Annotated in this window: 54 protein-coding genes (2 of these 54 cut by a window edge); 22 read left to right on the forward strand and 32 right to left on the reverse strand. The window is 68.9% G+C overall.

What is annotated here, in order from left to right; translation table 11 throughout:
- Nucleotides 1-385, reverse strand: the 5' portion of a protein-coding gene (locus PSS76_RS00515; RefSeq protein ID WP_005516445.1) for a hypothetical protein. 146 nt of this gene lie to the left of the window's left edge; 385 of the gene's 531 nt are visible here — the first part of the coding sequence; it begins with the start codon at nt 383-385; its stop codon lies off the left edge, out of view.
- Between the two features lie 284 nt (nt 386-669).
- Between PSS76_RS00515 and PSS76_RS00520 the strand changes: the two genes are divergently transcribed.
- On the forward strand, nt 670-1,530 hold the full coding sequence (locus PSS76_RS00520) for an SDR family NAD(P)-dependent oxidoreductase (RefSeq protein WP_103143064.1): 861 nt from the start codon (nt 670-672) through the stop codon (nt 1,528-1,530).
- 9 nt (nt 1,531-1,539) lie between these two features.
- Here the strand turns inward: PSS76_RS00520 and PSS76_RS00525 are convergent, their stop codons facing one another.
- The gene (locus PSS76_RS00525; protein ID WP_005516447.1) at nt 1,540-2,436 is read right to left on the reverse strand and encodes a LysR family transcriptional regulator; all 897 of its coding nucleotides are present in this window, start codon (nt 2,434-2,436) and stop codon (nt 1,540-1,542) included.
- Between the two features lie 83 nt (nt 2,437-2,519).
- Between PSS76_RS00525 and mmsB the strand changes: the two genes are divergently transcribed.
- The 5 genes from mmsB to PSS76_RS00550 all read left to right on the forward strand — a co-directional run bounded on the left by mmsB (nt 2,520) and on the right by PSS76_RS00550 (nt 7,159).
- A complete protein-coding gene (mmsB, locus tag PSS76_RS00530) occupies nt 2,520-3,491 on the forward strand; it encodes a 3-hydroxyisobutyrate dehydrogenase (RefSeq protein ID WP_337455733.1) in 972 nt (323 codons plus the stop codon).
- On the forward strand, nt 3,488-4,858 hold the full coding sequence (locus PSS76_RS00535) for an MFS transporter (protein ID WP_013414443.1): 1,371 nt from the start codon (nt 3,488-3,490) through the stop codon (nt 4,856-4,858). The genes mmsB and PSS76_RS00535 overlap by 4 nt, the downstream gene beginning before the upstream one ends.
- Nucleotides 4,859-4,890: 32 nt before the next feature.
- Entirely contained in the window at nt 4,891-6,369 is a 1,479-nt protein-coding gene (mmsA, locus tag PSS76_RS00540; protein WP_022593295.1) for a CoA-acylating methylmalonate-semialdehyde dehydrogenase, read from the forward strand.
- Nucleotides 6,370-6,524: 155 nt separating this feature from the next.
- Nucleotides 6,525-6,962, forward strand: a complete 438-nt coding sequence (locus PSS76_RS00545; protein ID WP_337455734.1) for an SPW repeat protein — start codon at nt 6,525-6,527, stop codon at nt 6,960-6,962.
- Nucleotides 6,962-7,159 (forward strand): hypothetical protein, encoded by a 198-nt coding sequence (locus PSS76_RS00550; protein WP_022593293.1) that lies wholly within the window; start codon nt 6,962-6,964, stop codon nt 7,157-7,159. The genes PSS76_RS00545 and PSS76_RS00550 overlap by 1 nt, the downstream gene beginning before the upstream one ends.
- Nucleotides 7,160-7,218: 59 nt before the next feature.
- Here PSS76_RS00550 and PSS76_RS00555 read toward each other — a convergent pair whose 3' ends face one another.
- The 8 genes from PSS76_RS00555 to PSS76_RS00590 form a co-directional block, all read right to left on the reverse strand.
- Nucleotides 7,219-8,874 carry a DHA2 family efflux MFS transporter permease subunit gene (locus tag PSS76_RS00555; protein WP_005516454.1) on the reverse strand — a complete coding sequence of 552 codons (1,656 nt, stop codon included), beginning with the start codon at nt 8,872-8,874 and terminating at the stop codon, nt 7,219-7,221.
- A 148-nt stretch (nt 8,875-9,022) separates the two neighbouring features.
- A complete protein-coding gene (locus PSS76_RS00560) occupies nt 9,023-10,579 on the reverse strand; it encodes a carboxylesterase/lipase family protein (RefSeq protein WP_084848257.1) in 1,557 nt (518 codons plus the stop codon).
- A 26-nt stretch (nt 10,580-10,605) separates the two neighbouring features.
- A complete protein-coding gene (locus tag PSS76_RS00565) occupies nt 10,606-11,283 on the reverse strand; it encodes a GAP family protein (RefSeq protein ID WP_081183694.1) in 678 nt (225 codons plus the stop codon).
- A 171-nt stretch (nt 11,284-11,454) separates the two neighbouring features.
- Nucleotides 11,455-13,197 (reverse strand): sensor histidine kinase, encoded by a 1,743-nt coding sequence (locus PSS76_RS00570; RefSeq protein WP_238782148.1) that lies wholly within the window; start codon nt 13,195-13,197, stop codon nt 11,455-11,457.
- On the reverse strand, nt 13,194-13,850 hold the full coding sequence (locus PSS76_RS00575; protein ID WP_013414437.1) for a response regulator transcription factor: 657 nt from the start codon (nt 13,848-13,850) through the stop codon (nt 13,194-13,196). The genes PSS76_RS00570 and PSS76_RS00575 overlap by 4 nt, the downstream gene beginning before the upstream one ends.
- A 105-nt stretch (nt 13,851-13,955) precedes the next feature.
- On the reverse strand, nt 13,956-15,551 hold the full coding sequence (locus PSS76_RS00580; RefSeq protein WP_337455735.1) for a succinic semialdehyde dehydrogenase: 1,596 nt from the start codon (nt 15,549-15,551) through the stop codon (nt 13,956-13,958).
- A gap of 79 nt (nt 15,552-15,630) precedes the next feature.
- Nucleotides 15,631-16,650 (reverse strand): hypothetical protein, encoded by a 1,020-nt coding sequence (locus PSS76_RS00585; protein ID WP_064076473.1) that lies wholly within the window; start codon nt 16,648-16,650, stop codon nt 15,631-15,633.
- 41 nt (nt 16,651-16,691) lie between these two features.
- Nucleotides 16,692-17,216: a hypothetical protein gene (locus PSS76_RS00590; protein ID WP_005516461.1), complete on the reverse strand. Its 525-nt coding sequence runs from the start codon at nt 17,214-17,216 to the stop codon at nt 16,692-16,694.
- 416 nt (nt 17,217-17,632) lie between these two features.
- Between PSS76_RS00590 and PSS76_RS00595 the strand changes: the two genes are divergently transcribed.
- From PSS76_RS00595 to PSS76_RS00605, 3 genes are read left to right on the forward strand one after another with little or no spacing between them, the layout of a single operon-like run.
- Nucleotides 17,633-18,283 carry a TetR/AcrR family transcriptional regulator gene (locus tag PSS76_RS00595; protein ID WP_005516462.1) on the forward strand — a complete coding sequence of 217 codons (651 nt, stop codon included), beginning with the start codon at nt 17,633-17,635 and terminating at the stop codon, nt 18,281-18,283.
- Complete coding sequence (locus PSS76_RS00600) at nt 18,280-19,179, forward strand: ABC transporter ATP-binding protein (protein ID WP_337455736.1); 900 nt, start codon at nt 18,280-18,282, stop codon at nt 19,177-19,179. Before PSS76_RS00595 ends, PSS76_RS00600 begins: the two co-directional genes overlap by 4 nt.
- On the forward strand, nt 19,176-20,807 hold the full coding sequence (locus PSS76_RS00605; protein ID WP_022593283.1) for an ABC transporter permease: 1,632 nt from the start codon (nt 19,176-19,178) through the stop codon (nt 20,805-20,807). Before PSS76_RS00600 ends, PSS76_RS00605 begins: the two co-directional genes overlap by 4 nt.
- A gap of 2 nt (nt 20,808-20,809) precedes the next feature.
- Here PSS76_RS00605 and PSS76_RS00610 read toward each other — a convergent pair whose 3' ends face one another.
- Nucleotides 20,810-21,802: a hypothetical protein gene (locus PSS76_RS00610; protein ID WP_084979698.1), complete on the reverse strand. Its 993-nt coding sequence runs from the start codon at nt 21,800-21,802 to the stop codon at nt 20,810-20,812.
- Between the two features lie 112 nt (nt 21,803-21,914).
- Here PSS76_RS00610 and PSS76_RS00615 point away from each other — a divergent pair, with 112 nt between their 5' ends.
- The gene (locus PSS76_RS00615; RefSeq protein ID WP_005516467.1) at nt 21,915-23,762 is read left to right on the forward strand and encodes an AMP-dependent synthetase/ligase; all 1,848 of its coding nucleotides are present in this window, start codon (nt 21,915-21,917) and stop codon (nt 23,760-23,762) included.
- On the opposite strand, the gene PSS76_RS00620 is transcribed toward PSS76_RS00615, so the two are convergent.
- The 10 genes from PSS76_RS00620 to PSS76_RS00665 form a co-directional block, all read right to left on the reverse strand.
- The gene (locus tag PSS76_RS00620) at nt 23,743-25,308 is read right to left on the reverse strand and encodes a class I adenylate-forming enzyme family protein (RefSeq protein WP_237172804.1); all 1,566 of its coding nucleotides are present in this window, start codon (nt 25,306-25,308) and stop codon (nt 23,743-23,745) included. The genes PSS76_RS00615 and PSS76_RS00620 overlap by 20 nt on opposite strands.
- A gap of 183 nt (nt 25,309-25,491) precedes the next feature.
- Nucleotides 25,492-26,691 carry an acyl-CoA dehydrogenase family protein gene (locus PSS76_RS00625; RefSeq protein ID WP_005516469.1) on the reverse strand — a complete coding sequence of 400 codons (1,200 nt, stop codon included), beginning with the start codon at nt 26,689-26,691 and terminating at the stop codon, nt 25,492-25,494.
- Nucleotides 26,692-26,694: 3 nt separating this feature from the next.
- On the reverse strand, nt 26,695-27,675 hold the full coding sequence (locus PSS76_RS00630) for an NADPH:quinone oxidoreductase family protein (protein WP_337455737.1): 981 nt from the start codon (nt 27,673-27,675) through the stop codon (nt 26,695-26,697).
- On the reverse strand, nt 27,672-28,082 hold the full coding sequence (locus tag PSS76_RS00635; RefSeq protein ID WP_081121809.1) for a MaoC/PaaZ C-terminal domain-containing protein: 411 nt from the start codon (nt 28,080-28,082) through the stop codon (nt 27,672-27,674). The genes PSS76_RS00630 and PSS76_RS00635 overlap by 4 nt, the downstream gene beginning before the upstream one ends.
- The gene (locus tag PSS76_RS00640) at nt 28,079-28,525 is read right to left on the reverse strand and encodes an FAS1-like dehydratase domain-containing protein (RefSeq protein WP_022593271.1); all 447 of its coding nucleotides are present in this window, start codon (nt 28,523-28,525) and stop codon (nt 28,079-28,081) included. The genes PSS76_RS00635 and PSS76_RS00640 overlap by 4 nt, the downstream gene beginning before the upstream one ends.
- Before the next feature lie 37 nt (nt 28,526-28,562).
- Nucleotides 28,563-29,438, reverse strand: coding sequence for an SDR family oxidoreductase (locus PSS76_RS00645; protein WP_084865500.1), 876 nt, complete (start codon nt 29,436-29,438; stop codon nt 28,563-28,565).
- Nucleotides 29,438-30,565, reverse strand: coding sequence for an NAD(P)H-dependent flavin oxidoreductase (locus tag PSS76_RS00650; RefSeq protein ID WP_337455738.1), 1,128 nt, complete (start codon nt 30,563-30,565; stop codon nt 29,438-29,440). Before PSS76_RS00650 ends, PSS76_RS00645 begins: the two co-directional genes overlap by 1 nt.
- The gene (locus tag PSS76_RS00655) at nt 30,562-31,320 is read right to left on the reverse strand and encodes a CoA-transferase subunit beta (RefSeq protein WP_337455739.1); all 759 of its coding nucleotides are present in this window, start codon (nt 31,318-31,320) and stop codon (nt 30,562-30,564) included. The genes PSS76_RS00650 and PSS76_RS00655 overlap by 4 nt, the downstream gene beginning before the upstream one ends.
- The gene (locus tag PSS76_RS00660; protein WP_337455740.1) at nt 31,317-32,180 is read right to left on the reverse strand and encodes a CoA transferase subunit A; all 864 of its coding nucleotides are present in this window, start codon (nt 32,178-32,180) and stop codon (nt 31,317-31,319) included. The genes PSS76_RS00655 and PSS76_RS00660 overlap by 4 nt, the downstream gene beginning before the upstream one ends.
- Before the next feature lie 90 nt (nt 32,181-32,270).
- Nucleotides 32,271-33,095: a sugar phosphate isomerase/epimerase family protein gene (locus PSS76_RS00665; protein ID WP_237168924.1), complete on the reverse strand. Its 825-nt coding sequence runs from the start codon at nt 33,093-33,095 to the stop codon at nt 32,271-32,273.
- Between the two features lie 149 nt (nt 33,096-33,244).
- Between PSS76_RS00665 and PSS76_RS00670 the strand changes: the two genes are divergently transcribed.
- The 4 genes from PSS76_RS00670 to rraA all read left to right on the forward strand — a co-directional run bounded on the left by PSS76_RS00670 (nt 33,245) and on the right by rraA (nt 35,999).
- Nucleotides 33,245-34,282, forward strand: a complete 1,038-nt coding sequence (locus PSS76_RS00670) for a phosphotransferase family protein (RefSeq protein ID WP_081206366.1) — start codon at nt 33,245-33,247, stop codon at nt 34,280-34,282.
- A 175-nt stretch (nt 34,283-34,457) separates the two neighbouring features.
- Nucleotides 34,458-35,042 (forward strand): TetR/AcrR family transcriptional regulator, encoded by a 585-nt coding sequence (locus tag PSS76_RS00675; protein WP_041673709.1) that lies wholly within the window; start codon nt 34,458-34,460, stop codon nt 35,040-35,042.
- Between the two features lie 43 nt (nt 35,043-35,085).
- On the forward strand, nt 35,086-35,466 hold the full coding sequence (locus PSS76_RS00680; protein ID WP_005516481.1) for a DUF5313 family protein: 381 nt from the start codon (nt 35,086-35,088) through the stop codon (nt 35,464-35,466).
- A 62-nt stretch (nt 35,467-35,528) separates the two neighbouring features.
- On the forward strand, nt 35,529-35,999 hold the full coding sequence (gene rraA / locus PSS76_RS00685) for a ribonuclease E activity regulator RraA (RefSeq protein ID WP_005516483.1): 471 nt from the start codon (nt 35,529-35,531) through the stop codon (nt 35,997-35,999).
- 62 nt (nt 36,000-36,061) lie between these two features.
- On the opposite strand, the gene PSS76_RS00690 is transcribed toward rraA, so the two are convergent.
- Complete coding sequence (locus PSS76_RS00690) at nt 36,062-37,363, reverse strand: alpha/beta hydrolase family protein (RefSeq protein WP_337455741.1); 1,302 nt, start codon at nt 37,361-37,363, stop codon at nt 36,062-36,064.
- Nucleotides 37,364-37,623: 260 nt separating this feature from the next.
- Entirely contained in the window at nt 37,624-38,361 is a 738-nt protein-coding gene (locus PSS76_RS00695; RefSeq protein ID WP_022593254.1) for an IclR family transcriptional regulator, read from the reverse strand.
- 134 nt (nt 38,362-38,495) lie between these two features.
- Here PSS76_RS00695 and PSS76_RS00700 point away from each other — a divergent pair, with 134 nt between their 5' ends.
- Nucleotides 38,496-39,929, forward strand: coding sequence for an acyl-CoA synthetase (locus PSS76_RS00700; protein WP_337455742.1), 1,434 nt, complete (start codon nt 38,496-38,498; stop codon nt 39,927-39,929).
- A gap of 135 nt (nt 39,930-40,064) precedes the next feature.
- Here the strand turns inward: PSS76_RS00700 and PSS76_RS00705 are convergent, their stop codons facing one another.
- Nucleotides 40,065-41,438 carry an FAD-binding oxidoreductase gene (locus PSS76_RS00705; protein WP_084846208.1) on the reverse strand — a complete coding sequence of 458 codons (1,374 nt, stop codon included), beginning with the start codon at nt 41,436-41,438 and terminating at the stop codon, nt 40,065-40,067.
- 137 nt (nt 41,439-41,575) lie between these two features.
- Here PSS76_RS00705 and PSS76_RS00710 point away from each other — a divergent pair, with 137 nt between their 5' ends.
- Nucleotides 41,576-42,256, forward strand: coding sequence for a GntR family transcriptional regulator (locus PSS76_RS00710; RefSeq protein WP_005516508.1), 681 nt, complete (start codon nt 41,576-41,578; stop codon nt 42,254-42,256).
- Nucleotides 42,257-42,272: 16 nt separating this feature from the next.
- On the opposite strand, the gene PSS76_RS00715 is transcribed toward PSS76_RS00710, so the two are convergent.
- Together PSS76_RS00715 and PSS76_RS00720 are read right to left on the reverse strand one after the other, a co-directional pair.
- Entirely contained in the window at nt 42,273-43,793 is a 1,521-nt protein-coding gene (locus PSS76_RS00715; RefSeq protein WP_084870782.1) for a molybdopterin-dependent oxidoreductase, read from the reverse strand.
- An 86-nt stretch (nt 43,794-43,879) separates the two neighbouring features.
- Nucleotides 43,880-44,110, reverse strand: coding sequence for an RNA-binding S4 domain-containing protein (locus tag PSS76_RS00720; RefSeq protein ID WP_005516516.1), 231 nt, complete (start codon nt 44,108-44,110; stop codon nt 43,880-43,882).
- Between the two features lie 109 nt (nt 44,111-44,219).
- On the opposite strand from PSS76_RS00720, the gene lysX reads away from it, so the two are divergent.
- Together lysX and PSS76_RS00730 are read left to right on the forward strand one after the other, a co-directional pair.
- On the forward strand, nt 44,220-47,561 hold the full coding sequence (lysX, locus tag PSS76_RS00725; protein WP_511731160.1) for a bifunctional lysylphosphatidylglycerol synthetase/lysine--tRNA ligase LysX: 3,342 nt from the start codon (nt 44,220-44,222) through the stop codon (nt 47,559-47,561).
- A 7-nt stretch (nt 47,562-47,568) separates the two neighbouring features.
- Nucleotides 47,569-48,261, forward strand: a complete 693-nt coding sequence (locus PSS76_RS00730) for a DUF998 domain-containing protein (RefSeq protein WP_064076462.1) — start codon at nt 47,569-47,571, stop codon at nt 48,259-48,261.
- An 88-nt stretch (nt 48,262-48,349) separates the two neighbouring features.
- Here PSS76_RS00730 and PSS76_RS00735 read toward each other — a convergent pair whose 3' ends face one another.
- The 3 genes from PSS76_RS00735 to PSS76_RS00745 form a co-directional block, all read right to left on the reverse strand.
- Nucleotides 48,350-50,371 (reverse strand): CocE/NonD family hydrolase, encoded by a 2,022-nt coding sequence (locus PSS76_RS00735; RefSeq protein ID WP_275793063.1) that lies wholly within the window; start codon nt 50,369-50,371, stop codon nt 48,350-48,352.
- A 149-nt stretch (nt 50,372-50,520) separates the two neighbouring features.
- A complete protein-coding gene (locus tag PSS76_RS00740) occupies nt 50,521-50,814 on the reverse strand; it encodes a putative quinol monooxygenase (RefSeq protein ID WP_084866867.1) in 294 nt (97 codons plus the stop codon).
- Nucleotides 50,815-50,870: 56 nt separating this feature from the next.
- Nucleotides 50,871-51,365 (reverse strand): hypothetical protein, encoded by a 495-nt coding sequence (locus PSS76_RS00745; RefSeq protein ID WP_084924139.1) that lies wholly within the window; start codon nt 51,363-51,365, stop codon nt 50,871-50,873.
- Between the two features lie 79 nt (nt 51,366-51,444).
- Here PSS76_RS00745 and PSS76_RS00750 point away from each other — a divergent pair, with 79 nt between their 5' ends.
- From PSS76_RS00750 to PSS76_RS00760, 3 genes are read left to right on the forward strand one after another with little or no spacing between them, the layout of a single operon-like run.
- Entirely contained in the window at nt 51,445-52,068 is a 624-nt protein-coding gene (locus PSS76_RS00750; RefSeq protein WP_005516522.1) for a TetR/AcrR family transcriptional regulator, read from the forward strand.
- A 17-nt stretch (nt 52,069-52,085) separates the two neighbouring features.
- The gene (locus PSS76_RS00755) at nt 52,086-53,747 is read left to right on the forward strand and encodes an FAD-binding dehydrogenase (protein WP_005516524.1); all 1,662 of its coding nucleotides are present in this window, start codon (nt 52,086-52,088) and stop codon (nt 53,745-53,747) included.
- Nucleotides 53,744-54,544, forward strand: coding sequence for an SDR family oxidoreductase (locus tag PSS76_RS00760; RefSeq protein WP_013414406.1), 801 nt, complete (start codon nt 53,744-53,746; stop codon nt 54,542-54,544). The genes PSS76_RS00755 and PSS76_RS00760 overlap by 4 nt, the downstream gene beginning before the upstream one ends.
- A gap of 60 nt (nt 54,545-54,604) precedes the next feature.
- On the opposite strand, the gene PSS76_RS00765 is transcribed toward PSS76_RS00760, so the two are convergent.
- Nucleotides 54,605-55,501, reverse strand: coding sequence for a hypothetical protein (locus PSS76_RS00765; RefSeq protein WP_237172807.1), 897 nt, complete (start codon nt 55,499-55,501; stop codon nt 54,605-54,607).
- Between the two features lie 338 nt (nt 55,502-55,839).
- Here PSS76_RS00765 and PSS76_RS00770 point away from each other — a divergent pair, with 338 nt between their 5' ends.
- Nucleotides 55,840-56,418, forward strand: a complete 579-nt coding sequence (locus tag PSS76_RS00770; RefSeq protein WP_084924145.1) for a DUF732 domain-containing protein — start codon at nt 55,840-55,842, stop codon at nt 56,416-56,418.
- Nucleotides 56,419-56,424: 6 nt separating this feature from the next.
- Here the strand turns inward: PSS76_RS00770 and PSS76_RS00775 are convergent, their stop codons facing one another.
- Nucleotides 56,425-57,339, reverse strand: a complete 915-nt coding sequence (locus tag PSS76_RS00775; protein WP_005516530.1) for a cutinase family protein — start codon at nt 57,337-57,339, stop codon at nt 56,425-56,427.
- A 259-nt stretch (nt 57,340-57,598) separates the two neighbouring features.
- On the reverse strand, nt 57,599-57,671 hold the 3' portion of the coding sequence (locus tag PSS76_RS00780; RefSeq protein WP_064079347.1) for an Ig-like domain-containing protein. The gene runs 1,673 nt beyond the window's last position; only the last 73 of its 1,746 coding nucleotides appear in the window; its start codon lies off the right edge, out of view; it ends in the stop codon at nt 57,599-57,601.

A 57,671-nucleotide genomic window follows, 5' to 3' on the forward strand; every position in this document is an offset into this window, starting at 1 on the left:
GGGTCTGCTCTCCGGTCGACGCGAGCGTGCCCCCACCGACCTTGCCCGCGGGCGACGAGGCCGAGTAGGTGACCGCGCTCTTCGGGATGGTCTCGTTGGTGCCGACGAAGTCCGTCGAGGATGCGCTGGCAACCCACCCGCGCGGCGCCTGGTTACGGCTGTCACTCACGGAAACCAGGGTCAACAGACCGCTGGCCTTACCGGCCGTAGGCGTGACGGTGCCGAGCCCACCGGCGACAGTGACGGACAGGCCACCACCCTCGGTTCCGAGGATGGAGAAATTGACGGTGGTGCTGGCGTCGTTGGCGGCGTTCGCGGCGGTGGCCGGGACGACGAGACCGGCGGCAGCGACCAGGCCGGCGGCGAGAAGCGTTACTTTGCGCATGTTTCCTCTTCGGGGGATGTTCGGGTGGAACAGACAGCAGCCCGTTACCGAACAGAACCAAACGGCCCGATTCGGGGGTCGACTATTGATACTCGACAGTTGGTCAAGTGTCCAGTAGGGGAATCGAATTATTTTGCTCGGCTCGGACGGTACTCGGAACGTTTGTTTGTTTTGCCGTTTTCGCGCTTCTCGATCCGGACGGCACCCGGCGATGGCATTGGCGGGCACCGACTCTGATCGTTTTCGCAGCTGGGGCGCCGAGGTCGGCACTAATATTCGGGATCGTGACTTCGACGGGGTGGTGGTTCCGGGCCAAGCACGCGCTCGACACTCGGGGGCCGTTTCCGCGCCGTCGGCGCGGCTCGCTCGCCGACGCGGTGGCCGGACGCCGGGTCCTGGTCACCGGGGCGTCGTCGGGGATCGGCCGGGCCGCCGCGATCGATCTCGGTGCGGCCGGTGCGACCGTGCTGCTCCTCGCCCGTCGCGAGGCCGAACTCGACGAGGTCGTCCGAACCGTCGAGGCCCACGGTGGGAAGGCGTTCGCCTACCCGTGCAACCTCAACGACGCCGACGCGACCGATGCGACGATCGCTCGGATCCTGGACGAGCACGCCGGCGTGGACATTCTCGTCAACAACGCGGGCCGCTCGATCCGGCGGCCACTCGACCAGTCCTACGACCGGGCACACGACTTCGAACGGACAATGCGGCTCAACTACTTCGCTGCGGTGCGCCTGATGCTGGCCGTACTGCCGGGGATGCGGGAGCGTCGCTACGGGCAGGTGATCAACGTGCTGTCGGCCGCGAACCTGTTCGGCGGACCCGGCTACAGCGCGTACGTGGCGTCGAAGGCCGCGCTCGACGAGGTGTGCGCCAGCTTCCAGGCCGAAACGCTCAGTGAGAACGTCACGTTCACGTCGATCTACATGCCGCTGGTGCGGACCGCGATGGTCGCCCCGAACAATCAGTACCTGAAGGCCGCGGCGCTCAGCCCCGAGGAGGCGGGCCGGGTCGTCTGCGACGCGATCGTCCACCGGCCGCGGCGGATGGGCCCGACGTTGGGACGTCTGACCCGGTTGATCGACGCGATCAGCACCGAGCGCGCCGACGCCGCCCGGCACCGGAGGTTCGCGTCGGGCGGCTGACCGGCCCGCTCACCACTGCGGCATCAGTTCGGACTGCCTGTCGGCCACCATCTCCCGGATCGCTTGCAGCACCGTGGCCGCCGCGGGTCGGCGCAGCCGTCTCGGCGCGAGGCACGCCGAGAACTCGAGGGTGATGGCGACGTCCGACGGCAGCACTCGCTGGAGCGTCGGCTCACGCTCGGCCACGAACGCGGGCAGCAGTCCGATCCCGGCACCGGCCAGTGTCGCCGCGGTCTGCGCCTGAACACTGGTCGAGCCGAAGGTGACCTTGTGGTTGCCGGTGAGCTTCGTCAGCACATCGAGGTCCTCCACCCGGAGCAGGCCCTCGATGTAGTAGACGAGCGAGTGCCCCTCCAGGTCCTCGAGCGACGTCGGCATGCCGCGTTCGGCCCGATACGCGTCGGATGCGTACAGGCCCAGCCGATAGTCCGTCAGTTTCTCGGCGCCCGGTCGCCCGAAGACCGGCTCGCCCACTCCGATCTCGATGTCGGCGCCGGCCCCGAACGCGCTGAGCCGTGTCTGGGTGACGATCTCCACGAGAAGGTCGGAGTTGATGCGGTGCAGGTCGGCCATCAGCGGCGCGATGAAGTACGAACCGAAGGCCTCCGTCGTGGCGATCCGCACGAGCCCGGAGAGTTCCCGTTCGCGGGGCGTGATGCTGGCCAGATCGCGCACATCGGTCAGCGCCGATTCGATCTGCTCACACGATCGCAGCAACCGATGACCCAGGTCGGTCAGTTCGCATCCCTGGACGCCCCGCACCAGGACCGGCGCGTGCAGTTCCGCCTCCAGCGCGGACATCCGCCGCGACACCGTCGCGTGGTTGAGCCCGAGGGCGGACGCGGCCCCGACGAGCGAGCCGCACCGGGCGATTTCCAGCAGCACCACGAGATCGTCCGCACGCATATTGACTCCCGGCTCGCTTGTGCACTTCTGCACAGCTTGTGTGTCGAATAGGGCCTTTTCCGGCGCTGTAATCTAGCTCACTCTTGTCCCACGGTCGACGTAGACACCTACAGCTCGACATCGGACGGAAGGGCACCACCATGAAGATCGGTTGGATCGGCCTGGGCAACATGGGGTTGCCGATGGCTGCAAATCTGCACAGTGCGGGGTTCGAACTGGTCGGTTTCGACCTGTCGTCCGCCGCCCGCGACGACGCGGCAGCCCACGGCATCCCCACCACCGATTCGCCCGTCGACGTCGCAGCGGACGCCGACGTCCTGATCACCATGCTGCCCAAGGGCGACCACGTGCGTGCAGCCCTGCTCGACTCCGGCGCCCTCGCCGTCGCCGCTCCGGCCGCGCTGGTGATCGACTCCTCGACGATTGCCACCGCCCAGGCCGTCGACATCGCCGCGGCCGTGGCCGCGACCGGTCGTCGCTTCCTGGACGCCCCGGTCTCCGGTGGCACCGCCGGCGCCGCGAACGCGACGCTGACGTTCATGGTGGGCGGCGCGGAAGCGGACCTCGACGAGGCTCGCCCGCTCCTGCAGGCCATGGGCACGCGCGTCTTCCACGCCGGCGATCTCGGGGCGGGCCAGAGCGCCAAGATGCTCAACAACATGATGCTGGCCGCGAACATGCAGAGCACCTGTGAAGCCGCGGCACTGGCACAACGTCTGGGTATCGCACCGAAGACGGTCATCGATATCGCCGGTGTCTCCACCGGCGACAGCTGGGCGCTGCGCAGCTACTACCCCGTCGGCGGCGCCGTCGAGTCCGCACCGTCCAGCAGGGATTTCACGGGCGGCTTCGCCGTCACCCTGATGCGCAAGGATCTCGGCCTCGCGCTCGACGCGGCGGCCTCGCACGGGATCGACGCCTCGGCAACCGCGGAGGTCGCCCGACGACTGGACCTGCTCGCCGACAACGGTTTCGGCGGCCTCGACTTCTCGGCCCTGATCCGTCTCGTCGACGGCACGATCGAGATCGAGCCTGCCCGGGAGGGGGTCCGGTGACCGCACAGTTGACCGACCCGGCTCCCGAGACGCCCAAGCAGAAGACCCCCGCCGGCTTCCACCGGATCGTCGCGGCCTCCATGGCCGGGACGGTCGCCGAGTGGTACGAGTTCTTCCTCTACGGCATGGCGGCGGCGCTCGTCTTCGGCGACGTGTTCTTCAAGGCGACCGGCAATCCGCTCGACGGTGTGATCGCCGCTCTGCTGACCTACGCGATCGGCTTCGTCGCCCGTCCGATCGGCGGCATCATCTTCGGGCACTACGGCGACAAGTTCGGCCGCAAGAAGTTGCTGCAGGTCTCGCTTCTGGTCATCGGTGTCTCGACCTTCCTGATCGGCGCGATCCCGAGTTTCGACCAGATCGGTTATGCGGCACCGATCATCCTCGTGGTGCTCCGCTTCATGCAGGGCATCGCGATCGGAGGCGAGTGGGGCGGCGCCGTGCTGCTCGTCGCCGAGCAGAGCCCCGACGACAAGCGTGGGTTCTGGGCCAGTTTCCCGCAGGTCGGCGCGCCACTCGGCAACGTCCTGGCGACCGTGGTGCTCCTGGTGCTGTCCTTCGCGCTTCCCGAGGCCGCCTTCCTCTCGTGGGGTTGGCGTGTGGCGTTCTTCTTCTCCGCCTTCATCGTTCTGATCGGCTGGTTCATCCGTACCAAGGTGGAGGACTCACCGATCTTCAAGGACGCGGCCGAGGAGCAGCCGCAGGCGGAGAGCACGTGGAAGGCGATCAAACGCGTCTTCCAGGCACGTCCCCGCGAGGTGCTCACCGCGATGGGCGCCCGGGTGATCGAGAACATCCTCTACTACATGGTCGTCACCTTCTCGCTGACGTACCTGAAGGTGCAGCTCGACGTCGACACCTCCACCATCCTGACTCTGATGCTGATCTCGCACATCGTTCATGCCGCGATGATCCTCGTGTTCGGCTGGATGTCCGACAAGGTGGGCCGCCGCCCCGTCTACCTCGCCGGCGCGACTCTGGCCACGGTGTACTGCTTCGTGGCATTCCCGTTGATGGACACCAAGTCCGACGCGCTCATCCTGTGCGCGATCACGGTGGGCCTGATCATCCACGCCGTCATGTACGCACCGCAGCCGGCGCTCCTCTCGGAGATGTTCCCCACGCACATGCGCTACATCGGTGTTTCCCTCGGCGCACAGGTCACCGCGATCTTCGCCGGGTCCCTCGCCCCGGTGATCGCCACGATGCTGTTGCGCACCTTCGACAGTTGGGTTCCGATCGCGATCTACGTCGCGGTCGCCGGACTGATCTCGATCGTCGCGGTCCTGTTCATGCGCGAGACCAAGGGCACCTCGCTGGCCGCGCTCGACGACGAACACCGCGCCCGCTTCGGCACTTCCCTGTGAATTCTGCTCTACCCCTGAAAGGTTCATCACCCATGCGCACCATCCCCCACTGGATCAACGGCGCCCCCGTCGCGGGCGGCTCCGACACCATCGATGTGCTCGACCCGGCCACCGACCAGCCGGTCGCCACCGTGCCCATGGCGGACGCAGCCACGGTGGACGCAGCGATCGCCGCTGCCGCGAGCGCCTTCGACGGCTGGGCCGCCACGCCCCTGTCCAAGCGGGCCCACGTGCTGTACCGGTTCCGTGAACTGCTCTTGGCCAACCGTTCCGAGCTCGCTGCGATGATCACCGAGGAGCACGGCAAGACCCTCGACGACGCCGCCGGCGAGATCTCACGAGCGGCCGACTCCGTCGAACTCGCTTGTGGTGGACCGGCACTGGCACGCGGCGGAACGTCGCTGCAGACCGGTCCGAACATCGACACCAAGTCGGTGCTGCATCCCCTGGGTGTCTGCGTGGGCATCACACCGTTCAACTTCCCCGCGATGATGGGCATGATGATGGTGTCGGTGGCCCTGGCGGCGGGTAACACCTTCGTCTGGAAGCCGAGCGAGCAGGATCCCGGCGTCTGCCTGCGTATCGCCGAGCTGTTCCGGGAGGCCGGTCTGCCGGACGGCGTGCTCAACGTCGTGCACGGTCGGCAGGACACCGTGGAGCAGCTGATCGATTCGCCCGACACCGAGGCGGTGTCGTTCGTGGGTTCGAGCAAGGTGGCGCACATCGTCTACTCGCGGGCCGCGGCCGCGGGCAAACGCGTGCAGGCCTTCGGCGGCGCGAAGAATCACATGATCGTGATGCCCGACGCCGACCTGGACGTCGTCGCCGACCAACTCACCTCCGCCTGCTTCGGCGCCGCCGGCCAGCGGTGCATGGCGATCTCGGTGGCGGTGGTCGTCGGCGACACCGCCGAGCCCCTGCTCGACAAGCTCGTCGGCCGCGCCCAGCAGGTGCGCCTCGGCGCCGGCAATGCCCCGGACACCGAGGTCGGTCCGGTGATCAACCGCCAGTCGCAGCAGCGCATCCAGGCCGCCGTCAAGGAGGCGGTCGCGGCCGGTGCCCGGGCGGTGGTCGACCGCAGCACCGAGGTCGTGGCCGGATACGAAGGCGGATACTTCATCGGGCCGACCGTGCTGGCCGACGTCGACGTGTCCTCGCCCGCGTACCAGGACGAGTTGTTCGGCCCGGTACTCGTGGTGATGCGGGTGGACTCGCTGAACGACGGTCTCGCACTGATCGCGAATCACCGCTACGGCAACGGGGCGTCGATCTTCACCAGGGACGGGGCCGCGGCCAACGAGTTCGAACGCCGGGCGTCCGCGGGCATGGTCGGCATCAACGTCGCCATCCCCGTCCCCGTGGCGGCGTATGCCGTCCAGGGCTGGAAGGACTCCGCCTACGGCGACACCGGCCTGAACAACGCATCGTGGAGCTTCTACACGCGTCCGAAGTACGTGACGTCACGTTGGGACAGCGTCGCGGGCACGGACTTCGGTTTCCGCCCGAACTGATCGGCGCGACAGCGCACCGGAGCGGGCGGCGGCCGTCGGGGCGCCGCCCGCTCCGGTCGTTCCGCCGGGCGATCCGAACAGGCCCTGTACGCCGCCCGGCCGGGCAATTAGTGTCGAAAGGACACAGGTCGAACAGGCCGAGGAGATGATTCGCCATGTCGATCACACCGAACATGTCGATGGAAACCCACCCGGACATCGTCGCGCTCCGCAACAGCTACGACGAACTCGGTGGAGGTCCGGCCCTCCAGGTTGCGGAGGGATTGATGGTGCTGGGCGGTCTCTACGCGGCGGCGTCGTCGTGGATCGTCGGATTCAGCGGGCAGACGTCGCTCATGATGAGCAATCTCATCTGTGGTCTCGCGGTGGCACTGCTGGCCGCCGGGTACGCGACCATGTACGGCCGCACGCACGGGATCGCTTTCGTCGCACCGCTTCTGGGGGTGTGGCTGATCGTGTCGCCGTGGCTCGTCTCCGGCGTGAGCACGAGTACGGGGATGATCCTGTCGAACGTCATCGTCGGTGCCGTGGTCGTCGTGCTGGGCGCGGCGGGGATGGCGATGGCGATGACCCGGCGCGGTAACCACAGGTAGTGCACGAACACCCCGGTCGACGGCCGGTGCGGGCGATCCAGACCGTCGGGGTCGCGGTGCTGGCGGTACTGGTCATCGCGGTGACGCTGTCGCTGACAGGATCGTTCCTGCTGGCGGCGGCGTTCGGGGTGGCGTGCGCGCTCGGTGTCGCCGCCACCATGCTGCTGTGGCAGATCCTCCCGCCCACCGACGAGTGACCTTTCCCGCCCGCAGCCACGTCCGGCGCTCGCCGCTGGGCGCCTGTCCGACGCGCCGCCTACGCCGTGGCGGTGGCCGCGGCGTCGTCGTCCTCCGGGCGTCGGTGCTGTAGTCGGGTGGCGGTTGCGAGTCCGACGGCGAGGAATCCGGCCGCGACGAACAGCGACCAGCGGGTGGCGTCGGCGAAGCCCTCGGACAGCGCGTCGGCGGTCTCGGGTCCGGCCGGGCCGAGCCTGCCGTGGTCGCCCTGCTCCCGGATCGGTGGGATGGTGCCGCCGGCCGAGTCACGGGTGCTGTCGACGAGTCCCGACTCCACCTGCGGCGGCAGCGCCACCGGTTCGAGGCGGTCGGTGAGGGCGTGCGCGAGCCCGAGCGAGAGCACGGTCCCCAGGATCGCAGTGCCCAGCGCGGCGCCCAGCTGACGGACCGTGCTCTGCGTCGCCGATCCCTGGCCGGACTCCGACGTCGGGATGTCGACGAGAACCGTGCCGGTGAGCTGCGCCGACGCGAGCCCCAGCCCGAGGCCGTAGATCGCGAGCAGCAGCGCCAGCAGCCACGCCGCCGACGACGGCCGCAGGTACAGCGCGAACGCCAGGACGCCGACCACCTCGAGTGCCAGACCGAGCATCACGGTGCGCGGGGCACCGAAGCGGGCGGTGACGTGACGCGCGGCCGCTCCGGACGCGAACGCGCCGAGCGCCATCACCGCGAGCACGTAGCCGGCGCCCAGCGTGCTGAGCCCGTACGCGTTGACGAGGAACAGCGGTAGCACCAGCAGCAGACCGAACTCGCCGATCGCGACCGCCATCGCGGTGCAGTTGCCCCAGCTGAAGGTGTGGAACCGGAAGAGCCCCAGATCGAGGATGGCGGAGTACCGGATCCGCGCCCGGTGCCGCTCCCACAGGACGAATCCGACGAGTGCGACGACGCCGACGGCGGCGACGACCGGGGTGGCCGAGATCGGCGCCGTCGACGGCCACGTCGCCCCGAACACGTGGAGATCCGCGATGGGCTTCCACCAACCGATGGTCTGGCCCTCGATGAGCGCGAAGATCAACGCGCCGAAACCGATTGCGCTCAGCAGCAGACCCACCACGTCGAGTCCGGGCACGGTGATCTTCGCCCGGGTCTCGGGCACCGTGAGAAACGCGCCGATGATGACGAGGATGCCGATCGGCACGTTCACCAGGAAGATCCACGGCCACGTGAACGACGTCGTGAGCCAGCCGCCGAGCAGCGGGCCCACGGCCGCCATTCCGGAGATGACCGCGCCCCACACTCCGAACGCGATGGCCCGGTCGCGTCCGCGGAACGTGGCGTTGACCGTCGACAGCGTGCACGGCAGCACCAGCGCGCCGCCGACGCCCTGCACGACGCGGGCGACGATCAGCGCCGTCGAGGACTCCGACGCCGCCGCCATCAGGCTGCCGCCGATGAACACGACGACACCGGCGACGAAGAGCATCCGGCGGCCCAGCCGGTCGCCGAGGCGGCCGGCGGTGAGTAGCAGTGCCGCGAACACCACCGAGTATATGCTGTTGATCCACTGGGCGTCGGTGAGGTCGAGACCCAGTTCGTCGATGATCACCGGGAGCGAGACGTTGACGATGGTGCCGTCGACGACGATGAGCGACAGACCGGCGGCGAGGACGCCGAGCCCGATCCACTCCCGGCGGCCTACCCGCGGTTCGTCCTCGAGCGATTCCACGGTCATGGTGTGCGCCTTTCTCCCGGTGGCGCGTCTCGATACGACGCTACCGCGATTCCACCAGAGCCGACGCTGCCCCGCCGGGTAAATCCGTTGCAGATTCGGTCATTTCAAACTTTCGAACGATTTTTTCGACGCCCACCGCACAGGGCGTTCACGCGAACGCGATGACCTGCTCCCCCCACGCCGCGCGCAGCGGTCCGTCGAGATCGGCAACCACCGTGTCGTGCTTGTCGATCACCAGGGTCGAGCGGCCGTCGCGGTCGTAGGCCCGCCACTCGGGCTCGCCTTCGAGCCCGAGTGGGGTCCCGGCCTCGGCGAAGGCCAGCCAACGGTGCTGCATCCGCTCCGACACCCTTCGTGCCGTGGACAATCCGCCCAGAAGATAGGTGATCTCCCGGGGACCGTGGGCGATGTTTCCGAACACATAGGGCAGTTCGGTCGCGTGTGTGGCACCGATCTTCAGTGCCTTCAGCATCGGGGTCGCGTAGTCGAAACGGTACAGCCATGTGGGGGCGTAGCGGCTGTGCGCCTCCACGATCCACAGCGTCGGCAATCGGAATCCGAAGTCGCGGGTCAGGCCCATCGCGTCGTTCCTGGTGGCCAGTCCCGAGTACGCCGACTCGATGCGCGCCTGATCGGGAAACTCGACGTCCGGGTGCTCGGCGGCGATCTCGGCGAACATGCCGCGGATGACGTCCGGGTCGAGCGGCATCAGCGGCGACTTCATCAGTTTGAACAGTGAGGCCTCGTCCTTGTTCGTACCGATCAGCAACGGGACTCGCAGCGCGGTGCCGTTCCAGTACGCGTTGACCGGGTAGTCCGGTATCAGCGTGCCGTCCACCACCGGCCCGAACGCGAGTGTCCCGGGGGTGTCGGTGGGGATGCGCGAGAACAGCTCGTCCGACGCGGCGAGCAACTCGTCGGTGCTCGCGGTGAGCAGACGATCGACGGGATCGTCTGCGCCGCCGAGGATCTCCAGGAACAACTGCGCCACGTGCGCGGCCCTCTCCTGGTTGTACACCGACGTGGCCGGTGAGCTCTCGGCGATCGCGCGGTGGAACAGTCCCCGCGCCGACGGCATCGTCAACAAGGTGGTGACCGCGCCGCCGCCGGCCGACTCACCGAACACGGTGACACAGTCCGGATCGCCGCCGAAGGCCGCGATGTTCGCCTGCACCCAGCGCAGGGCGGCGATCATGTCCTGCATCGCGACGTTGGTGTCGAACCGGTGACGGTCGCTGCTCAGCGACGAGAAGTCGACGAAGCCGAAGGCACCCAGTCGGTAGTTGATCGTCACGACGACGACGTCTCCCGCCTCGGCCAGCGCCCGTCCGTCGTACACCGGCTGACTCGACGCACCGCGGAAGTACGCTCCGCCGTGGATCCACACCATCACCGGCTTCTTCGTCGCGCCGGCGTCGGGGGCCCACACGTTGAGCGACAGGCAGTCCTCGTCCTGCCGAACGTCGTCGCCGAGTGACATTCCCGGCATCGCGCTCTGCGGGCCCACCGGTCCGAATCGGTCGGCGTCGAACACCTCGGCCCACGGCTGCGGGGGCACCGGAGCGCGGAAGCGACGATCACCGGTCGGGGCGGCCGCGTAGCGGATCCCCTTCCACACCGCGACCGGCCCGCAGTGGGTGCCACGCACCGGCCCGTAGGTGGTCTGGATGATGGCCGTATCGGTTCGGGGGGCAGCGTAAGTCATGTCTCTCCTCCTTCGGTTCGGTGCGCTCACGCGGTGAGCGCGGTGACGATGTGCGAGACCTGCAGTCCCGCAAGCAGGACGAACAGCACGGTCATGATGGCCGCGTTGTGCTGGATCAACTCCTCCTTGACCACACCCAGCGCCGCGGTGACCCGCTTCGAGGGGACGGCGGCGAGGACGGCCAGGACGATCAGAGCGGTGCCGCCGAGGACGGCGAAGAGTGCCGTCAGTGCGGCGGCGTGACTCGGCGGCAGATGCCCTTCCGCGATGAGGGCTCCGGCCTTGAGTTCGAGTGGCAGGTTCTTGGCGTTCGGCACGGTCAGCAGCAGGCTGAGCACCGCGGCGCGGCCGGGTCCGATCGTGTCGATCTGCGCCATCCACGTCGGCATCACGGCGGGCGCACCGTTCCGGGGGCGCCCCCGCCAGGTGAGGACGGCCAGCACCACGAAGACCAGCCCGAACAACGTGGCGAAGATCAGCTGGGTGGGGTGGGCGGCACGGCCCGCGTGCGCGGCACTCGTCCCGGTCGTCGCGGCGGTGATACCGACGACGACGGCCGAGGCCGCCACGGCGGCGGCAGTGAAGGCGAACGCGTTCGTCCTGGCGCGCGCGGACAGCAGGATCGCGATCAGGGCGGCCACCGGGATAGGGCTCACGATCATGCCCAGTGCGAGTGGAATGATCTGTCCCGCTGTGTGTCCCATCTCGGCTCACGTCCCTTCGGCACTCGGGATGCGGGAGCTGTCCGTCAGCTCGTCGGTCGGTCCCGGCCGGCATCCGAGGGGAACACTAGGAGCGCCGATTCGGCGGTCGCGGCGGACGTTCGGGTATTGCGACATCGCGCCGTGACGGCGGGCACACCACCCGAGAGGTGGTCAGTCCAAGCGCACGGAGAGCAGCACCGAGTCGTGCTCCTGCACCAGTTCGGCCGTGCCGACCTTCGCTGCCAGAGCGGTGAGGCCCACCCCGTCCGAGCCGTCGCGGGAGATCCGTCCCGGCGAGCGAATTCCGATGCAGATCACCGATGTCCGCGGATCGACGACCATCGTCAGAGACAGGGTCCCGCCGGTTCCGTGCCGTATCGCATTGGTGAAGCCCTCGGACAGGACGTCGATCGCATGCTCGAGGCGTACCGGGCTCGCCGACAGCAACGGCCAGACGTCGGGATCGATGTCGCTGCGGACCGGTACCGCGGCCGACCACATCCCCACCAGCTCGGTGATCTGCTGTCGGGCGTCGGAGGTGGGGATCCGCGGACGTGACTTCTCGTCGGCCACCTCTCGGAGTACCCGGCCGAGAATCTCCGAGACGGTTCCCTCCACCGAACGACCATCGGCCGGACGCATCGGTGCCGGCGTGGCCGCGCCGTGCATCATGAGGGCCGCGGCCACCAATTCGCCCTGCACCGAAGAGTGCAGGACGTGAGCGAGCCGGCGACGGGCCGCCACCACCCGTCCGTGCACCTCCGCCGACAGGTGGCTCTGTTCCGCGAGCGCCGTGGCGAGTTGCTGCTCCTCCAGCGCGCGTTGCTCGTTGGCGGCCCGGATCAGGCACATCGCGAGCGCGGCGAACGGATAGAACGCGATACCCGGCACGACGAACGCCGGGGGGAACCCGACGCCGCCGAGGATCAGCCAGAACGCCACCGCGGTGACGGCGCCGACGGCGCTGTACGCGGCCGCGAGAAACCCGGTCCGCGCGGCCGCGTTCCCGATCCGCACCGCCACCTTCGCCACGACCCAGCTACCCGACACGCACACGACCAGCCCGGCCGCGACCTGCAGGACGGTTTCACGCACGCCGTAACTCGTGACCAGATACGTCAGGACGACCACGGTGTACAGGAGCACCGGCAGCACGAGTGGGGCCGGGCGCACGGCCTGTAGTACTCCGTGCAGACGTTCGCGCAGGGTCAACACCGGCAGCGCGACGCTGGGCCGCGGCGGCGGCGTGACGTCGTCGAACAGCGCGTGGCTCATGGGCCGGACGATCTCCTCCGAGATGCCGCGCAGTAGACGCGCGCCGCTCGCGGAGTCGATGCCGGCCCTGTCGGTCGCGGCGAGCGCCGAATCGATCTGGGCCGCCAGATCGTCGGCGTAGCGGCGCCCCAATCCGGCCAGGTACTCCTCGTCGACGCGCCGCTGCTCGTCGAGCGCCGTGCGAGCAGCCCGCAACCGCCGCATCGTGGCGTCGTGCTCCCGCACGGAGTCGACGAGGATCGCGATCAGCGAGAGCGCCACCACCGCGGTGGTCATGTTGATGAAGAGCCTGGCCCAGAGCGACCGGTCGTCGGTGGCGAAACCGTTGAACACCAACAGCGCGTCGAGCAGGAACGGCCGGCACGCCCCCAGCGCCGCGAACACGATCAGGGAGACGACCGGGCGGTGCCGGGGGCGGTCCGGACGCAACACCGTGAGCCACGCGACCAGCAGAGCGAGACCCATGATCAGGTGCACCATGACCGCGACACCGAAGTAGGTCGGCCAGTCCCGGGGACTGCGGGCGGTGATGTAGCTGCCCATCACCGTGACGGCGAACGGGGCGGTCAGAATCCACGACCAGCGGGTGACGGCGGAGCTGCCGCCGATGCGCGCCAGCCACGGAAACCGACGAATCAATCGGACTCCGCCGGCAATCCGAAGCGGCGGACGTACAACTGCGCTGCCGCGACCCGCGGGTTGATGTCGGGGTTGTGGTTGACCCCCAGCGCGTCGAAGGTGCGGGTCACCATCTTCTCGACGCTGCGCAGACTCGACGCCCGGCGCCGGGCGATCTCGGCGTTGGACCATCCGAGCGCGATACAGCGCAGCACATCGAGTTGGGTCCGGGTGAGGTGGCCGAGGGCGGCATCCGGGCCGTCGGGAAGGTGCCGAGGCGGCAGCGGCTTCTCCGCCAATGCGGATTCCACCGCCGCCACGAGTTGCTCGACGGACTCGAGCGCCACCTTGTCGAGGAACACCGAGCCCGCCGGAACGCCCTCGCCTGGCGCGATGCTCGCCCGCGGATAGTTCGTGAGGAACACCGTCGCGCAGTGCGGCGCCCGCGCATGCACGATGGTCGCCATCTCCATGCCGTTGGGCCGCGACCCGAGGTCGATGTCGGTGACCAGGACGTCCGGGTCGATCTCGTCGAGATCGGCGAGCGCGGTCGCCGCGGACGGGCGGTCGTGGACCTCGAATCCCGCGTGCCGCAGCGCGTCGGCCACGAGCGAGCGCATGAGCGGCTGGTCCTCGACCACCAGCGCCCGACGCACCCACGCAGCTTCTTTCACAGGAAAGAGACTAATGGGTCGAATCTCCGCGCAGAAGGTAGTGCGCGTGGCTAACGAACGATCGGCCGAACCACGCGGGGCGGGCTCGGCCGATCGGCGGACGGGTCAGCGTCCCGGCACGTACTTCATGGCCTTGATGAAGGGCGGCAACAGCTTGGCCCAGACCTTGGCCGGCAGCCACCGCGGACCGCCGAGATTGACCACCCTGGTGGTCGCGACGGTCTGCGCCTCCGTGTACTTGAGCAGACCTTCGGCGCCGTGGCGGCGGCCGACGCCCGACACCCCCATGCCGCCCATCGGGGCGGCGGTGCTGCCCCAGGTGGGGCCGTAGCCCTCGTCGACGTTGACGGTGCCCGCCATGACGCGGGCCGCGATGGCCTCGCCCTCGGCGTGGCTGCCCGCCCACACGCTCGCGTTGAGCCCGTAGTCGGTGTCGTTGGCGCGCGCGATGGCCTCCTCGACGTCGGCGACCGGGTAGATCGACACCAGTGGCCCGAACGTCTCGTTCGCGTAGCACTCCATCTCGGGCGTGACCCCGGTGAGCACCGTGGGCTCGTAGAACAGCGGCCCGAGGTCCGGCCGCGCCTTGCCGCCGGCGACGACGGTGGCACCCTTGGCCACTGCGTCGTCGACGTGTCCCGACACGGTCTTGACCTGGTCCTCGGACACCAGGCTGCCCATCTCGATGCCGAACTCGTAGCCGGGGGCCAGGGTCATGTTCCGGACGCGTTCGCCGAACTGGCGGATGAACTCGGGGGCGATCGCCTCCTCGACGTAGATCCGCTCGACGGAGATGCACAGCTGGCCGGAGTTCGAGAAGCACGCGCGGACGGCGGCATCGGTGACCTCGCGCAGGTCCGCGCCCTTCGCGACGATCATCGGGTTCTTGCCGCCCAGTTCGGCCGAGAAGCCGATCAGCCGCCGGCCGGCCTGCTCGGCGAGCAGGCGTCCGGTCGCGGTGGATCCGGTGAACATCAGGTAGTCGGTGTTCTCGACGAGCGCGGTGCCGACGACGGAACCGGGACCGGGCACCACCGCGAACAGCTCCCGGGGCAGACCTGCCTGGTACAGCAGCTCGGCACACGCGAGCGCACAGTACGGCGTCTGGCTGTCCGGCTTGATCACAACGGCGTTACCCGCGAGCAGCGCGGCGATCGCATCGGACACCGCGAGCGTCATCGGGTAGTTCCACGGCGAGATGACGCCGACGACGCCCTTCGCGTGGTGCCGGACGACGGTCTTGGTCAGCCCCGGCAGCATGCCCTGGACCCGCTTGGGGCGCAGCAGCTTCGGCGCGAGGCGCGCGTAGTACCGGGAGGTCATCGCGATGTCGAGGACCTCCTCCTGTGCCGACGCGCGGGACTTGCCGGTCTCGGCCTGCGCCATGTCCATCAGCGCGTCCTTGTGCTCGAGAACCAGGTCGCGGTAGCGGAGGAACACCTCGGCCCGCTCGACCGGGGACCGCTTCTCCCACGCCTTCTGGGCGACTCGGGCCCGCTCGACCGCGGCGAGCGCGTCGGCCGCGGTACCGACCGGGACGATCGCGAGCTCACGCCCGGTGAACGCTTCGACCACCGGGCGCGTCGGGCGGTCCGCGGCATCCGGGATGGCGATGAGAGCGGCGAGGCGGGCGAACGTCGCCGCAGACGGAGCGGGCATCTTCGTACTCCTACTGGTGAGTAGATTTCGAGTTACACACAACCTACCCCGTCCGTGGCCATCGTCACAGGAATCGGTGCGCGATCCACGTTCTCGCCGAGCGGGCCCGGCACACCGAAGCTCAGCGAACCCCCGGCGGGTTCTGCTGCTGCAGCACGGTCCACCCGATCGCTCCGATGGCCGCCGCGGCAGCGCCCGCGATACCGACCCACATCAGCGGGGAGCTCGACGATCCCGCGCCGGAAGATCCGAGGCTGCCGAGCGAGCCGTTGCCGCCGGAATCCGGCGCCGGGAAGGTGATCTCCCCGTCGTGTTCGCGCTCGACCGCACCGCTCTCGAGCGCGACGTGCGCGCGCCACGGCCCGGCCGGTAGTTCGGCGCTGTCCGGGATGCGGAATCGCACCTTCGCGCCGGCTCCGGCGGCGACGACCACCTCGTCGGCGTACAGCGGCCCGAGGGTCCTGCCGGCGGGCCCGTCGGTCAGCGTGAGTTCGCCGCCGACCTCGGTGGCCCAGCCACCGGTGTTGCGGACGTCGGCGACGACCACCGCCTGGCCGGCGGCGTCGCGTTCGGCGGTCAGACCGTCGATCGTGAAGTCCGCGGTCGTTCCGGCGCCGGGCCCCACCCGGACGTCCATGCGGACGCCGACGCGCGACGTCGACACCACCCCGCCGCCGCCGCCGGGGGCGGCAGGTTGCGCCCACACCGTCGCGTAGCGGTCCCCGGTGGGTGCGTCCGCCGGGATGTTGACGGTCACCTTCACGTCGGCTCCCGCGCCGGGTGCCAGTGTGACTCGCTGCTTGTCCAGACCGGTCCAGGACGTGAGCCGGTTGGTACTGCCGGGTTCCCCGATCGTGTAGACGCCGCTTCGCATCCAGGCCGCACCGACGTTGACGTCCACTGTTCGAGTCGTCGAGTCGCCGTTCACGACCCGCACCGTTCGCTGCAGTCCACTGCCCGGGGCGAGAGTGCCGCCGATCTCGGTTTCCCAGTTCGGAAAGGCCGGGTCGGACGGCGGGTTCACCAGCCCGATACCGATCCCGCCCGACGCGGTTTCGGCGTGGACGACCGTCGTCGACGCCGCCGTGAACGACGCGATCAGGGCCAGCAGGGCAAGGAGGTTCCGCAACAGAGGACGCATGGACACGCTTTCATGAGATGCCGATGGTGGCGGGACGCGGACTACACCGCGGAGTGGGTCAGGGTCGCGCTGTAGTTGCCGAGCGTCACGCCGTCGGAGACGTCGATCCGGAGCGAGGGCGTCCACAGGAACGTGACGTCGGGCCAGTTGTGGCGGGCGATCCCCACCACGGGTTTGATCGAGTCCAGCGACTGTGGGCCGGTGCTCACGAATCCCATGGTTCCGCCGGTCGCCGTGTAGGTCACGGCGGACCTCGGGATGGTCGTGGTCCCGTTGGTGACGTCCGAGATCGAGGCGGACACGGTGACCGATCGGCCCGTGCCGCTGCGCCGGTCGCGGACGCCGGACACGGCCACCGTGCCGGTGACGTCGTCCTGTCCGTTCGCCCAGAGCATGGGAGCGCTTCTCGGAACGAACAGTTCGAGAGGCCCTTCCTGACCCCCGACCGTGAACGTGACGTCGGTGGCACCGTCGGTCGCGGCCATGGCCGTACCGGCGACCGATCCCGGCACGACTACCGCCGACACCACGGCTGCGGCGCCGAACACCGCTGTCGCCTTACGCATGCTCGCCCTTCGATGAGGATTACGGACCCCGGGCAAACGAGACGGTGGTCACGTTGCACGCGAAGCGCCCCATTTCAACAAACATTCGGACGCTTGTCCAGATTCGTGTGCAACTCCGCGCCGGACGCGGGGCAGTGCTCGTTCAGCCCGCCGACACGATCTCCTCGGCCCAGCGGTGGTCGGCCTTGCCGGTCGGCGACCGTCGGATCGAAGACACGAGAACCACCGACCGCGGAATGCGTGAAGATCGCGCCGCCCTCCTCCACCTGCCCATGTCACCCGGGACGGCCAGCGCACGAGCGTTCGACAGGGTCGAAACCGTTGCCTCGGTGGGCCGTCAAGATCCTGTCAAGACCGGGTCGGGCACCTTGCCGGGCCCTGAACGGGCGAGCAATGCTTTGAACATGTGTTCAGCGATGGCTGTGCCGGCGGATCGGGACCTCAACACCCGTGCGCGCATCCGCGACGCGGCGATCCGGGTATTCGGAGCACAGGGGTTCGATGCGGGTGTCCGCGCCGTCGCCACCGCGGCCGGTGTGTCCCCCGGCCTGGTCAACCACCACTTCGGTTCCAAGCAGGGGCTACGGGCGGTGTGCGACGCGCACGTCCTCGACGTCATCGTCACCGAGAAGCGTGAGGTGCTCACTGCGAGCGGCCCGGCGCGGATGCTGGCGGCGCTCGGCGAAATCGAGCGGTACGCACCGTTGGTCGCCTATCTCGTCCGGTCGTTCCAGGCCGGCGGCCACCTCGCCGCGTCACTGTTCGAGCACATGGTGGCCGGTGTCGAGGGCTACCTCGAGGCGGCTGTCGACGAAGGTCGGGTCCGGCCGAGTCGCACCCCCACCGCGCGCGCCCGGTACCTCGCGATGAACAGCCTCGGCTCGACACTGCTGTATCTCCAGATGCACACGGCTCCAGACGGTTCGGTGGACGTCGCCGGTGCGATCCGGGAGATGACCGACGAGATCATGCTCCCCGCCCTCGAGCTCTACACCGACGGGCTGTTCACCGATTCCTCGATGCTCGACGCCTACACCCACCACGCAACCTCGGAGGAGCCGGCATGACCACGATCATCGAAGTCGCCCAGTTGCAGAAGACGTTCGGCACCACCCGGGCCCTCGACGGCCTGGACCTGACCGTGGGCGAGGGTGAGGTCCACGGCTTTCTCGGCCCCAACGGCGCCGGCAAGTCCACGACGATCCGGGTGCTGCTCGGCATGCTGCGGGCGAACAGCGGCACCGCGACGCTGTTCGGGCGCGATGCGTGGCGCGACGCCGTGTCCCTGCACCGCGAGGTCGCCTACGTGCCCGGCGATGTCACGCTGTGGCCGTCGCTGACGGGTGGCGAGATCATCGACCTGCTGGCGCGGATGCGGGGCGGACTCGACGCCGCACGTCGGGCCGATCTGATCGAGCGGTTCGACCTCGACCCCCGCAAGAAGGCGCGGTCGTACTCGAAGGGCAACCGGCAGAAGGTGGCGGTGATCTCGGCGTTCTCGTCGCACGCGCGGCTGCTCCTGCTCGACGAACCCACGTCCGGCCTGGACCCGTTGATGGAGAAGGTGTTCCGCGACTGTATCGCCGAGGCCCGTGCCCGCGGTGTGACCGTACTGCTGTCGAGCCACATCCTGTCCGAAGTGGATGCGCTGTGCGAGAAGGTCACCATCATCCGGGGCGGGCGAGCGGTGGAGTGCGGGTCCATCGCGTCCATGCGGCATCTGAGCCGAACCTCCATCACGGCCGAACTCCTCGGCAACGCAGGCGATCTGAGCCGGATCCCGGGTGTCGAGGACATCCGCTTCGACGGCCGGACACTGCACTGCCAGGTGGATGCCGAAAGCCTCGGCATGCTCATTCGCACGCTGGGCGACATCGGGGTCCGGAGCCTGGTCAGCACCCCGCCGACGCTCGAGGAGCTGTTCCTGCGGCACTACGAACTCTCGGAGGAGGTGCGGGTATGACCACCACCGCGACGCCTGCGGTCGCCGACGCGGCCGTACCGGTCCGATCCCCGTTCACCGGCACCGCCGCCCTGGTGCGCCTGGCGCTGCGGCGCGACCGAATCGTCCTGCCGCTGTGGGCCATCGTCATCGGACTGCTCCCGACCGTCTACGGCAAGGCGATCATGGGTCTGTACACCACCCAGAGTCAGCTCGACGCCTTCGCGGCCTCGACGGCCACACTGAAATCCGAGATCGCCCTGGTGGGGCCGATCTTCGGGTCCAGTGTGGGCGCGTTGACGACGTGGCGTGCCGGTTACCTGTTCACCTTCCTGGCCGTCGCCGTGATCCTCACGGTCGTGCGGCACACGAGGACCGAGGAGGAGACCGGACGCACCGAGCTGCTCGACTCGACGGCGGTGGGGCGATACGCGGGACTGACGGCGGCGCTTCTGGTGGCCGGGTCCGGAGCCGTCGTCAGCGCGGTCGTCGCTGCCGTCGGGCTGGCGGCGATCGGGCTCGGCGGAACCGGGGCGGTCGCGTTCGGTGCCGCCGTGCTCGGTGTCGGGACCGTCTTCGCCGGCGTCGCGGCCGTTGCGGCGCAGGTGAGTACGTCGGCCCGTCTCGCTCGGGGCATCTCGTTCGGGGTACTCGCGGTCGCCTTCCTGCTGCGCGCCGTCGGTGACGCCGGATCGGGAACACTGTCGTGGCTGTCGCCGATCGGGTGGTCGCAGCAGGTGCGCCCCTACGCGGACGAACGCTGGTGGGTGCTGCTGCTGCCGGGCGTCACCGCTGTCGTGCTCGCCGCCGTCGCGTACCGAACGCTCGCCCGCCGCGACCTCGGCGCGGGCCTCATCGCGGAACGGCCCGGTCCGGCGACGTCACCACCGTCGCTGTCCGGGCCGGTCGGACTGGCGTGGCACACACAGCGCGGGCCGCTCGCCGCGTGGACGGTGGGGCTGGCGATGTTCGCACTCGTGATCGGTGGTGCCGCCCACGGCGTCAGCGACCAGCTCGGCAGCAGCGAGACGGTCCTCCAGGCGCTCGCCCGGCTCGGTGGCACACAGGCGATCGAGGACTCGTTCATCGCGCTGGGGTTCACCATCTTCGGGCTCGTCGCCGGCGCCTACTCCGTTTCCGCGACCCTGCAGCTGCACGACGAGGAGGAGACGGGCCGCGCCGAGTCGGTGCTGGCCGCGGCGATCTCCCGCGTGCGCTGGGCGACGAGCCACGTCGTGTTCGCGCTCGCCGGGCCGGCCGTCGCGCTCACAGTCGCCGGGCTCGCGGCCGGACTCGCGTACGGCGCGTCGATCGGCGACGTCGGCGGTCAGGTGCCCCGCATCCTCGCCGCCGCACTGGTGCAACTGCCGGGGGTGTGGGCGCTGACCGGCATCACCGTCGCGATGTTCGGCCTCGTGCCGCGCTTCGCCCCCGCCGCGTGGGGTGTGTTCGCGGCGATGATGACGCTCTACGTGTTCGGGATGGTCGCGGACCTGCCACAGTCGCTGCTCGATCTCGTCCCGTTCCTGCACCTGCCGCGGCTGCCGGGCGGCGAGTTCCAGGCGGCGCCGATCCTGTGGCTGCTGGGGATCGCGGCGGCACTGCTGGCCGTCGGGCTCGCGGCACTGCGCCGGCGGGACCTGCGTTGAAGTCAGGTGTCGGCGCCGCCCAGCAGTCCTTGCAGCCGGGCGAGTTCACCGTCGGTGAGTTCCACCCCGTGCACGGCGAGGGCCCAGTCGAAACTCCTCGTCGACCAACGGTGCACCGGTTCGGCGATGCGCAGCATCCACGGCTCGTCCGAACGTGGGCGCCGGGTGAGGAACCCGGAGACCGCGCGGTCGCTGCCCAGCGTCGCCTCGAAGGCGCCCGTGCGCTCGTCGAGTGTGTGCAGGTACTGCACACTCAGATCGGCCCGGACGTCGACGACCATGGGCTCACCGGAGACGTTGGCGCGGAACCAGTTCCGTCTCCTGTTCGCATCCGCCTCATGCTCGGCGCGCATCTGCCGCTGCCGCTCCTCCGCGGAGCGGACCGGTCCCGCGTACGTGAACAGGCGGTCGTCGAACGTTCCGCCGACCTCGAACTCGACCCACTCGTCGACGACACCGGCACCGTCGTTGCGGCTCTGCAGCAACAGGCCTGTCTCCCGGTCGACCACGATCCGGATCGGGAACGGTTTGTGCGGCGGCGGCGCCAGGTCGAGCGTCCACGCTTCGCGCCCCAGGAACACCGTCGTGTCGATCGGTCCGGCCGGTCTCGTGAAATCGTCACCGATCCAGTCGGTCGCCGGCCGCCGCTCGAGCAGTTCGGTGCCGTCGCCGAGATACCGCACATCGGCGTCGACGTACTCGAGCGGCGGCTGACCGTCGGAGAACCGCCAGCTGGTGTGCCCGTCGGAGATCATCAGTGGCGTACCGTCCATGCGTTCCACCCGCAGCCGCGGGCCGTGTCGCCACACCCGGGCGCCGTCGTCCCCGGCCCCGCCGCCGGTGAGTACCACCGGCCGCATCCCGGACATCCAGCTGAAACCGTCGCGGCGCGCATCGTCGTCGGAGTATCTGCACCGGACCACCCCGTGCACCGGCAGGTCCGGCCCGTCGACCATGCGGACGAGCACCTCCACCCACGACACGTCCCCCGTCATGTGACCCCTCCCGACCAGCCCCGCGAACGGGAATCCACGGTACGCATTCGAGACCGAACCGTGCCGTGAATTCCCGTTCGGGGGTTGCCCCGGGGTTCCTAAACTCGGGACCATGACAGCTTCGCGCGCGTCAGACGAGGTCGTGGACTGGTCCAGGATCGAGGAGCGGGCGCCGACGGTCGCCCGGATGTTCGTCGATCGGGTGGCGGCGTCACCGGGGTCCGAGGCGTTCCGTCACCCCGGGCCGGGTGGCGAGGACTGGGTGAGCGTGACGTGGTCGGAGGTGGGCCAACGCGTCAGACGACTCGCCGCCGGTCTCATCGCGCTGGGTGTGCAGTCCGAACAGCGGGTGGCACTCGCCTCTGCGACCCGCTACGAGTGGGTGCTCGCGGACCTCGCGGTGATGTGCGCGGGCGCCGCCACCACCACCGTCTATCCGACGACCACTGCCTCTGACGTCGCGTTCATCGTCGCGAACTCGGGCAGCCGGATCGTCGTCGCCGAGGACGATGCGCAACTGGCCAAGTTGCGCGAACACCGTGAGGAGATCCCCGACGTCGCTCGCGTCGTCCTGCTCGACGGCACCGTTCCGGACGACGACTGGGTGATCGGGTTCGACGAACTCGCCGCCCTCGGTGAGCGTCTGCTGGCAGAGCGGTCCGACGTCGTCGACGAGCGGATCGCCGGCATCTCCCCCGACAGCCTCGCCACACTGATCTACACGTCGGGCACCACCGGCCGCCCCAAGGGTGTGCGGCTGCCCCACTCCGCGTGGACGTACGAGGCCGCGGCGATCGACGCGACCGGCATCCTCGACGCCGACGACCTCCAGTACCTGTGGCTGCCGCTGTCCCACGTGTTCGGCAAGGTGTTGCTGACGTTGCCGCTGCAGATCGGGTTCGCGACGGCGGTCGACGGCCGGGTCGACAGGATCGTCGACAACCTCGCCGTCGTGCGGCCGACCTTCATGGGCGCGGCGCCGCGAATCTTCGAGAAGGCGCACGCCCGGATCGAGGGGACGGTGCGGGCGGAAGGCGGCGTCAAGGAGAAGATCTTCGACTGGGCGATGGGTGTGGGCCTCGCCGCATCCAAGGCGCGGCAGTCCGGAAACTCGTTGTCCCGCATGCAGAAGGCCCAGTACGCGATCGCCGACCGCCTGGTGTTCCAGAAGATCCGAGACCGCTTCGGCGGTCGGCTGAAGTTCTTCATCTCGGGCTCGGCGGCGTTGGATCGTGATGTGGCGCAATGGTTCGACGCGGTGGGAATCGTGGTCCTCGAAGGTTACGGGTTGTCCGAGACCAGCGCGGCGTCGCTCGTGAACCGGCCGTCCGCCTACCGGTTCGGTACCGTCGGCTGGCCGATCCCCGGCACCGACGTGAAGATCGCCGAGGACGGCGAGATCCTGATCAAAGGTCCTGGTGTGATGAGCGGGTATCACGAGAATCCGCAGGCCACGGCGGAGGCGTTGGAGCCGGACGGCTGGTTCCACACCGGCGACATCGGGACGGTCGACGCGAACGGGTTCCTGCGGATCACCGACCGCAAAAAGGACATGTTCAAAACCTCCAACGGGAAGTACGTGGCACCGTCGGCCATCGCCGCCACGTTCAAGGGGATCTGCCCGTACGTCGGCGAGATCATCGTGCACGGCGAGGGGAAGTCGTACTGTGTCGCGCTCATCAGTCTCGACGGCGAGTCCATCGCCGAGTGGGCGGTGGAGAACGGGATGGGCGACAAGCCGCTGCGCGAGATCGCCTCGGCCGGTCCCACGGTCGCGATGATGAGCGCGTACGTCGACCAACTCAACGCCGGGCTCAACCGGTGGGAGCAGATCAAGCGCTTCACGATCCTCGAGCGCGAGCTCACCGTCGAGAACGGCGAGATCACTCCCAGCATGAAACTCAAGCGCAAGAAGGTGGTCGACAACTTCTCGGATCGGATCAGCGAGCTGTACGGCTGAGCGACTCCAGCGCGGTCGCCTTCGCGGCCCGGCGGTCGGTCTTGCCGCCCGGCCCCACGTCGAGCCTCGCGACGGTGACGACGTACTCCGGCAGGTATTCGGCGGTGACACCGCGCGATCGCAGCCACCGTGCGAGCGTCTCGGTATCGAGTTCACCGCCGGCGACGGGAACGACGACGGCGCAGACGCGTTCGCCGAACAGTTCGTCGGGCACACCGACCACTGCCACCTCCGACACCGACGGATGCTCGCCGACGAGTTCCTCGATCTCGACGATCGAGATGTTCTTGCCGCCGCGGATGACGAAATCGGCTGTGCGGCCCACCACTCGAACCCGGTCGTGCTCGTCGATCTCCACGATGTCGCCGAGCATCATCCAGCCGTCCTCGGTGTACAACTCGGTGTTCGCGGCCGGATCCGACCAGTACCCGGCGGACACCAGCGGACCGCGGACGGCGGGCCGACCGCGCCGCGGACGCCCCGAACACTCGGCGCCGGAGTCGTCGAGGACCCGCACGTTCGCCGACCCGAGCACGTGGCCGCACGTGCGCAACCTCGTCTCGACGTCGTCGTCGACTGTCGTGCGGCTCACGACACCGGCCTCGTTGGATCCGTAGAACTGCAGCACCTTGGCGCCGGTGCGCTCCTCGAACGCGCGGGCATCCCGGTAGGGCACCGGCTCACCCCCGGTGTAGAGGACACGCAGACTCGACAGATCCCGGTGCCGGGCCGCCTCGGAACGCAGCAGCATCCGGAACTGGGTACTGACGCAGCACAGTACGGTCACCCGTTCGCGTTCGATCATTGTCGCCATCTCGTCGACGTCGAACCGGGCGGTCACCACCACCGGGACACCGAGCAGCGCCGGGAGGAAGTGCGCCGACCACAACCCGAAGCCGAAGGGTGCCGGAACGACGGAGCAGACGACGTCGCCCGGCCCGATCCGGCCGCCCAGCATCGCCTCCCGCGCAAACTCGACCCACTTGCGTTCGTCGTGGGCAACCACCTTCGGCAACCCCGTCGTTCCGGACGTCGAATTGAGGATCGTCACCTCGGACGTGGTGAACGCGGCACCTGCGGGCGCCGCGGCACCGGGTACGCCCGGGCTGCTGAGACGATGACGGTCGACGACACCGCTGTCTTCCTCTACCACGACAACATCCGTCGGAAATACCCCGTACTCGCGCAACTCCTCGACGAGTCCCCGCCACGACCGGCCACGGATATCCGGTGCCGTGACGAGAACCGTTGCGCCGGTGCGCCGCATGATGTGAGCGACCTCCCGGACGCCGGACCGCGCCCCGATCGCCGCCGCCACGCGGCCGGCTCGGTAGCACCCGCACAGAGCCGCGTGGACGCCGGCCGTGTCGGGCAACAGCAGGGCCGCTCGGGAGCGGAACCCGCCGGCGGTCACGCGAAGTCCGCGGGCCACCGCATCGGCCGAGCGGTCGTACTCGGCCCACGTCGTCGTCCGACCCGGTGTCACGAACGCGGGGTGGTCGGGGATCTGCCGGGCCCACTCCCGGACCACGTCGCTGATCGGCACGTCGGCGTAGTCTTCGGGTACTTCGGCGAACCCACCTGGGCGAAGCTGCTGTCCGGTCACTGGTCGCTACCTCGTCATGCCCGTCATCGACATCCTCCTGAGAAGTCTCGATCGACCCGTACGGTCGGTCACGATCGGTTGCACTCACACCCTTCGTCGGCGCTGCCACCGGACCGTGAATGCCTACCTGTACTTCCGCAGCTCCTGCCGCGCGACGCTCCGGATGTGTACCTCGTCCGGCCCGTCGGCGATGCCGAGGATGCGTGCGCTCGCCCACATACGTGCGATCGGGAAGTCGTCGGTGACACCGCCGCCGCCGTGGCACTGGATCGCCCGGTTCAGCACCGACCTGGCGACGCGGGGACCGATCACCTTCACGGCGGCGATCTCGATCTGCGCGCCCTTGGCGCCCACCCGGTCGATCATCCACGCGGTCTTGAGTACCAGCAGTCGAGCCTGCTCGATCTCCATGCGGGACTCGGCGATCCAGGTGCGGACCACGCCCTGGTCAGAGATCGGACCGCCGAAGGCGTTGCGTGCCATCGTGCGTCGCACCATGAGTTCCAGTCCGCGCTCGGCCATACCGATGCAGCGCATCGCATGGTGGATGCGGCCCGGGCCGAGCCGGGCCTGGGCGATCGCGAAGCCCTCGCCTTCACCGGCGAGCATGTTGGTCAGCGGAACCCGGACGTCGGTGAACTGGATCTCCGCGTGTCCCTGCTGGTCGTGGTAGCCGAAGATCGGCAGCGAACGGATGATCTCGACACCGGGCGTCGCAACGGGGACGAGAATCATCGACTGCTGCCGGTGCGGTGCGGCATCCGGATCGGTCTTCCCCATCACCACGAGAATCTCGCACCGCGGATCGGCGGCGCCGGTGGTCCACCACTTGCGTCCGTTGATCACGTACTCGTCACCGTCGCGCACGATCGACGTCGAGATGTTGCGGGCGTCCGACGACGCGACGTCCGGTTCGGTCATCGAGAAGCCGGACCGGATGCGGCCGTCGAGCAGCGGTTCGAGCCACCGCTGCTTCTGTTCGGGCGTGCCGAACATGTGCAGGATCTCCATGTTGCCGGTCGACGGCGCGGAGCAGTTGAGGGCTTCCGGTGCGATGTACGGCGACCGGCCGGTCACCTCGGCGATGTGGGCGTAGTCGAGGTGCGTCAGCCCGGAGAGTGCGGGCAGGAAGAGGTTCCACATGCCCTGCCGGCGGGCCTCGGCCTTGAGTTCCTCCACGATGGGCGGCAGCACGTGGCTACGCGGCCCGGACGCCTCCAGCTGCTCCGCGTACACCGGCTCGGCCGGGTACACGTACTCGTCCATGAACGCCTCGAGGCGCTTGACGATGTCCCGGGCTTCCGGGCTCGGCGACAGGTCCATCCGTCAGCTCCTCCCACTCGTGAGAACGACCTTGCCGCGCGCGCGGCGGCCCATCACCACGTCCAGCGCCGCGGCTGCGTCCGCCAGCGGATAGGTCTCGCTGACGTGTGGACGGAGCGCGCCGCGGTCGTACCAATCGAACAGCCGACGCATGTTCGCGGCGTTGCGCTCGGGGTTGCGCTTGGCCCACGCCCCCCACAGCACGCCGTGCAGGGCACCGCCACTGACCAGCAGTCGGTTCATACCCACCTTCGGGATGTCACCGGACGCGTATCCGACCGTGAGATACCTTCCACCCCAGCACAACGCGCGCACCGCCGTCTGCGCATGCTCGCCACCGACCGGGTCGTACACGACGTCGACGCCGCCGGGCGCCACCTCGGCCAGTCGCGTCTTCAGGTCATCGGCGGAATAGTCGATCAACTCGTCGGCACCGTGATCGCGACACAGCGCCAGCTTGTCGGGGCTGGACGCCGCCGCGATCACCCGCGCGCCCAACGCCTTTCCGATTTCGACAGCGGTCAGACCGACACCACCGGACGCGCCCAGCACCAGCAGCGTCTCCCCGGCCGCGAGGTCGGCCCGGTCGACCAGCCCGTGGTACGACGTCCCGTAGGTCACCACGAAGCCCGCGGCATCGACGTACGACATCGAGTCCGGGATCGGGAACACCATCGTCGCTGGCACCGTCACCAGTTCCGCGTAGCCGCCCATCCCGCAGAATGCCAGCACCCGGTCGCCGACAGCGACACCGTCGACGTCGGCGCCGAGGGCCCGGACGACGCCGGCGACCTCGGATCCCGGCACGAACGGCAGAGCCGGTTTGGTCTGGTAGTTCCCGGACACGACGAGTCCGTCGGGGAAGTTGACGCCTGCCGCGTGCACCTCGACGAGCACCTCGCCCGGACCGGGCTCCGGGTCGGCGATGTCCCTGTACTGCAGCACCTCCGGAGCACCGAGTACTTCACACAGTTGGACCTTCACGCCGCTGCTCCAGCCACGAACGTCGCCCACGCCTTGACCGCGAGCCCGCCGGTCTGACGGGCACAGTCGAGTTCGAGGTCGACCCTGCTCTCACCGTCCTCCTCGTATCGCCGCAGGATCTGCGCGGTGCAGGTGAGCACGTCGTCGGGCCACACCTGCTCGAGGAAGCGCACACGGAACGACCGGACGTTCTCGGCGCCGAGCCAGTCCGTGGCATAAGTGGCCAGCAGCCCGGCCTGGAACATGCCCACCGAGAACGGGCTCTTGTAGCCGGCCGCCTCTGCGTAGGTCTGGTCGTGATGGATGGGATTCATGTCCCCGGACGCCCCCTGGTAGCGGACGAAGTCGGTGCGGGTCACCGGTCCGACCGTCCAGGGCTCGGGCACGGTCAGGGCCGCGGTCATCATGCCTCCGTCGCGGGTCGGGCGGTCTCGACACCGGTCATGGTCGCGCGGGCCACGAGTGTGCCTGTGGAATCGACGAAGTCGGTGACCATCACCGCGAACGTCATCTCGCCGCCACGCCGGCCCTGTTTGGTGTACACGTCGGTGATCCGGGAGGTGCACCGCAGGCGCGTGCCGGCCTTCGGCGGGGGGCCGAAGAACTCGTACTGCTGCTCGGCGTGCAAACCACGCTTGCCGTCGAGTTCCACAGCCTTCCAGGGGTTTCCCTCCGGCGGCTGCCAGTGCAGTGTGGTGGTGAGGAACGTCGGCGGGGAGACCGCGTCCTCACGTTCGAGGTAGTCGGGGTTGGTCGAGTGCGTCGCTCGTGCGAACTCGCGGACCTTGCCCCGCTCGACGTCGAGGTCGAACGGCACGCCCTCGACTCCGACGGCATCTGCGTTTGCCATGTTCTCTCCAGATGGGTTGTGTCGGTAGGGTTCGGACTCAGACGAGTCCGCTCATCTCCTGCACCAGTTCGTCGACGGTCCAGCGGGCGCCCTTGTCGAGAACCTTCCCGTACTGCCAGCCCAGGAATTGCCGGATCTCGCCGCCCTTGGCGTAGAACACCGATCCGTTCGCCGGGCACTGTTCGGTGAGGAGGTAGGCGACGACGGGCGAGACGTTCCCGGGGTGGTAGACGTCGAACTCGTTCGGGTCGGCGGGTTTCGCGACCATGTCCTTGATGCCGGGCACGTTCTCGGTCATCCGGGTGCGGGCCACGGGGGTGATGGCGTTGGCACGAATCCCGTAGCGCTCCAACTCCTGCGCGAGGATCACCGTGAGCGACGCGATGCCGGCCTTGGCGGCGCCGTAGTTGCTCTGCCCGACCGCGCCGAGCAGCCCGGACGTGCTCGATACGTTCACGATCGACGCCTTGACGTCGTCTCCGGCCTTCGACCGGTCGCGCCAGTGCGCGCCGAACACGCGACACGGCGCGAACGTGGCCCGCAGCTGCCCGGTGATGACGTCGTCCCACTCGTCTTCACTCATGTTGACGAACATGCGATCTCGCAGCACACCGGCGTTGTTCACCAGGCCGTGCACTTCACCGAAGCTGCCGAGCGCGGTGTCGAGCAGGCTCTGCGCGCCCTCGACGGTCGTGACGTCCGCGGTGTTCGCGACTGCGGCACCGCCTGCCGTGGTGATCTCGTCCGTGACCTGATGCGCGAGCGACGGGTCCGCGCCCTTGCCGTCCGGCCCGGCGCCGGTGTCGTTGACGACCACCCGGGCGCCCTCGGCGGCGGCCAACAGCGCGTGCTCGCGACCGATACCGCGACCGGCGCCGGTCACCACGATCACTCGATCCTTCAACTGGTTCATCAGATGTCTCCTCGTGGAAGTGTGAGTTCGGTTGTGCGCTCAGCGCGCTCGTCGACAGCGGTGAGCCGGTGAAGTACGGACTCCGCCTCCCGCACGATCCGGTCGATCAGTTCGGCACAGCTCGGGACGTCGTCGATGAGGCCCACCACCTGCCCGGTTGCCATCACCCCGATGTCGGCGTTGCCGTCGACCAGCGCCGACCGGTAGAGCATCGGCGCGTTCGCGGCCATGACCACCTGCCGCCAGCCGAGTTCGTGGCTCTTCTTCATCTCCAGGCCCTCGCGGATCATGTCCTTCCACGGGGTCCCCGACAGTCGCTGGAATGCAACGGCATTACGCATCGCGCGCAGAACGCGCTGCGGTCCGCGGGTGGACTCGAGCTGGTCGATCGTGCCGGCACGCAGCACCCGCTGCGGAACCCCGTCGATCTCCAGTGTCACGACGGTGTCGTTCACCGACTTCGACAGGTAGACGTCCTTGACCGCCTGCGCCACCGGGGAATCGCTGGTCAGCATGAAGCGGGTGCCCATCGCGATGCCGTCGGCGCCGTACGCGAGGGCCGAGACCAGGCCGCGGCCGTCGAAGTAACCGCCCGCGGCGATCACCGGGATGTCGACCGCGTCGACCACCTGCGGCAGCAGCAGGCTGGTCGGGACGGCGCCGGTGTGGCCGCCGCCCTCGCCGCCCTGCACGACGACGGCGTCCACGCCCCACTCGGCGACCTTCTCCGCGTGCCGGCGCGCACCGATCGACGGCACCACCACCAGTCCGGCGTCCTTGAGCTTCGCGATCAGGTCCCGCTTGGGGGCCAGCGCGAACGACGCCACCTTGACCCCGGACCGGATCAGCAGATCGAGTCGCTTGTCGATGTCTTCCTGATTGGCGCGCAGGTTGACACCGAAGGACGCGTCGGTCCGGTCCTTGACGTAGTGGATCGCCTGCTCGAGTTCGTCGTAGCTCAGCATGCCGCCGGCGATGATCCCGAGACCGCCCGCCGCGGCGGTGGCCGCGGTGAGCTTGGCGTCGGAGACGTAGCCCATGCCGGTCTGCACGATCGGGTACTTCACGCCGAACAGGTCGCAGACCCGGGTGTGCAGCGCGTTGCGGCTCGATTCGACGGTGGTCACGCCGGTACCTCCTTGTCGCGCAGGTTGCGGGGATCGATGACGGTGCGGATCAGTTCCAGCTCCTCCGCACTCGGGGCGCGCGTCTGCGGCACCGAGTCCGGAATCACCAGGTCGAACCCGGTGGCCGCGACGACGTCGTCGACGATGACGCCCGGGTGCACGGAGACCAGGCGTAGCTGCCCCGAGTCCGGGGTGAAGTCCAGGACTGCCAGATCCGTGACCACTCGACGCAATTGGTGATACCTAGTGGCCGCCGGTCCGGCCTTGCGGGCGTTGTCGTTGCCCACACCGGACACCATGTCGACCTTGGGCACGAACACTCGGGTGCTGTGCTTGGGCACCCAGTAGCTGGTCGGGTGGTAGACGGTGTTTCCCGGCGCGCCGCGGACACCGAGCAGCTGCACGTTCGGCCGCTCGTGGTCCCCGATCGCGGAGATGTTGCAGTTGCCGTACACGTCGAGCTGGGTCGGGATCATCATGATGTGGCGCTTGCCGTTCCACACCAGATCGAAGATCTGGTTGAAGGGCAGCCACGCCTCGATGTCGCCGTCGGCGGGGCCGCCGACCGCCCACGTCCCGCGCACCGCGCCGGCCTCGCCGTCCGAGACCACCAGATCGGGTTCGAATGTGTGCCGCGCCAGCCGGACCCCGATCGCCGGGATGGTGCCGAAGGCGCTGGCGATCACCTCGCCGTTGCCGCGGTACGCCTCGGCGCACGCCACCGCACACACTTCCGCCCGTGTCGCTGCACTCATGCCGACGCCTCCTCACGCTCGCCGCGCACCGCGCGCTGATACTCCGCCTCCGGGACCGCCAGGTACCGGTCGACGAATGTTTGCCATCGCTCCGGATCCTTCGCTGCCGCTACGTATTCGCGCTGGAACTCCTCGTCGCGGTCGTAGTCGGGCACGCACGACGTGAAGTGGGCGCCCCCGGGGGCGGCCACCACACCGGACACCAACAGACGTGGAATCCGGATCGTCGACGGATGCGCCTGCGCGGTGAGTTCGGCCGTCGGCACGACGCGTTCGCACGAGACGTACACCTGCTCGGCCGCCATGCAGAACAGGTCGTCGAAGTAGAGGTCCGGGCCCAGGTACTGGGCGTTGCCGTGCACGTCGGCGCGGTTCATGTGCACCAGCGCCGCGTCGAGCGGGATCGCCGGCATGGCGACGAGGGTCTCGTCACCGTAGGGGTCGGTGACCGTGCGCAGTTCGGGGTTGACCCGCATCACGTCCGATCCGAGCCCTGCCCGCGTCGGCAGGTACGGCAGTCTGATGCCGGCCGCGTACAGCCCCCACTGCAACATGCCCTCGTCGTACTCGGCGACCTCGACACGTCCGCCCTGACGTGCGGCGCGGAAGTGAGGATCGAGTGGGATCGAGTCCAGGGACACGAACCCGAACACGACCTTGCGCACCTTGCCCGCCGCGCACAGCAGGCCGACGTCCGGGCCGCCGTAGGACACGACGGTGAGATCGTCGAGGTCCGAGCGCAGGATCTCCCGCACCAGCGACATGGGTTTGCGGCGGGATCCCCAGCCGCCGATTCCGATGGTCATACCGGACCGCAACCGGCCGACCACCTCTTTCTCCGACATTCTCTTGTCCGACAAATCGATCCATCCTTCGTATGCGTCCCGACTGCGGGCCCGCGTCCCTTCGGGTCCTCGCGTATCAAACATTTGCTACCTATCGCCGCGGGATCACGGCACGTAGATCCGCATCCATTCCAGTCCCCGAGCCATCGCGTTCTCGGGCCCCTCCTCGTCGATCACCGGGCCGAGCAGTTCCAGATCGACCAACCCGGTGTATCCGAGCGCGCCCACCTCGGACACCATCCGGTCGAGGGGGATGCTCCCCTCCCCCGGAACCCGGCGGTTCGGCACCGACGTCGCGTCGACGTGGCGATCGCCGATCTGCACGATCCGAATGGCGTCCAGGTTGTCGCCGATGGTTTGCATCAAACCCCGCTCCTGCCAGGCCGAACACAAATCCACCATGAGCCCCACTTCCAACCGTCGACCCAGCGCAGCGATGTCCGCGACACTGTGGGTGAAGCTCATCGCCGACCGGATCGACATCGTGTTCTCGAGCGCGAGACCGACACCCCGTTCCTGCGCGTACTCCACGAGCGGACCGAACCGGTCCACCGCCGCGTCCGCGGCCTCCTCCCAGGAGAGACGGCCCGATCCACCGGAGGTGAAACACACCGTGGGGGCGCCGATCTCCGCCGCGGCGTCCACCGCTCGCTCGAGCGTGGACAACACGCGTTCCCATCCGCCACCGTCGTGCATCGCGCGGCAACCACCCGCGATGAACTCCGGCCGCAGGCCGGACGCCCGGATCGTCTCGAGCGACTCGTTCCAGCCCTGACCGGCCATGGTCGCCGCCAGTACCCCGAAGCGGTCCGCTCCGATGCGGCGCAGCATCGCCAACGACTCCCCGAGCGGACGGTCGGCCGTCGCCGCGAGGCAGACACTGAGCGCGGACCGGCGGTCCACATCCGTGATCGAGGGAGAGTGCTGCACGAATCCTCCTGTCGCAGAGCGGGTGACAATGCCGAGATCGTGGTGCAAACGGAATGTAGCAAATGTTTGATGCGCCGTATAGTCTCGCTCTCGTACCGGCGGTTCGCACACGCCGAGCGCCGGCTCTGCCCCTACCGGAAAGGCAGCCGATGACCAGCACCACCGACCCCGGGATCCGCGACGACGCGGTGTCCCGGTGGTTCACCGAGCACGTCGACGACGCAACGGGACCACTCCGTTTCGAGCGCATCGCCGGCGGCCGGTCGAATCTGACCTACCTGGTACAGGGCGCCGACGGCGCCCGGTGGGTCCTGCGCCGCCCACCCCTGGGGATGGCGCGCTCACGCGCCCACGACGTCCTCCGCGAGGCGGAGGTGCTCGAGCGCCTGCGCAGCACCCCGGTGCCGGTCCCGGTCGTCGTCGGCACCTGTGACGACGATGCCGTGACCGGCGCGCCGTTCTTCGTCATGAACCACCTCGACGGCGTCGTGCTCCGCGATCCCGACACCGTGACGTCGGTGGTGCCCGCCGACCGGCGTCCGTCCGTCGCGGCCGAGCTGGTCCGCGCACTGGCCGCCCTGCACGCCGTCGATCCCCGCGACATCGGCTGGGGCGGCCTCGCCGACCGGGACGACTATCTGGCCCGGCAACTGCGGCGCTGGTCGACGAACTGGGCACAGGACCGCGTTCGCGTCCTCGACGACATCGGACGCGCCCACGACCGCCTGCTCGAACGTATTCCCCGGCAGGGCTCGGCGCGGATCGTCCACGGCGACTTCCGCCTCGACAACTGCCTGTTCACACCCGACGGCACGATCGGCGGGATTCTCGACTGGGAGCTGACCACGGTCGGCGATCCACTCGCCGACCTCGGCCAGCTACTGGCGTACTGGGCGCAGCCCGACGACGAGGTGTGCGCACTCGAGAATCCGCCCACCCGGGTGCCGGGATTTCCGACGCGCGACGACCTGGTGGAGCAGTATCTCGCTGCCGTCCGACCGGACACGGTGCCCGACATCGACTTCTACGTCGCCTACAACTGGTGGAAGATCGCGTGCATCGTCGAAGGCGTCTACACCCGCACACTGCGCGGCGCGATGGGCGCGAGCGACCGCTCGCCGGAGAGCTTCGGCGCCCAGGCCGAGCGGCTCGCGGCCCAGGCCTGGTGTTACGCGAGCAAGCTCTGATCAGATTGGCGCGCCGGAGGTAGGCCTACGCTGCGGCGAAGCTCCTCCGGCACGCGGACCGTCCCGGCGAGCGCGCGTGGAACCACCCTTCGGAAGCAAATGTTTGCTGCCGATAGAGTCGACTTGGACAACACGACTGCCCGAGCACCGGGCCGTTTCGATTTCGGAGGTAGGCATGGAGTGGTCGGAGCGCCACACCTTGATCATGGAGCAGGCCGCCGCCCTGTTCGCCACGAAGGGCATCGCCGGGACCAAGGTCCGCGACATCGCCGACGGCGTGGGCATCCTCTCCGGCAGCCTGTACCACTACTTCCCGTCCAAGGACGCGATAGCCGAACTGATCGTCACGCAGTACCTCGACGCCCTCGTCGACGAGTACAAGGCGATCCTCGCGTCGTCGAACGGACCACGAGAACGCCTCGACGACCTCGTCAAGGCGTCGTTCCGCGTCAGCCAGGCGCATCCGCACGCGTCCGAGATCTACCAGAACAACGGCACCTATCTACGCAAGCTGAAGTCGCACCGCAAGATCCGCGATGCCGCGCGCACCACCAAGGACGCGTGGATGACGGTGATCGAATCCGGCATCGCGTCGGGCGAGTTCCGCGCGGACCTGCCGGCCGAGGTGCTGTACGGCCTCATCCGCGATGCCGTCTGGTTGTCGTTGCGCTGGTTCTCGCCCACCGCCGAGTTCGGCATGGACCACCTCGCCGACTCCGTGGTGTCCGTCTTCCTGGAAGGCATCGAAGCCCGGCACTGATCCGCGTCGCAGTTCGGGAACCGGCCCGCTCTACCCTGGACTCATGTCGGCACCTTCGCGCCCCACCTTCGGGCAGTACGTGGGCTACCAGTTCGGGCGCACGCTCCCGGACTCGCTGCAGGACTGGGTCCGCCGGGACCTGGTGGGCCCCGGGGCGTCGGCACGGTACCTGATCCGGTTCACCCTGCCGGTGCTGCCGATCCTCGCCCTCTTCCTGTTGATCCCCGGCCCGATCTGGGTTCCGCTGGCGATGATGGCGCTGCTGTTCATCCCGCTCGTCTACTTCGCGGTGGCCCTGATGCAGGTGTACCGGCGGCATCGGCTGCACAGCCACGGACTCGATCCGGACCTGGTGGCCGAGAAGGCGCAGCGCCGCGCCGACCGGGTGCGCGACGACTACGAACGTCGCCACGGACGCGCCTGACCACCGCAAGTTACCGGCGGGTCAATTATGGTTGACGGGCGAACCGACGAAGGGAAGAAACCATGAGTGAGCAGGTAGCGACCGCCGATCTGGCCGACGAGATCGGTCCGGACATTCGCAGCTGCGACACCCAGTTCATCCAGTTCGGTGCCCGGGCGGTCTTCTCCGGCCCGATCACCACCATCAAGTGCTTCCAGGACAACCTGCTGGTCAAGCAGACGCTCAGTGAGCCGGGCAACGGCGGCGTCCTCGTCGTGGACGGCGACGCGAGCGTCCACACCGCCCTCGTCGGCGACATCATCGCCGGACGCGGCGTCTCCAACGGCTGGGCGGGCGTGATCGTCAACGGCGCGGTCCGCGACTCGGCGATCCTCCGCACCCTCGACATCGGCATCAAGGCGCTGGGCACCAACCCGCGCAAGAGCACCCAGACCGGCTCCGGCGAGAAGAACGTGCCCGTCTCCTTCGGCGGCGTCACCTTCAACCCGGGTGAGACGGTCTACAGCGACGACGACGGCGTCGTCGTCCGGTAGGCGGCTTCGCCACCCGTGCGCCTTTTCGGTATCCAGAACTACCAGAAAGGCGCACGGGTGCGTCAGCGCCTGGGCAGGTGGCCGGCCGTCCAGTCGGCCACCAGCGACAGGACCTTCGGGTCCACGGGTTCGCGGACGAGGCGCCGGTAGGCGCGCAACGACGGCGGTCCGGCGTCGCGCCGCACCAGGTGCGTCAGGTCGGGTACCCGAACGGTGTCGACCTCCGCGGGCACGAGATCGGCGATAGCCCACAGATCGTCCGGGTCCACCTGCAGGTCCTTCGCCCCGGTGATCGCGAGAACCGGCGAACGTATCTCCCGCAGCAGCGGTTTCGGATCGAAGTCGAGGAACTCCCGGAGCCAGCGGGCGTTGACGCGGCGCAATCCCATCCGCGCGGTGCCGCCGGTCGACCGGGCTATCTTGTCGAGTGCCTTGCGCTGCTGCGCTTTCACGTCGATCCGCAGGAGCCGGAGAACGCTGCGGACGGGCGCCGACAGACTGTCGGCAGCCTTCGCGGACTGCCACAGCAGTACCTCGCGTCCGGTCACCGCGGGACACGCGATCAGCACGACGGCGGCGGGATCGACCTCGCGGTCGGCGCCCAGCGCCGCGGCCAGGCAGGCGCCCTCGCTGTGCCCGATCACCGCCACCGCATCGCGAACGAAACCCCCTGCCGTCCGGAGCCATTCGACGGCCGCCGCGGCGTCGGCCAGGTTGTCGGACAGCCCGGTCGACAGGTAGTCGCCCCCCGACTTCGGAACCCCACGTTTGTCGTAGCGCAGCGACGCGGTTCCGTTGCGCGCCAACGCCTCCGCGAGCGCGCGGCTCACACCGATCGGAAGTCTCGCGTGATCGCCGTCGCGGTTCATCTCCCCGGACCCGGTGAGGATCACCGCGACCGGACCGGTCTCGGCCCCCGCCGGAACGGTGAGCGTGCCCGCCAGGACCGTCCCGTCGCCCGACCGGAAGGTCACCTCCCGCTCGGACACCCCCGGCCGGCCGGCGGCGAGGACCCCGCGGATCCGGTCGGCGACCTGCATGGCGTCCCGCGCGCTCACGAGCAGTTGGTCGAACTCGGCGCCGGCGGTCCGGCCGAGGGTGCGCACCCGAACCGCGGGAACCCCGGCGCTCGCCACGACGAACGTGCGTACGCCCCCGCCGCGCCGCGTCCCGATACGCAGACGTCGGGGAATGCCCAGGCCTGGAGCCCGCATGCCGCGGGTGTTCGCGAACGGATCGGCGACGACGTCGACGTCACGGACGAGGTCGACGGGAATCGCCACGTCCCCGTGCAACGCGGCGATCTTCTCGAAACCGGACAATCGCAAGACCAACCGGTTGCTCTGCACGTTCAATTCACTCACGGCAGCACCTCCCTGGGACCGAGTATCCCTTTGCGATGCGGCCCGCACTGCGAGTCGACGCCTGCCGACGAGGTGCCTGCCGCCTCGGAACTCGCGCCAAATCGGGCGATTGTCCGGTTCTACCGACGAAAGCACGACTACCGGTGTGGCACAGCTATCCGGCACGTCGGCGGCTTTCACCGATGCCGCTACCGGTCCGAAGTGTCCTGGTCGAGTAGTTTCCGCCGGCGAGCCCTCGGACACAACCCGGGCCGGCGCGTTCAGGACAGAAGGCGCTCGATCGCAGCCCCGGCAGCCAGCGCCTTCTCGCCATACTCCTGGTAGAGGTCCGGCGTCAGGCGAGAGGCCGGGCCGGACACGCTGAAGCAGCCCCGAACGACACCCCCCCTGCCCCGCAGGGCAACCGCGACCGCCGCGATCCCGTCGTGCAGACCCTGGTCGGTCACCGCATAGCCACGCCGTCGGATTTCCTCGATCTCCTGCCGCAACACCTGCGGGTCGGTGACGGTGCGACCGGTCGAAGGGGCCAGGTCGGACGCGAGGATCCGCTCCACCTCGGAATCCGGGAGCGACGCAAGGTAGGCCTTGCCGTTCGACGCGGCATGCAGCGGCAGGCGCGTCCCCAACGGCAGGAACGCCCGTAGCTGGTGTGCGCTGTCGAGACGCTCGATCAGCACCAGTTCTTCGCCGTCGGGCACCGCCAGATGAACGGTCTCACCCGTATCCACCTGCAGCCGGCTCAACTCCGGAAGTGCCACGTCCCGCAGGTCGTCGCCTGCCGCCATCATGCTGCCCAGGCTGAAGGCCTTACCGGTGATCACCCATCGTCCCGCATCGTTCGTCGCGGGACGCAGCCATCCCGCATCCGCCAGCGTCCTGAGGCAGCGCTGAACCGTGCTCTTCGGGACGTCGAGCCGCTTACCGAGCTCCGACAAGCCGATCGGCTGCGCCGACGCCACCTCCTCGAACACCCGGAGCGCGGTGAGAACGCTGTTCATTCAAGACCTTTCACACACGTCTGTTGACGTCGAGCATGGAGGGCTATACGTTAGCCGGACCACATCGTAGCACGGCGGTCCACATTGTGGACCGACTCCGTCCAGTAGGGACTTCGAGAAAGGACCCTTCACCGATGACCACCCTCATGCCCCGGCCACTCCTGACTTCGCTCGTCGATCCGGGAAACGGCTCCGGCGACCAGCCCGCGGTCCGCGTCGGCGACGGCGCACTCACCCGATCCGACCTGATCGCGGCGGGGGCCGCCGTTGCCGACGAGATCAGCGGCGCCACAAGCGTTGCCATCGATGCGACGGCAACACTCGAAACGGTCATCGCGGTCACAGGATGCCTGATGGCGGGTGTGCCGGCAGTGCCTGTACCACCCGACTCGGGGCCCGCCGAACGCGATCACATCCTGAAGGACTCGGGCGCGCAGCTCTGGCTCGGCGGTCGGCGGGAAGACGTCACACTCCCGCATGTCCCGATCCACGCCCGCGCACGATCGGGCTCGACATATGCCGAGCCCGATCCCGGAACGACCGCGATGATCATGTACACCTCGGGCACGACCGGAGCCCCGAAGGGCGTCGTGCTCGCCCGTTCCGCCATCGCGGCGGGACTGGACGGGCTCGCCGAGGCCTGGGACTGGAGTCCGGACGACACCCTGGTCCACGGACTACCGTTGTTCCACGTGCACGGGCTCATCCTCGGAGTCGTGGGCGCCCTGCGGCACGGGTCGCCGTTGGTGCACACCGTGCGCCCCACCCCGGAATCGTATGCAGCGGCGGGTGGTTCGCTCTACTTCGGTGTCCCCACCGTGTGGTCCCGTGTGTGCGCCGACGAATCAGCGGCACGAACGCTCGGATCCGCCCGGCTCCTGGTGTCGGGCAGCGCTCCGCTGCCGGTCCCGGTCTTCGAACGCATGCAGGCGCTCACCGGCTCGGCGCCGATCGAACGCTACGGAATGAGCGAGACCCTCATCACGCTCAGCACCCGATTCGACGGCGAGCGTCGACCCGGGTGGGTGGGATCACCGATCCGTGGCGTCCACACCCGCATTCGTGACCAGGCGGGCAATCCGGTGCCGTGCGACGGTGAGACGCTGGGGCAGTTGCAGATCGCGGGCGCAACTCTGTTCGACGGCTATCTGAGCAACTTCGAAAAGACCGCCGAATCGATGACCGAGGACGGATGGTTCAAGACCGGTGACATCGCCGTCGTCGACGAACAGGGCTTCCACCGCATCGTCGGGAGGGAGTCGATCGACATGATCAAGTCGGGTGGCTACCGGATCGGGGCCGGTGAGGTGGAACAGGCGTTGCTCGCCCACCCCGGCGTCGAGGAGGCCGCAGTGATCGGCGTCCCGGACACCGATCTCGGGCAGCGCATCGTCGCCTACGTGGTCGGCGACTGCACCGACGAGGTAGAACTGTCCAACTTCGTCGCCCGAACCCTGTCGATCCACAAGCGACCGCGTGAAATTCGTGTCGTCGGCTCGTTGCCGCGAAACGCGATGGGCAAGGTGCAGAAGAAGTTACTGGTCGACGACGTCCAAGCCGGCAGATGAGCACGCCCGCCGACTCCGGCGCGATTCGGGTCACCGTCGAGCAGAACAACTAGATGGAGATCCTCTGCCTTCCCCGCGACGGTCAGCCCCGCGCCGATTGTCACTCGAGACGTGTCCTCCCTGCCCCCACCTCTCTCAGAAGCCGCGCCCGGGATTCAGGATGCCGGTGGGATCGAAGACGGATTTGATACCCGCCATGAGCTCGCGTTCGGTCGCGCCGACCATCGACTCCATGTACGGCGTCTTGAGCACGCCGACGCCGTGCTCGCCGGTGATGGAACCGCCGAGCGTGAGACATGCCGAGACGAGCTCGTCGAAGGCGGCCCGGGCGCGGGCCGTCATCGGCGCGTCGGACGCGTCGAACACGATGGTGGGGTGGAGGTTTCCGTCGGCGGCATGACCGAACGTTCCGATCAGGACGTCGTGCCGGGCCGCGGTCTCTTCGATCGCGGCCAGCATGCGCGGCAGCGCCGGGACCGGTACCGCGAGGTCGTCGAGCAGGGTGCTGCCCCTGCGCTCGAGCGCGGTGAGCGCCACCCGCCGGGCCTGCATGAACTCTTCACCCTCGACCGGATCGGCGGTGTCGTACACCTCGGTGGCGCCGGCCGCGGCGCACGCCGCCGCACAGCGGGCGGCCTCGGCGGCCGCGTCACCGCCGTCGCACTGGATCAGCAGCAGCGCGCCCGCCGTGTCGTCGAGACCCATCCTCGTCAGGTCGTTGACCGCTGCGATGGTGGTGCGGTCCATCAGCTCGAGCAGGCACGGGTCGGCCACCTGGCGAATCGCCAGGACCGCGTTGATCGCCAGCGCGGTGGTGGGGAAACTCGCGACCACGGTCGACGCCGCCGACGGCTGTGCCCGCAGCCGCACGGTGGCCTCCACGATCACCGCTAGTGTGCCCTCGGAGCCGACCAGCACCTGCGTGAGGTTGAGCCCGGCGACGTTCTTCCTGGTCTCGGCACCGGTGTGGATGATCCGACCGTCCGGGAGGACCGCCTTGATGCGCGCGACGTGGTCGGCGGTGACGCCGTACTTGGCGCAGCAGGTGCCGCCGGCATTGGTGGCGAGGTTGCCGCCGATGGAGGAGATCGCCCGGCTGCCCGGATCCGGGACGTACCAGAGCCCCTTCTCGGCGACCGCCGCGGCGAGGTCCCCGTTGATGACACCCGGCTGCACGGTCGCGAGGCGCGCGGATTCGTCGATCCGCAGAATCTCGTTCATCCGCTCGAGGCTCAGCACGATGCACCCGTCGATGGCGTTCGCCGCGCCCGCCAATCCGGTGCCGGCTCCGCGGGTGACCACCGGGACGCCGCGGCGGTGCGCAATCTGCATGGTCGCGACGACGTCCTCGGTGCTGCGCGCCCGCACCACCGCGAGCGGTTCCCCGTCGGGCGTGAGCAAAGACTGGTCCCGGCGGTACGCGAGCATTTGATCCAGGTCGGTGACGACCGCGGCGCCGAGCCGTTCGGTCAGGTCGGCAGCAGCGGGGGAAACGACATCGAGGGTCATGCAGAACCATCCGTCCGAGAGCAATATCAATCTCGATTGTCAGACAAGTATTCATGCAAGTCAAGAACGGCCGACGGACGGGTGTGCACGGCAGACGGCCCGTGGGAGGATCGACCGGAATCGAGCAAGGAGGACCCGTGGCCAGAGTCGAGGCGCTGTCGATCGTCGACGCATTGGCCGCCGAACTGCGACAGCGGGTGTTCTCCGGAGACCTGACGCACTCCGATGCCCTCACCGAGGCCGAGGTCGCCCGCACGTACGAGGTCGCCCGGCCCACCGCCAAGGCCGCGATCGAGAAACTCGTCGGCGAGGGACTGCTGCAGCGCAGCGCGCACAAGACCGCACGGGTGCTGCAACTGGGTCCCGACGACGTGCGCGACATCTACCGCACCCGAGCCGGCCTCGAGTCCCAGGTGCTCCGAGAACTCGCCCGCAACAACGTGGTTCCCGCGGACGCGGTGGCCGCGAACAGCGAGATCGCGACGCTCACCGACGGTGCCCCGTTGTCCGTCGTCGAACCCGACATGCGGTTCCACACCTCACTCGTCGACGCCGCCGGTAGCCCCCGAACGAGCCGGATCTTCCGGACGCTGGTGTCCGAGGTGCGCCTGTGCATGGTGCAGGTGCAGGGCAAACACCTTCTGACCACGTCGAGCATCGTCGCCGAGCATCGGCAGATCCTGGAGGCACTCGCGGACGGAGACGGCGAGCGCGCCGTCGCAGTGCTGACCGGGCACCTGTCCCGGGCCCGCGAGCGGCTGGCCGCGGCACTCGGCGGCGAACCGGAACCCGCAGCGGCGCCACCCGATCCGGCCTAGGTCCCGCAGGGCCGCCTCACGACACCGTCACCGTGCGCGAGTGCCACCCGCTAGCACCGTCCGGAATCGGCGCCGCCCGCTCCTCGGTCTGAGTGTTGCCGGCCCGATCGGTGGCACGCACCTGCAGGCTGTGCACACCGGGAGGCGCGTCCCACTGCCACGTCCACTGCCGCCACGTGTCGATCGAGTACTGCGGCGCCAGCGTCGCGGTCCGCCACACGCCGTTGTCGACCCGCACCTCGACCTTCTCGATGCCGCGGTGCTGCGCCCATGCGGTCCCAGCGACGATCGTGGGGCCGGACGGAATCTTGCCGAAGGCGGCGGGCACGTCGATGCGCGACGCAGTCTTGATCGGTGCCTGCGCCGCCCATCCGCGTCGGGTCCAATACGCCTCGGCGCGGTCGAAGCGGGTCAGCTCCCAGTCGACCACCCACTTGGTCGCCGACACGAACCCGTACAGCCCGGGCACCACCTGACGCACCGGATAGCCGTGCTCGAACGGGAGCGGTTCGCCGTTCATCGCGACCGCGAGGATCGCGTCGCGGCCGTCGCGCAGGACCTCGACCGGGGTGCCGACCGTGAAGCCGTCGGCACTGGTGGACAGCAACATGTCGGCGTCGGGCGCGACGCCCACCTCGTCGAGCAGATCCTTGATCCGGTACCCGACCCAGGTGGCGTTGCCCGCGAGTTCGCCGCCGACCTCGTTGGATACGCACGTCAGCGTGATCGCGCGTTCGATCGGCGTGCGGGCGATCAGGTCGTCCCAGCTCAGGGTGATCTCGCGATCGACCATGCCGTGGATCCGCAGCTGCCATTCGTCGGTGGTGAGCATGGGCACCTGCAGCGCGGTGTCGATCCGGTAGAAGTCTCCGTTGCGGGTCACGAAGGGAGTGGCGCCCGGCACCGCGACGTCGGTTCCGGGCGCGAGGGCCGGCGCGCGGTCGGCGGCGGGCACCGTGGGCAGGGCGAGGCCGTCGCGGTTACGGACCGCGCCCGCCACCCGGTCGGCGAGATAGCGTCCCGTTGCCCCCGCCGCGGCGGCGACGGCGGCGGCTGTCGCGGCCAGCACCAGGAACCGGCGGCGCGCCATCCCCGGCGCGCCGTTCCCGGACCCGGTCCGCACCGGCGCACGCGTGGTGAGCACCCGCAGTGTGACGATCCCGGCGGCGACACCGACGATCGTCGGCAGTGCGTACGACGCGGTGGCCCCGGGCCGGTTGACGGCCGCGTACACCCCGATCAGTCCCAGGACCAGCAGGATCGCGCTGCCGTACGGGCGGCGCGGTCGCTCGACCATACCGGCCACCGCCGCCAGCACCACGATCAGCACCGTCATCCCGACGAACAGAGCAGGCTTGTCGTTGGTGCCGAACGTCGTGATCGCGAACTCCCGCGCCCACGCCGGGCTGCGGTCGACGGTGGTGGACCCGACCGCGAAGAAGGGCGACGACGCGGGCCCGATCGGCACCGACACCAATTGGCCGATCCCGAGCACGACCGCGGCCGCGAGTATCCCCGACAGTGCACGCGTCGTCATGTGTCCCCCGCTTTCCTTCCGGCTACGTCCGAGTATTCGGCGCCGGCCGGGTAGGCGGATGGGTCCCGACGGGGATCTGCCGGCCGCTAGGACACGGGCGCGCTCACCCGCGCCGACATGCCACCGATCTCGACGACGTCGCCGTCCCGCAGCTGCCGACCGCGTCGGATCTCCACCTCGCCGTTCACGCTGACCAGACCCTCGGCGACGACGACCTTCGCCTCCGCACCCGACTCGATGAGATTGGCCAGCTTGAGGAATTGACCCAGGCGGATCGATTCGTCGCGGATCGGGACCTCGTCCACAGCGTCAGACATGCCTCCATCTTCCTCCTTGGCCCCAAACGGCCCATCGACGCCTCACACTGGACTCGGAGAGACGACAGTCACTGGAAGGACCTCGATGGCCACGAGTACCGGTAGCCCTGTGGACACCACGGACAGGCGGGACCACCACCAGACCCGGGTGACGCCGAAACGCGGGCGGCTGTCGGAGGTTCCGCACATCGCGGGCCTCGTCCTCGGCGTCTTCTCGGTGCTGGTGTTCCTGTGGAGCCTGTCGCCCGCGCTGCGCTACCTGGTGCACACGCCGCGCCTGTACATCGACGACTACTACTTCGACGCCCCCGACACGAGCCTGTCGTGGGCCGTCGTGGTCGGTCTGGTGGCGGCGGCACTCGCGAGCCGCAAACGGATCGCGTGGTGGTTGCTGACGATCTACCTGACCCTCTTCGCAGTTCTCAACGCCGTCGCCGCGGTGGCGGACGAGAACGTCAACGCCGCCGTCGCGTGCGTCGTGCAGCTCGCGGTCGTCGGGATCCTGATCGCGGCCCGCAAGGAGTTCTACACGCGGGTCCGCCGCGGCGCCGCGTGGAAGGCATTGGGCGTCCTCGTGTCCGGCCTGGCGGTGGGCACCCTGCTGGGCTGGGGGCTGGTGGAGCTGTTCCCGGGCACGCTGCCGTCGGGTCAGCGGTTCCTGTGGGCCCTCAACCGCGTCACCGCCCTCGTCGTGGTCGAGAACGAACAGTTCGACGGCCACCCCCACGTCTTCGTCAACACCCTGCTGGGACTGTTCGGGGCGCTCGCCCTGCTCGCGGCGGTGATCACGCTGTTCCGCTCGCAGCGGGCGTCGAACGCGCTGACCGGCGACGACGAATCGGCGTTGCGCGGCCTGCTCGACAGCTTCGGTGCCGACGACTCCCTGGGCTACTTCGCGACCCGCCGCGACAAGGCCGTCGTCTTCGCGCCGAGCGGCAAGGCCGCCGTCACCTACCGCGTGGAGATCGGCGTGTGCCTGGCCAGCGGCGACCCGATCGGCAACCCGGAGGCGTGGCCGCACGCGATCGACGCGTGGCTCGCCCTGTGCTCCAAGTACGGCTGGGCGCCCGCCGTGATGGGAGCGAGCGAGGCCGGTGCCACCGCGTACAAGCGGGCCGGTCTGTCGGTGCTCCAGCTCGGCGACGAGGCGATCCTCGAAACCCGGGAGTTCAATCTGAACGGCCGCGAGATGCGGCAGGTCCGCCAGGCCGTGCACCGGGTCCGGAAGCAGGGCGTCACCGTCCGCATCCGACGCCACCGCGACATCCCGCCCGCCGAGATGGCCGACGTCGTCGCGCGTGCAGATGCGTGGCGCGACACCGAGACCGAGCGCGGCTTCTCGATGGCCCTGGGCCGGCTCGGCGATCCCCTCGACGGCGACTGCCTCCTGGTCGAGGCGCTCGGCGAGGACGGCACGGTGCTGGGCATGCTGTCGCTGGTGCCGTGGGGTCCGAACGGCACATCGCTCGACCTGATGCGCCGGAACCCGGACGCCCCCAACGGTGTAGTCGAACTGATGGTCACCGAACTCGCGACCCGTTCCGACGAGTTCGGCGTCGTGCGGGTGTCGCTCAACTTCGCGGTGTTCCGCTCCACGTTCGAGGAGGGCGCGCGCATCGGCGCCGGTCCGATCCTGCGGGTCTGGCGGTCGATGCTGCTGTTCTTCTCCCGGTGGTGGCAGCTCGAGGCTCTGTACCGCTCGAACGTCAAGTACCAGCCCGAATGGGCGCCGCGGTACCTGTGCTTCGACGACAACCGGCAGCTGCCGCGCGTCGGAATCGCGTCGGCGATCGCCGAGGGTTTCCTGACGTTGCCCACGTTCGGGCACCGGGCGAAGGCGCCCACGCACACCGGGACCCGCGCCGCGGTGCCGGCGGCGCTCGCCGTCTCCGGTGTCCTGCACGCGGACGGCAGTGCGCCCGACGCCGCCGCTCCGGCGGCCGACGCGCCCACGGGCAGGACGGACGGGACGGCCCCGGAATCGGTGGGACCGCGCCGGCCCGAACAGGTTCGCGTGCGCATGGACAAACTCGCCCGCCTGGCCGACGAGGGCATCGATCCGTACCCCGTCGCCTACCCGCCCACCCACACCGTCGCCGCCGCGACGTCGTCCCCGGAGGGCACCCGCGTGCGAATCGCGGGGCGCCTGTTGCGGATCCGCACGTACGGCGGCGTCGCGTTCGCGGTGCTGCGGGACTGGTCCGGCGACATCCAGGTGCTCATCGAACGCACCACGGTCGGCGACCGGCTCGACGAGTTCTCCACCGACTTCGACCTCGGCGACCTCATGGAGGTGAGCGGCACCATCGGCCGCAGCCGCAAGGGTGAACTGTCGCTGCTGGCGACGGAGTGGCGCATGAACGGCAAATGCCTGCACCCCCTGCCCGACAAGTGGAAGGGCTTGACGGACGCGGAAACTCGCGTGCGGCAGCGTTACGTCGACCTCGCGATCAACCCCGAGTCGCGGCGGCTGCTGGCGGCGCGTACCGCGATCGTGAAGTCGCTGCGCGACACCCTCGCCGGCCGCGACTACCTCGAGGTGGAGACGCCGATCCTGCAGCGTATCCACGGCGGCGCCAACGCGGCCCCCTTCGTCACCCATATCAATGCGTACGACCTGGACCTGTACCTGCGGATCGCACCGGAGTTGTTCCTCAAACGTCTGTGTGTGGCCGGTATGGAGAAGGTGTTCGAGATCGGGCGGGTGTTCCGCAACGAGGGGGTCGACTTCAAGCACAACCCGGAGTTCACGATCCTCGAGGCGTACGAGGCCCACAGCGACTACGAACGCATGATGGTGCTGTGCCGCGAGCTGATCCAGGCCGCGGCCGTCGCCGCACACGGCAGCCAGACGATCATGCGTCCCGGCCCGGACGGCGAACTCGTCGCCGTCGACATCTCCGGCGAATGGCCCGTGAAGACGATGCACGGCGCGGTCGCCGAGAAACTGGGCGTGGACGTCAGCCCGGAGACACCCCTCGAGGTGCTGCAGAAGTTGTGCGACGAGAACGACATCGAGTACCAGAAGAGCTGGGACGCAGGCGCGGTCGCGCAGGAGATGTACGAGCATCTGGTGGAGGGTCAGACCGAGTTCCCCACCTTCTACACTAACTTCCCGACGTCGATGTCGCCGCTGACCCGCCCCCACCCCACCATCCCCGGTGTGGCCGCGAAGTGGGATCTGGTGGCGTGGGGCGTCGAACTCGGCACCGCGTACAGCGAACTCACCGATCCCATCGACCAGCGACGACGGCTCACCGAGCAGTCGCTGCTCGCGGCCGGCGGCGACGCGGAGGCGATGGAACTCGACGAGGACTTCCTGCAGGCGCTCGAGCACGCGATGCCGCCCACCGGCGGGCTCGGTATGGGCGTCGACCGGATCGTCATGCTCATCACCGGCGGCAGCATCCGCGAATCGCTGGCGTTCCCGTTCGCCAAGCCGCGCAACTGAGGTCGCCGTGTCACTCACTCTGCGCAGGTACACGATCGCGGCCTTGCTCATCTCCGGAGCGGTGCTGTACTCGTCGTGGGTGCTGGCGTTCTTCCTCAACTCCGGTGAGGGCCCGTTCGAGGGGTTCGCGAGCCAGCTGGCGGCCACCGACCAGCGCTACGGAATCCTCTACCGCAGCGGCGATCTGCTCACCGGGATCGTGCTCACCGTCGCGGCGGTGCTGGGGCTGACGATCACGCCGCGACGCTTCCTCACCACGGTCGGCTGGCTCGCGCTGGGTGTCTTCGCGGTGGGCACGATCGCCGATTCCCGTCTGCCGCTGCGGTGTTCCACGGCGGCCTGCGAGGCGACGCAGGTTCCGCTCACCCACCAGTGGCACGCCGTCACGAGCACGGTGTCGGTGACGGCCGCCGTGGTCTCGGCGGTCGCGTTCATCATCGCGATCTTCGTCTACCGTGCGCCGCGGGCGATGTGGTGGTCCGGGCTCGCCGTCGTCGTGCTGTTCCTCGTCGGCACCCTGTGGATGCTCGTCGGGGTCGACGACCCGTCCGGCAGTCGCAGCTGGCTGGGCTTCGCGCAGCGCGTCGAACTGCTGTCGATGAGCGGGTGGATGGTCCTCGTCGCGGCCACACTGCTCAGCGACCGTGCCTGGCGGGCCGTGCACGGGGCGTCCTCGGCGCCCGTCCCCGTCTCCCCCTGACCCCGCGTTTCGCGCACTTATCGCGGAATTTCGGGGGTCGTGGGCGCGACAAGTGCGCAAAACGCGGGAGGGGGGCGGACCGTGGGGATCAGGGGATCGGAACGTCGAGCGGAACGTTGACGAAACTCGGAGACGCCGGGTCCAGCACCAGATGCTGGGGCGCCAACCGGCTCTCGTTGAGCAGCGGACGCAACAGCATGCCCTTCGGGAAGTTGCTCGCCGCCACCGACACCCGCAGACGGTGACCCGGCTGCAGCAGCGCGTCCGTCGCGGTGAGCCCGACGTCCAGCGTGGTGGGCCGGCCCGGCACGATCGGCTGACGCGCCGCGAGGGTGAGCGTGTAGAACGGGTCGGTCAGGTCACCGTTCGCGGAGCGCTCACTGCGGGCCTCGTCGATGCCCCGCAGCGACGACGTGAGCTGGCCCGACGTCAGGACCGTCGACGTACCGTCCGGGGCAACATCGTCGAGCGTGGCCGTCCAGTAGCCGTCGGTGGTGTCGAGCACGGTGTTCAGATGCACGTTCACCGGCCCCGAGATCTGGGTGGGTGCCGCGACCGGGGCGCTGGTGAACGTGAGCGCATCCCGCTCCGCGATCCGGTTGTCCTTGGCGCAGCCGTCGATCACGGCGAGGAGGCCCGCGAGTTCCTGCGCAGCGTCCCGCGAGCACAGGCTCGAAAGCCCCGGCGCCACCGTCAGAGTCGTCGTACCGGACGGTGGCGATGCGAGCAGGGAACCGTCGTGCACGGACGTCGCGGTGGTGCCGGACGGCTGCGCCGCCAGATACATCCGGCGATGTTCGACGCCCGCGCGCGGGAACCGATCCGTGGTAGTCCAGCCGTTGCCCTGCTGATACGACGTGACCGGGCCGTACGTCTCGATGCCGTTGTCGATGTCCTTGAGCCACCGGTCGAACCACGCCCGCTGCAGGACGTCGAGCCGCGGCGGGTAGCCCGGATCACCGAAGCCGCTGCCCGGGTTGAGGTGGTAGGTGTCGCCCATTATGAGCTGCTTCTTCCCGGGCGCCAGCGGGATCGCGTTGTACAACCGGGGCTGTGAGTTCGTGAAGATGTCGTGCCAGCCGCCGTAGAGCAGGGTCGGTGCCGTGATCTGCTCGGCGTGCGGCAGCCAGGCCAGACGCAGCGAGCTGTCCGGCTCGAGCAGCGTCTGCAGCTCCGGCGGGATGGAGTCGACGTCGGGGATGGTGATCGCCTGGATGAGGTACTGGAAGAACGTCGCCGGATCGGCGATCCGGTCGCGCAACCACGTCTGGTCGAGGTTGCCCTGCATCAACGCCTGGACGTCGGGAATCAGCTTGAGCCCGTTGACCGCCGCCAACCAGAACGGCAGGAATCCGACGCCCGCACCCCCGCCCGGCGCCACGACGTCCCGGACCAGGTCGCCGCCCGGCTCGATCGGCACGATCGCCTGCAGCGCCGCGGGCCGCTTCGACGCCGCCTGGATCTGGTTGATAGCGGAGTACGAGACCCCGCTCATGCCGATTCGGCCGTTCGACCACGCCTGCTGCGCGGCCCACTCGATGGTCTCGATGGTGTCCTGCTGCTCGCGCTCCTGGAACACCTGCCAGATCCCCTGCGAGAAACCGGTACCGCGCACGTCGACGACCACCTGGGTGTACCCGCTGCGGATCAGCTCTCGGTCGACGGTGAACGTGCGCAGCCCGCCGCCGGACAGGGCCCGCGTCAGATCGGTGATACCGCTCAACGGTGTTCCGGAGAAGTTGATGTCGCGGGCGAAGTCCATGACGGCGTCGCTGATTCCCGGAGCCGACACCGCTGCCTCGGCGAGCGCCGACACGAGCTTGGTGTACGGCGTCATGCTCACGATCGTCGGGAACGGGGTGTCGACGGGCCGCCCGTCCGCGTCCGCGGGCCGGTACACGTTGGCTTTCAGGATCACCCCGTCGCTCATCCGGATCGGGACGTCCCAAGCGATGTCCATGCCGGGGTACGTCGCGGGGCCGTCCGCGGTGGCCGTCCACTGCGCGCCGAGTTCTCCCGCGTCCGGGGTGGCACTCGCCGGCGCCACCGTTCCGACGGTGGCGATCGCCGCGACCGCGATCGCCGCCAGCGTCCTCGAGATCCACCCCATCCGAGCCCTCCCCATGCTCCGGGCGACGCCTCACCCCGCGTCGAGAACCTCAATACTCCCCGGTCGGCCTCGCGTTTTGCGCACTTATCGTCGATTCGCGGGGCGAAAACTCGCGACAAGTGCGCAAAACGCGGGAAGGAGGGGAAACGTCAGGAGAGGGGGCGCAGCGGGTGGATGCCGGGGGCTGCGGCCAGGTGGGCGCCGAACGCGCCGGCGGCCTCACGCATGTGGTCCGACTTCATGTGGGTGTCGAGCGCGTGCTGGTCCTTCCACACCTCGACGACGACGAACGTGCCCGGTGCCGACGTGGACTCGAACAGGTCGTACGACACGCAACCGTCCTCCTTGCGGCTCTCCTCGGCCAGCGCGGTGAGCGCGGCACGAACCGTGTTCTCGGAGCCGGCCTTGGCCGGAATTGTCGCAACGACATGCAGATTCGACATCGGATCCCTATTCTGTGAGCGCCGCCACAGTATGCGGCACCTCGACGGTACCCTGGTCAGAGCCGTAAACGCCGCAGATACGCCTGCGCCCGTTCGGAATTCCAGCCGAACACTTCGCGAAGTCCGGTCGCCATGGTGTCGAGGTACGGGGCCGACGGCGCGGTCCGCACGACGTCGGCGCGACCCACCGCCGCCGTGAACGTCCGCATCGGGAACCCCTCGCGTGTCCCGAGGTCGAGGACTCGGTCGTAGCACGACGGCTCCTGACCGTGGATGTCGTCGAACTGCTCGGCCGTCACGAGATACGCGCACGCGGCGGTGTCGCCGGGCAGGTCCGGGTCGTAGAACGCCCGCCCACCGCCCCACACCACCGATTGGCCCGCGAAGTAGACCGTGCCCGGCAGCCGGACGGCGGCGCGGCCCACCGGCGGGTGCGGGTCCCGCGCGCCGGCACAGATACGCCCGCCGCCGGCGGGACGACCGCCCCGCAGGTAGCAGTCGAGGCGGGCGCGCGACATGTTCGACCCGTAGCTCACGTACCAGATCTGCACGATTTCGACGCTACGCCGGAGTTCGTCGGATACAGTTTTGTATCGAACGGGGACCGACGCGGAAAGTTGAGGGTGACCAGTGCAGACGGCCGAGACACCGCGACCCAAGCGCGTCACGAAACGGCGCGCCGAGACGCGGCAACGGCTGCTCGACGCGGCCGGTGACGTGTTCGCCGAGGAGGGCTTCGGGCGCTCCACGGTGGAGCAGGTGTGCGAACGCGCCGGGTTCACCCGCGGCGCCTTCTACTCGAACTTCACCTCGCTGGACGAGCTGTTCCTCGCGATGTGGGAGCAGCGCTCGGCAACCATGCTCGACGGCATCCGCACCGCCCTCGCCGACCGCCCGGCCACCCTCACCCTCGACTCGGCCGTCGAGCGTGTCCTGGCCGCGATTCCGGTCGACGACGCCTGGTACCGGATCACCGCCGAGTTCACCGCGCACGCCCTCCGCAACCCCGCCCTCAAACGCGTCATGGCGGCCCGGGAGGACGCGATCCTCGGCACGATCCTGCCGATCGTCGAGGACGCTCTCGCCGCGGCGGGGCGACGCGTCACCGACCGCGCGGCCCTGGGACGGGCACTGGTCGCGATCCACGACGGCACCGCCGTGCAGGTGCTGATGGAACCCGAGAACGAGGCGGTCCGGCAGGCGCGTCAGCGGCTGTTCGTCACCGTCGTGAGCAGTTACAGCAGCGGTACCTAACGGACAGGAGACAGGCAGTGGCAACGGAAGCCGACGTCATCGTTGTCGGAGCGGGACTGGCGGGCCTGGTGGCGACCCACGAACTGGTCAAGGCCGGGCGCAAGGTTCTCGTCGTCGACCAGGAGAACGTGGAAAACCTGGGCGGACAGGCGTTCTGGTCACTCGGCGGCCTGTTCCTGGTGGACAGCCCCGAGCAACGCCGCATGGGCATCAAGGACTCCCGTGAACTGGCGCTGCAGGACTGGCTGGGCAGCGCCGGATTCGACCGCGACCGCGAAGACCGTTGGCCCCGGCAGTGGGCCGAGGCCTACGTCGACTTCGCGGCCGGCGAGAAGCGGGCCTACCTGCACGATCTCGGCCTGCGCGTGATGCCGAACGTCGGCTGGGCCGAACGCGGCGGTGGGCTGGCCACCGGTCACGGAAATTCGGTACCGCGCTTCCACATCACGTGGGGCACGGGACCGGAAGTGGTCCGGGTGTTCCGCGAACCGGTGCTCGACGCTGCCGCCCGCGGACAGGTCACCTTCCGCTACCGGCACCAGGTGGACGATCTGATCGTCGAGAACGGCGCCGCCGTGGGGGTGCGCGGCACGGTGCTCGAGCCGTCGACCGAACCGCGCGGCGTGAAGTCGTCCCGCACACCCGCCGGCGAGTTCGAACTCCGCGCGCAGGCCGTGGTGGTGACCTCCGGCGGCATCGGCGGCAACCCCGACCTCGTGAAGAAGAACTGGCCCGTCGACCGCCTGGGCCGTGTGCCCGAGCACATGATCACCGGCGTGCCCGCGCACGTGGACGGCCGCATGCTCGAGATCACCGAGAACGCGGGCGGCAACATCGTCAACCGGGATCGCATGTGGCACTACACCGAGGGCATCGTCAACTGGGACCCGATCTGGCCCGATCACGCCATCCGGATCATCCCCGGCCCGTCGTCGCTGTGGCTCGACGCCACCGGAAAGCGCCTGCCGGTGCCGTTGTTCCCGGGCTTCGACACCCTCGCGACGCTCAGGCACATCCTCGGCACCGGGCACGACCACACGTGGTTCGTCCTCACGCAGTCGATCATCGAGAAGGAGTTCGCGCTCTCCGGTTCCGAGCAGAACCCCGACCTCACCGGCAAGGACATGAAACTCCTGCTCGGACGCGTGAAGAAGGGTGCGCCCGGCCCGGTCGAGGCTTTCAAGCAACACGGCGTGGACTTCGTGGTCCGCGACAATCTGCGCGACCTGGTCGACGGCATGAACGCGCTGACCCCCGACGCGAAACTCGACCACGCCCAGGTGGAACGGGAGGTCGTCGCGCGTGACCGCGAGATGGAGAACACCTTCTCGAAGGACATGCAGGTCATGGCCATCCGCAACGCGCGAACCTATTTGCCCGACAAGGCGATCCGGGTCGCCAAGCCGCACCGGCTCCTCGATCCGGCGCACGGACCACTGATCGCCGTGCGTCTGAACCTGCTCACCCGTAAGACCCTCGGCGGTCTCGAGACCAATCTGGACTCGCAGGTGATCCGGCCCGACGGCAGCGTGTTCGACGGCCTGTACGCCGCGGGTGAGGTCGCCGGGTTCGGCGGCGGCGGCGTGCACGGCTACAGCGCGCTCGAGGGCACGTTCCTCGGTGGCTGCATCTTCTCCGGGCGCGCGGCCGGGCGCGCGCTGGGCCGGAGCCTCGGGTGAGCCGCACCGCGCTCGTGACGGGCGCATCGTCGGGCATCGGCCTGGAAGTAACCCGGGCGCTGGTCTCGCGCGGGTATCGGGTACTCGGCACCACTCGAAATCCAGATGCGCTGCAGCCGAGTTCGCGAGTTCCCGGCGTGGAATACCTGGCACTGGACCTCACCGACCGGGCGAGTATCGAGGCGTGCGCCCGCGCAGCGGGAACCGTGGACGTCCTGGTCAACAACGCCGGTGAGAGCCAGATGGGGCCGCTCGAGGAACTGCCACTGGACGCGATCGACCGCCTGTTCCAGGTGAACGTCCTGGGCGCGATCCAGCTGACACAACTACTGCTCCCCGGCATGCGTGAGCGCGGCAACGGCCGCGTCGTGATGGTGGGCTCGATGCTCGCGAGCTTCCCGCTCGCGTTCCGGTCGTCGTACGTGGCCACGAAGTGCGCACTGAAGGGCTTCGCGACGGCGGCCAGACGGGAACTGAGCCCGTTCGGCGTGTGGCTCACCACCGTCGAACCGGGCACCATCGCCACCGGCATCGGCGACCGCCGCACCCGGTACATCGCCGACGGTTCGCCGTACACGGCGGACTACACGACGGTGTCGAAGGCCATGCAGCGCAACGAGGATCGAGGAATCCGCGCGGAGACGGTCGCGGAACTGGTCGTGAAGGCGATCGAGGCGGACAAACCCAAGCCGCTGTACGCGGTCGGGAACAAGGCCCCCCTCGTGTTCACGGTCCGTCGACTCGCGCCGCGGGCCTTCACCGAGAAGATGATGGCCCGGTTCCACGGGCTGAAGTAGACGAACGGACGTCCTGCCGACCCCCCGACGGGCCGGCAGGACGCCCGGATCATGGGCGAATCAGCTACCGCTGGAAGCGCTGGAGCTGTCCGAGCCGCTCGAACCGCTGGAGCCACTGGATCCGCTCGAACCGGTGCCGTCGTCCGCACCGTCCAGCGGATCCGTACCACCGGCGGCGGACTCCGAAATGAAGCCGGTCGCCTTGGTCGTCAGCTCCGTTCCGGTGGAGTTGGGCACCTTGGCCCGCCAGTTGACGATCGGGTTGAGAATCCCGAACGGACCGCAGCCCGTCGCCCCCGGAAGAGTGAAGTCCGACGCCGTGTTCTGGATGTTGGACGCAACCAAGACGCCGGCGGGCCACTCCGTGCCGTCACTGACACCGATGGACGACGGGTCGTCGACCGGATTGGACTTGTGCAGGTTCAGTTCGACCGGGGCCGAATCGGTCCCGATGTAGCAGTTGTCGCCCAGGAACGGATTGTCGATCTTCATCCGCGTTTTCAGGGTCATATCGAAGTTGAAGAGGTCGCCGTTGAACACCGGAACCTCCACCGCCTCGACCGTCGCGGTCACCGCGGCCAAGCCGAACAGGTTGTTGAACGGGAGATCGACCCCGAGCACACCGCCGGGCACCGTCAACGGCTTGCCGTAGACACCGTTGTGGCCGTCGTCGCGGGGGATGAAGTCGTCGTCAGGGGCGTTGCCCGCGATGACCATGTCGCCGAGCCCGATCGGCAAGTTGAAGCCGTTGTTCGCGAACGTACCGCTCTCGACGAGCACCGTGAGGCAGCCTTGCGCGATTGCGGGATCGCACACGCCACCACCCGGGACAGGGGCGGGCGTCGGAGCTGCCGACGCCAAGGGAGCCAGCAGCGCCATCGAGGCGCCCACCGCACCTGCCACGGCCACGGTGCGCATTGCCCCGCGACGCCGCGTGACTCTCGAATCGTTCTTCACACGTCCTCCTCAGTTATCGAGCATTCGATGTGCGTATCCACGGGTTATGGGCACACAGAGGGGTGAGCAACGGCGAACGCCTCTCGCCGCGAGTTTCGGTCAGTCGAACTGTGCTGCGGATACACCCCGTCGTCCACAGCACCGAGAGCCCGGCGAATAAATGGCTTCTACCTGCACATTCGCCGCGGACTCGGAGCGCCTTCGACTGTTACGCAAGGTAACAGCTGGAGTGGTTTATATCACAGCACGGCGCCGCCGAATACGAATCTCGCGACTTTTCGCCCTTCGAATTTTTTGGGTCTACCGGTCAGTAGTTCAACATGCCACACTGTTTGCTCATGACGAGCACACGTGCAGTTACCGCCGCCGTCGCGGCAGCAGGAGCACTGCTTCTCACCGCGTGTAGCGGGCAGGATTCGACGCCGGAACACACCGGACACGACGCTTCCGCCACCTCGGCGAGCCCCACGACGTCGACAGCGGCACAGGCGTCGTCCCCCGGTCAGGCCGCGCCTGCCCCGGCGACGGAACCGTCCACTCCCCTGCCGGCACCGACCACGACGGTCGCGCCCCCACCACCGGTGACCACCGTGCCGCCGCCCGCTCCGCGCCCGGCCGCACCTGCGGCCGGCGGAATCGACGCCCGGTCACCGGAGCAGGTCGTCGACGAGTCGGGCGAACGTGGGCAGCGCTACCTCGCCGCACTGCGGGGCGCGGGCATACCACCGACCGGGATGGACGGGGTCGAGGTGCTGTACGCGCAGGGCACGTGCGAGGCCCTGGCACGGGGCGACTCACGGTCGAGCGTTCTGGCCGAATTCGATTCGGTCGGAAAGGCATACGCACAGTTCTTGCCGATGCCGGCGGACCGGATCGCGGAGATCTACGTGTCGACGGCCGAGAAGACGTACTGCTGACGCCCGTCAGGCCACGGAGCGCAACCAGTTCGCGAGCCACGACGTCGCGGTGGCGCCGTTGCGATCGACGACATAGGTCGAGTAGTCCTGATGCACCTGCGACTCGTAGAACTGACGGAGCTTGTCGGCCCGATCGTGGTTGGCGCCGTCGGAGGACTGCGATTCGAGGGTGGGCACACCGCCCGCGGCAATCACGTCCTGCGCGATGACGAGCGCCTCCTGCGCGTACCGACCACTGAGCGGCGCCAGCGGTGAAGAGTTCTGGGCCATGAACCCGGCCAGGCGGGTCACGAAGTCGTCCTTCGGGGTGGAGCAGTACAGGTCACCGGCCGCACAGAAGGTGCGCGTCTGCGGGTTCACCAGGCCGAAGCCGCCGATCCGCGGTCCGCCGGCCCCGTTTCCGATCACCTGCGGGCCGACGATGTTGTCACCCTCGGACCGGCGCGGATCGGACAACAACCCCACCGCCGCAATCCGATTCGGTGGGACGACGCCCAGCCCGGTACCGATCTCGGCTGCCAGGTCACCCGCCGCGTCCGCGCCCTGGCTGTACCCGATCAGGGCGAAGTTCGTGTTGCCGCAGCGCCCGGCGACGTCCGCGATGATCCCGCGCGCGTTGTCGACGGCCTGCCGCTTGGACGCGCCGTACACCTCGGTCTCCCACGGGAACGCCGTAGCCACATAGGTCACGTAGTCGACACCGACCGACGACGGCAGCCGGTTGGTCACCGCCGACAGCAGACCCGGACCGCGGCTCGCGCCCGGATCCGTCGTGGTCTCCCAGGTTCCCGGAATCGCCACCACCTGCAGATTCGGGCAACTCGGGGCCGCCTGCGCAGTGCCGACCCCCACCGACACCACCGAACCGACAACCGTTGCGACGCAGGCTCCGAACACCGCCAGCGACCTCTTCACACGCATCAACCCGGCACCCCACTCACTCGCTCCGAGTGGCCACTTCCCCATGGCCACATGTCGTGACGTCCCCTCCCGTGACAACGCCTGCGGGTGACGCGACAGGTAGATCTTGGCAGCCCCACATGTCGATACGGTGCACGATCGGTAAACGCACGTTACCGGAGCGGAGCGCGGTGGTGGGCTTCTTCGAAACGTCCTCTTCGTACCCGGAACACGATGGGCCCCCTCGCCTTCCGCGAGGGGGCCCACCAGACGGATCGGATCAGCCGCCCAAGCTACCGAACAGTCCCGTCAGCCCACCGAGGCTGCCGGTGCCACCACCCGGATTCGGAACG

Origin of the sequence: Prescottella sp. D32, assembly GCF_037287305.1 — a bacterium.
Classification (GTDB): Bacteria; Actinomycetota; Actinomycetes; order Mycobacteriales; family Mycobacteriaceae; genus Prescottella; species Prescottella equi.

Excerpts from the sequence above, each read along its gene's own strand:
- PSS76_RS00720 (WP_005516516.1), bottom strand. The coding sequence starts at position 44,110 with ATGTCTGACGCTGTGGACGAGGTCCCGATCCGCGACGAATCGATCCGC.
- PSS76_RS00640 (WP_022593271.1), bottom strand. The coding sequence starts at position 28,525 with ATGGCAAACGCAGATGCCGTCGGAGTCGAGGGCGTGCCGTTCGACCTC.
- PSS76_RS00625 (WP_005516469.1), bottom strand. The coding sequence starts at position 26,691 with ATGGACCTGTCGCCGAGCCCGGAAGCCCGGGACATCGTCAAGCGCCTC.
- PSS76_RS00670 (WP_081206366.1), top strand. The coding sequence starts at position 33,245 with ATGACCAGCACCACCGACCCCGGGATCCGCGACGACGCGGTGTCCCGG.
- rraA (WP_005516483.1), top strand. The coding sequence starts at position 35,529 with ATGAGTGAGCAGGTAGCGACCGCCGATCTGGCCGACGAGATCGGTCCG.
- PSS76_RS00590 (WP_005516461.1), bottom strand. The coding sequence starts at position 17,216 with ATGCGTAAGGCGACAGCGGTGTTCGGCGCCGCAGCCGTGGTGTCGGCG.
- PSS76_RS00605 (WP_022593283.1), top strand. The coding sequence starts at position 19,176 with ATGACCACCACCGCGACGCCTGCGGTCGCCGACGCGGCCGTACCGGTC.
- PSS76_RS00545 (WP_337455734.1), top strand. The coding sequence starts at position 6,525 with ATGTCGATCACACCGAACATGTCGATGGAAACCCACCCGGACATCGTC.
- PSS76_RS00715 (WP_084870782.1), bottom strand. The coding sequence starts at position 43,793 with ATGACGACGCGTGCACTGTCGGGGATACTCGCGGCCGCGGTCGTGCTC.
- PSS76_RS00675 (WP_041673709.1), top strand. The coding sequence starts at position 34,458 with ATGGAGTGGTCGGAGCGCCACACCTTGATCATGGAGCAGGCCGCCGCC.
- PSS76_RS00635 (WP_081121809.1), bottom strand. The coding sequence starts at position 28,082 with ATGATGACCGCGGCCCTGACCGTGCCCGAGCCCTGGACGGTCGGACCG.
- PSS76_RS00655 (WP_337455739.1), bottom strand. The coding sequence starts at position 31,320 with ATGAGTGCAGCGACACGGGCGGAAGTGTGTGCGGTGGCGTGCGCCGAG.
- PSS76_RS00775 (WP_005516530.1), bottom strand. The coding sequence starts at position 57,339 with ATGCGTGTGAAGAGGTCGCTGGCGGTGTTCGGAGCCTGCGTCGCAACG.
- PSS76_RS00705 (WP_084846208.1), bottom strand. The coding sequence starts at position 41,438 with ATGACCCTCGATGTCGTTTCCCCCGCTGCTGCCGACCTGACCGAACGG.
- PSS76_RS00610 (WP_084979698.1), bottom strand. The coding sequence starts at position 21,802 with ATGACGGGGGACGTGTCGTGGGTGGAGGTGCTCGTCCGCATGGTCGAC.
- PSS76_RS00680 (WP_005516481.1), top strand. The coding sequence starts at position 35,086 with ATGTCGGCACCTTCGCGCCCCACCTTCGGGCAGTACGTGGGCTACCAG.
- PSS76_RS00695 (WP_022593254.1), bottom strand. The coding sequence starts at position 38,361 with ATGAACAGCGTTCTCACCGCGCTCCGGGTGTTCGAGGAGGTGGCGTCG.
- PSS76_RS00615 (WP_005516467.1), top strand. The coding sequence starts at position 21,915 with ATGACAGCTTCGCGCGCGTCAGACGAGGTCGTGGACTGGTCCAGGATC.
- PSS76_RS00645 (WP_084865500.1), bottom strand. The coding sequence starts at position 29,438 with ATGAACCAGTTGAAGGATCGAGTGATCGTGGTGACCGGCGCCGGTCGC.
- PSS76_RS00585 (WP_064076473.1), bottom strand. The coding sequence starts at position 16,650 with ATGCGTCCTCTGTTGCGGAACCTCCTTGCCCTGCTGGCCCTGATCGCG.
- PSS76_RS00600 (WP_337455736.1), top strand. The coding sequence starts at position 18,280 with ATGACCACGATCATCGAAGTCGCCCAGTTGCAGAAGACGTTCGGCACC.
- mmsA (WP_022593295.1), top strand. The coding sequence starts at position 4,891 with ATGCGCACCATCCCCCACTGGATCAACGGCGCCCCCGTCGCGGGCGGC.
- PSS76_RS00740 (WP_084866867.1), bottom strand. The coding sequence starts at position 50,814 with ATGTCGAATCTGCATGTCGTTGCGACAATTCCGGCCAAGGCCGGCTCC.
- PSS76_RS00770 (WP_084924145.1), top strand. The coding sequence starts at position 55,840 with ATGACGAGCACACGTGCAGTTACCGCCGCCGTCGCGGCAGCAGGAGCA.
- PSS76_RS00565 (WP_081183694.1), bottom strand. The coding sequence starts at position 11,283 with ATGGGACACACAGCGGGACAGATCATTCCACTCGCACTGGGCATGATC.
- PSS76_RS00735 (WP_275793063.1), bottom strand. The coding sequence starts at position 50,371 with ATGGGGTGGATCTCGAGGACGCTGGCGGCGATCGCGGTCGCGGCGATC.
- PSS76_RS00700 (WP_337455742.1), top strand. The coding sequence starts at position 38,496 with ATGACCACCCTCATGCCCCGGCCACTCCTGACTTCGCTCGTCGATCCG.
- PSS76_RS00560 (WP_084848257.1), bottom strand. The coding sequence starts at position 10,579 with ATGACTTACGCTGCCCCCCGAACCGATACGGCCATCATCCAGACCACC.
- PSS76_RS00595 (WP_005516462.1), top strand. The coding sequence starts at position 17,633 with ATGGCTGTGCCGGCGGATCGGGACCTCAACACCCGTGCGCGCATCCGC.
- PSS76_RS00525 (WP_005516447.1), bottom strand. The coding sequence starts at position 2,436 with ATGCGTGCGGACGATCTCGTGGTGCTGCTGGAAATCGCCCGGTGCGGC.
- PSS76_RS00555 (WP_005516454.1), bottom strand. The coding sequence starts at position 8,874 with ATGACCGTGGAATCGCTCGAGGACGAACCGCGGGTAGGCCGCCGGGAG.